The organism is Streptomyces sp. NPDC026522 (assembly GCF_055567555.1).
This window is the reverse complement of the sequence record NZ_JBVHQF010000010.1, coordinates 66,931-123,192: the sequence shown is the minus strand read 5'-3', so window position 1 is coordinate 123,192 and position 56,262 is coordinate 66,931. Positions and strand designations below refer to the sequence as shown.

The following is a 56,262-nucleotide window of genomic DNA, read 5'->3' as shown; positions in this document are numbered from 1 at the left end:
CGTACCGGCGGGCAGGAACCGCTGGAGCAGCAGCCGGCTGCCCGCCTCCGCCGAACGCTCGTACAGCCGCCGCGCCTCGGCGGCGCCGTGCAGCAGCGTCGTGCTGCGCAGGCCGGCGCCCGCCGGCAGCAGCCACGGCCGGCTCCACTTCGCCACCACCGGCAGACCGAGCCGCCACGCGGCCTCGGCCGCCTCGGATCCGCTCGCCGGGATCACCGTCTCCGGGTGCGGGATCTCCCAGCGCACGCACAGCCGGGACAGCTCCGCCTTGTCGGCGACCTTGGCGGGCAGCCCGTCGGGCTGATGGGGGATCCGGTAACGCCCTTTCAGCATCGGCGCCATCCGGGCCACCGCGATGGCGCTCAGGTCGTCCATCGCGACCAGCACCGCCGGCCGCCCGATCCGTTCGGACACCCCGACGAGGCACTCCAGCAACGCCTCCGGCGCCTCCGGATCCAGCCCGCCCTCGGGCCCCGGGTGCGCGGCGCGCAGGTACCGCGAACGTGCCATGGGACCTCCCCCCGCCTCGACGACGGCATGGACCTCCACGCCCCTGCGGCCAAGGGATCTGACGGCGCCGAGGGTTCCGTGGTGGAACGGATTGCGATCGAGTCTGAGCAGAACAGCGGGCACATGGTTGGCGAACGCGTGCATGGCAGCGGTGTCTTTCACCTAGTCGGACCAAGCGGGAAGGGTACGCACCTGCGAATGGCCTACTGATGGGTCATCGGACAGGCCATTCGTCGGATGTGATGTCTAACGTCGTTGGTGACCACACCGGTTCAGGAAGCTCGGGAGACGCCATGCGCAGACCACACCGCCGACTGGCGAGCACCTGCATCGGTACGGTCACGGCCGGGCTCCTCGCGTCCGGCGCCGCGCTGGCGGCGCCCGAACCGGAACCGCCGGCCGGTTCCGGCTCCGGCTCCGACATCGCCATGGGCGCCTACCTCGACTACGGGCCGCCCGGTGTCGCCCGGATCCCGTACCTGTCGCGCTGGCTGGGCGGCAGGGAGATCCGGGTCGGGCACACCTATCTGCCCGGAGACCGGTGGGCCGGGATCGAGGGCTCCGTCGAGTTCCTGGAGGGCTGGGCCGAGTGGCGCCAGGCCGCCGACGACCGGATGTTCGTCCTCAACGTGCCCATGCAGGCGCACAACGAGGACCGGGTGCCCGACTGGCAGGTGGCCCGGCTGATCAGGGCGGGTGCGCGGGGCGACTACGACGGCCACTTCCGCAAGCTCGCCGAACGGCTGGTGGATCTGGGCGTACCGGACACCGTCATCGTGCTCGGGTGGGAGATGAACGGCTCCACGTACACCCACCGCTGCGGGCCCGACCCGGAGAACTGGAAGGCGTACTGGAAGCGTGTCGTCAACGCGATGCGTTCCGTGCCCGGGCAGAAGTTCAAGTTCGATTTCGCCCCGAACCGGGGTTCGGACGCGATCGGCTGGACCCGCTGCTACCCCGGGGACGACGTGGTCGACGTCATCGGGATGGATTCGTACGACCAGTCCCCCGGCCGCACCTTCGACGACCAGGTCACCCAGCCGTACGGGCTCCAGCAGCACGTCGACTTCGCGAAAGCACACGGCAAGCCGATCTCGTACCCGGAGTGGGGGCTGTTCCGGCGCGGGGACAATCCGGAGTACGTACGGCGCATGCTCAAGTGGATCGAGCAGCACAAGCCGCTCTACCACACCATCACGGACTACTGCCCGCACGGCGTGTGGCAGTGCAAGGCGAACCCGCAGTCGGCCAAGGTCTTCCGCGCCGCCCTGACCCCGCCCAAGCCGGCCCCGGTCACCCCGCCGCCGGTCGTCCCCACACCGCCCGTCGTTCCTACGCCGCCGGTCGTTCCCACGCCGCCGGTCGTTCCCACGCCGCCCGTCGTCCCTACGCCGCCGGCCGTACCCAGCCCCTCCGTCCCGGCGCCCGTCGAGTCCCCGACGCCCCAGGCGCCGAGCCCCACACCCACGCCCACTCCGCTCGTGCCCACACCCGAGGTGCCGGCGTCCGAGACGCCGGTCCCGGTCCCGGTGCCGAGCACCCCGGACCCCACCCCCGTGAGCCCCTCGGTCCCGCCGGTCGTCCCGGCCGTCCCGGTCCCCGACCCGTCGCCCACCCCCACACCCACGCCGACTCCCACACCCACGCCGACTCCCGCGCCCAAACCCTCGGAGGTCGTGCCGAGCCCCTCGGCGCCCGCCGTGCCCGTCGTGCCCGTGGCGCCCAAGCCGAATCCGCCCACCACCAACTCCACCCAGTGGTGCGTACCGATCAACTTCGGCGAGTGGCTCTCCAAGCTCGTCGGCAACCAGGCCGTCTGCATCAAGATCGACTGGAGCAAGGGCTCGCTCTGGCCGTTCTAGCCGCCGGCGCCGGTCACCGCCGGGGCGCCGGCGGCCCGGTCGCGGGCGCGTGCCTCCCGTCATCGCACCCGCAGTTCGTTCAGCCGCGCCCGCCAGTCCCTGGCGGCCGGCAGCGACTCGCGCAGCGCGTCCACCGCCCGCTCGCGCCCCGTCAGCTGCGACTCGTGCAGTCGCAGCAGGGGCGCGAGCGCGTTCGTGGACATCAGGAGCCGCTGGTTGACGACCGTCTCGGGCCGCCAGTGGTTCTTGTACGGCTCGTTGCCGCGCAGGAAGCTCACCACCGGACGGCCCTCGGCGAGGGCGCGGCCGGCCTCGTAGCGCAGCAGGAGGGTGGCGATGTCCACCTTCCGTTCGCGCAGGTCCGGGTCGGCCCCGTACAGGTATCCGCCGCTCAGCGCCGCGGACAGCAGCGTGACGTTGGCGGCCACCACCTTCCCGTCCAGCCGGAACTCGGTCAGCCGGCCCTCGCCCGCCCGGACCATCCGCCGGGTCGCCCGGGTGAGGTGCTCCGCGAAGCGCGGCTTGAGGTGCTCGGGGGTGACCCCGCGCCCGCGCCACTGCTTCTCGTGCAGCCGCAGCAGCGTCCGTACGGCCCCCGGCACCTCGTGTTCGGTGACCTCGTGCTCCTCGATGCCGGCTGCGTCGGTCTTGCGGAGCTTGGCCCGGACCCGCTGGGCGCCGGACGCGGGCATGCGCTTGACCAGTTCGTCGAACGGCAGCGTCGGCAACTCCATGCAGGTGGAGTCGGCGAGCTTGGCCCGGGCTCCGGGCCAGGCCTCGAAGAGGGCCTCGGCCGCGGCGCCGGGCCGGACCTCGCGCAGGTCCACCACGGCGCCGCGGGCGGCCCGGTGCAGGCCGTGGGCCAGCGCCGGGACGACCTGGCCGGCGTGGTCCGGGGCCACGAGCACGTCGAAGTAGTCGGTGATCCCGCCGCCGAGCGGCACCAGCAGCGGCAACGGCCGGTGTACGAGGGTCAGCGCGGCCGCGCCGACCAGTTCCTCCCCGCGCCGTACGAGGAGCAGCCGCAGCCTTCCGTCGCGGCCGTACGAGAGCCACCAGGAGTGCAGCCAAGCGTGGCTCTGGAAGGGAGTGGCGGTGGGGCAGCCGCGCAGGAGCCGGTTCCACTGCTCCTCCAGCGCGGCGAACTGCCGGGGATCGCGGCACAGCGTCACCGACAGGGCCCCGGTGGAGCCCGAGGTCATCGCACGGGCTCCTTCTCCTTGACCGGGGCGGGCTCGCCCTGCGCGGGCAGCGAGGCGTACTCCTCCACGACGGGCTCGCCTGCGGGCGTCTCGCGGCGCCGCCGCGCAGGGGGACCGGCCAGCAGCCACAGGCCGCCGAGCAGACCGCCGGCGCACAGCCCGACGGCGCCGCTGACGGGCGCGGACGGGGAGGCGGGATCGGCCGGGGCGACGGCCTGGTTGAACAGGATCAGCTGCACGCCGGTGTTCTTGGCGGCCTGGTTGCTGCTCAGGGACAGTGCGTCGGCGACGGCGTTGGCGATGTCGGCGGCCTCGGCCGGGCTCTTGGAGGTGCCGGTGATGGCGATCATCGGCGAGTCGGGAGAGGTCTCCGCGCGCACCTGGGTCCGCAGCCGCCCGGCGTCGATGCCCGCGCGGGGCTGGGCGTAGGCGAGGGTGGAGCTGCTGGTGGCGATGCGGGCGTAGGCCTGCGCGAAGCCGAGTGCGGTGGCGGGCTCGGTGGTCTCGTTGGGTACGGCGACGACGTAACTGGTGGCGGCGTACTCGGGCGCCTTCAGCACCCCGTACGCGCCGCCCGCGACGAGCCCCAGCAGCGCGCAGGCGGGCAACGGCCACCACGCGGGCGGGCGCGGGGCCCGGATCCGGCGGCGGTGGTCGGACTTCTTCTGTTCGGCGGTGTCGGCCATGTGCGTGCTCGCTTCCTGAGTGGAGGGGACTTCCTTCGGCCCCCGACCGGGGACCCTTGCGGGAGGACTGCTCATCGGCGGTGATCGCCGCTGCCGCTGCCCTGACCGGACGCGGGGCCCGGGGCGGCGCCCCGCACATCCAGCCCCGCCGGCGATTGAGGCGCGGTGTCCGGGACGGCGCCCCGGCTGTCGACCCCGGCCGGGTGCGGCACATCCAGCCCCGCCGGCGATTGAGGCGCGGTGTCCGGGACGGCGCCCCGGCTGTCGACCCCGGCCGGGTGCGGCACCTCCAGCCCCGCCGGCGTTTGAGGCGCCCGGCCCGGGACGGCCTCCGGGTTGTCGGCCCCGGCCGGGTGGAGCAACTTCAGCCCCGCCGGCGTGTGCGGCGCGGGGTCCGGGGCGGCGCCCCGGCGACTCGGCCGCGCCGGGGCCGGGGCCGGGCCCAGGGTCGTGGCGTAGACCGCCAGGAGCTGCTCCGCGCTCCGCGCGATGTCGTACCGCCGCACCACCGGAGGTACCGGCAGGCGCCGCGCCCCCGCCTCCATGTGCCCCCGCAGCGCCGCGACCAGCTCCTCCGTGCCCGTACCGATCCGCCGCGCCCCCGGCGCCTGCGCCGCCGGGAGGTCGTCGACCGCCGGGCAGGTGACGTGCAGCACCGGCAGCCCCGCCGCCAGCGCCTCGACCACCGCCAGCCCGAACGCCTCCTCCCGCGACGGCGACACGAACACGTCCATCGCCGCGAGCAGCGCCGCCACCCCCGGGGTGCGCCCGTCCGCGCCGTCCCCCAGCGGGTCCCGCTCCCCCAGCAGGTGGATCCGGCCCTGCGCGCCCAGCTCCCCGGCCAGCCGCCGCAGCGCGGACCGCTCCGGACCGTCCCCGGCCAGCACCAGGTGCGCCCCCGGCAGCGCCGCCACGGCCCGTACGAGCACGTCGAACCGCTTCCCGGGCACCAGCCGCCCGACCCCGCCCACCACGAACGCCCGCTCCGGCAGCCCGGTCCGGGCCCGCGTGGCCCGCCGTACGCCCTCGTCGAAGCGGAACCGGACGGCCTCGATCCCGTTCGGTACGACGTGCACCCGCTCGGCCGGCACCCCCCAGGCCTCCAGCCGGGCCGCCACCGTCTCCGAGACGGCCACCGTCGCCCCGCCGAGCCGCTCACCGGCCAGGTACAGCGCCCGCACCCCGCGCGACAGTGGCCGGCCCTCGATCTCGGCCCCGCCCAGGGAGTGTTCCGTGGCCACGATCGCCCCGACCCCCGCGAGCCGGGCCGCGAGCCGGCCGTACAGACAGGCCCGGTACAGGTGCGTGTGCACCAGGTCGTACCGGCCGCGCCGGATGAACCGCACCAGCTTCGGCAGCGCGGCCAGGTCCCGGTTGCCCTTCATGGCCAGGTGCACGACCCGGACCCCGTCGGCCCGCAGCCCCTCGGCCACCGGGCCCGGATTGGTCAGCGTCAGCACGTCGCACCGCATCGGCATGTGCCGCAGCAGCAGCCGCAGCTGTTGTTCGGCGCCGCCCACGCCCAGCCCCGTGATGATGTGCAGCGCCTTCACCACCGCACCCCGCGCACCAGCTGCCGGGCCTGGTGGCGCAGCTGCTTGACGCGCAGCCGGGCCCCGCCGTCGGCCTGGCTGACGTGCGTGCGCGGCATGGCGTGCCGCCCCGCGAGCCGGCCGGGGTCGATGGCGCACGCGTACCCGTACCCGGCGCCCGCCGTCGCCGCCACCACCCGGGCGTCGAGGTGCCCGTACGGGTAGCAGAACCCCTCGGGCAGGGTCCCGGTCAGCTCGCGGATCAGCTCCCGGCTGCCGCGCAGCTCCTGCTGGAGCACGTCGTCGGGCGTGGCGGTGAGGTCCTGGTGCAGCAGCCCGTGCGAGCCGATCTCCTGTCCCGACGCGGCGACTTCGCGGATGCCTTCGGCGGTGAGCAGCGGCTTGCGCGGTCCGAGCGGGTCCCACGCGTTGTCGACGCCGAGCCGCCCGGGCAGTACGAACAGGGTGCAGGTGCAGTCGTGGCGGCGCAGCAGGGGCAGCGCCCGGGTCAGGAAGTCGGTGTAGCCGTCGTCGAAGGTCAGCCCGACGAGCCCGGCGGCCCGCCCGGCGGCGCGGGCCCGGAGCAGTTCGCCGACGGACACCCCGCGCAGCCCCCGGGAGCGCAGCCACAGCAGCTGCGCCTCCAGCGCGACCGGGGTGACGGTGATCCCGTACGGGTCCTCGGCGGGGTCGGTGAACTCGGTGACCGAGTGGTACATCAGGACCCAGGGCGATGCGGTCCGGCGGGTGGGTACCACCGAGGCGACGGGCGCCGTGTCGGTGTCAGCGGTCATGGCGGAACCTCTGGGTGAGCTGGGAGGTGAGCTGGCTGATCTGTTCGGGCAGGGCGGTGATCTCCAGGGCCCGCATGGCCATCCCGGTGGCCCCGAACATGGCGGGGACGAGCAGGCAGCCGAGCGCGGCGCTGAGCAGCGGGTCGGGGATCATCGGTCCGGCGATCCACCCGGTGGCGCAGGCCGCAAAGGCGGCGACGGCGAGCCGGCCGATGCTGACGGCGACCCGGCGGACCTGGATGGGGACGATCCGGGAGCCGAGTCCGGTGAGCAGGAGCGCGGCGGTCGTGGAGATCCCGGCGGCGTTGGCGGCGGCGATGCCGTAGGTGCCCCACCAGCCGACGGCGAAGGCGCCGACCACGATGTTGACGAGGAGCCCGGCGCCCATCGCGAGCGCGGGGAACCAGGTGGGCCGGTCGGTCGAGAAGAAGGGCCGGCTCAGCGCCCCGACGAGGCAGTGGCCCAGCAGTCCGAGGCCGTAGACGCGCATGACGGAGGCGGTGGCCTGGGTGTCGTGGTGGGTGAACGCCCCGCGCTCGAAGAGGACCTGGATGATCTGGGGCGCGTACCCGATGACGAGGGCGGTGCCCATCAGGACGGCGAGCGAGGCGAGCGCCAGGTCCTGTTCCACGCGCCGGCGGGCCTTCTCGCGTTCGCCGCCGGCCATGGCCTGGGCGACGACGGGGAAGGTGACGGTGCAGATCATCAAGGAGAGCACCATCGGCATCTGCGCGACCTTCTGCGCGTAGTTGAGGTGCGAGATCGCGCCGGGCGGCAGGGACGCGGCGAGGAACCGCTCGACGAGCACCTGCGACTGGCGGAAGACGGCGAAGAAGATGACCGGGGCGATCAGCCCGAAGGCGATCAGCGTCGGCCGGTCCCGGTCGCGCTGGCTCCGCGGGGCCGCCTTGACGCGGTTCGGGCCGAAGCCCACGTTGCGGATGAACGCCGGGAGTTGTACGAGGACCATCAGCGCCCCGCCGACGGCGACTCCGGCGGCCGCCGCGCGCACCCCCCAGACGGCGTGCAGCGCCACCATCGTGCCGATGATCCCGATGTTGTACGAGACGTAGATCGCGGCGGGTGGCAGGAACGAGCGGTGTGCGCGCAGCGCGGCGCTGAAGTACCCGGCGACGCCGAAGGTGAGCACCGTCAGCGCGGTCATCCGGGTGCACTGGACGGCGAGTTCGGGGTCGGGGAGACCGGGCGCGAGCACGCCCACGACGAGCGGCGCGGCGAGGATGAGTACGGAGGCGACGGCGGCCAGGAGCACGGCGAGGCGGGGCAGGGTGGCGCCGACGAGCAGCCGTACGGGGTCCTGGCTCCGGGCCTGCTTGCGGGTGAGCCCGGCCCGGCTGGCGGCCCTGCGGGCCAGCGCGTGGCTGAACGCGGGCACCATCAGCAGCGCCATGGCGTCCTCGATGAGCAGCGTGGAGGCCATCTCGGGGACGGTCCAGGCGATGAGGAAGGCGTCGCTGTCGTGTCCGGCGCCGAAGAGGTGCGCGATGGTCTGGTCCCGTACCAGGCCGAACACCGCCCCGGCGGCGGTGAGTCCGGCGGTGACGGCGGCGGCCTTGGCCAGGAACCGCCCGAGCGGGGCCGGTCCGCTCCCGCCGTGCCGCCCTTCCGGCCCGCCGGCCCCCTCGGCCGCCGGGTCCACCGGCCCGGTCGCGTCCGTGCCCGGCGCCGCCGCCGCGGGCACCGCCGGTTCGGGCGCCGACGGCTCGGGCCGGCCGGACCGGGGCAGGCCGACCCGCTCCCCGGGCGGCCCGGCGGGAGCCGGGGGCGCCGGCTCCGGCGGACGGCCCGCGGCCCCGGCGAGGTCGGTCGCCGCGGCCGCGGGCCGCCACGGCGTCGTATCGGTCACCGGCCGGCCGGCCCCTCGGGGCCGGGCCGGGCCGGGAGCACGGCGGCGACACCCCCGGCTTCGGACGGCAGGGCCCACCACGCGGCCAGCCCGATGATCACTCCGGTCAGCACGGTCGACGGCCCCCCGATGTCGGCGTAGAGGAAGTCGGTCAACTGCCACACCAGCAGCCCGATCGCGATCAGCCCGCAGTCGCGCGGGCCGCGTTCGCCGCCCGCCGCGTACCGGCGCAGGCCGGCGACCAGCAGCACGGCCCAGCCGCCCGCCAGCGCGGTCAGCCCGATCAGCCCCTGCTCGCTCAGCACCAGCAGGTACATGTTGTGCGGGGAGAGCAGCGGCTGCTTGACGAAGGCCTGGCCGGCGCCCGCGGTGTCACTGCCCGAGGACAGCGCCAGGGACGAGTGGCCGTCCCGGTTGGCGGGGAAGCCCTTGAGCCCCACCCCGGCGGCCGGCCGTTCCCGCCACATCGACTCGGCGGCGGCCCACATCGTGTACCGGTCGGTCACCGACTGGTCGGGGGCGTCGGAGACCTGGGTGATCGAGGTCAGCCGCTCGGTCACCATCTCGGAGCCGACCCCGAACCCGCCCACCAGCACCACGACCACCGCCACCAGCGCCACGACCACCTTGAGCGCCCGCCGGATCCCGGCCAGCACCATGACCAGCACCGCCGCGCCCGCCGTCGCGATCCACGCGCCCCGGCTGAACGACAGCACCAGCGGCACCGTCAGGGCCGCCGCGCAGCCGGCCGCCGTCCGCCGGACCCGGCCCGGCAGCCCCGGCGCGAGAGCGGCGGCGGTCGCCACGACCAGCCCGTACGCGACGACCGTGGCCATGCCCATGACGTCACCCGGGCCGAAGGTGCCCACGGCCCGGATGTCGGCGCCCTGGTACGAGGCGCCCGTGTGGGTGACGAACTGGACGACGCCCAGGGCGCCCTGCATCCCCGCCAGCACCACGAAGCACCCCGCGGCCAGCCGGAACTCCCCGGCGTCCCGCACCAGCAGCACGATCGCCGCCGGGACCAGCACGAAGACCTGGAGGTAGCGCACGAACCCGGGCAGGGCCGCGTACGGGTCCCCGGCCGTCACCGTCGCCACCGCGAGCCCCACCGCGGGCGTCCCGAGGACGAGGGCGCCCAGCGGGCTCAGCGTCCGTACCCGGCCCTGGCAGGCCCGCAGCGCGCAGACGGCCACGAGCAGCAGCGAGGCGGCGTCGGCCGGCCCGACCTTGCCGGAGGTGCTCGCATCACCCGCGGGCAGCGGAGCGAGCAGCAGCAGGACGGTCGCGGCCAGCGGCAGCAGTGGCCAGTGCCGGCGCAGCAACCGGCGGGCGTCCGGGCGGCCCGCGTCCGGGCGGCCCCGGGGGCGGGAGTTCGATACGGCGAGGGTCATGCTCAGCTGCCTCCCAGCCGGAAACGGAAGAAGGAGGCCGCGGTCCGGGCCAGGATCCACAGGTCCTGCCACAGCGACCAGGTGTCGATGTAGTGGTTGTCGAAGCGGGCCCGGTCCTCGATGGAGGTGTCCCCCCGCAGGCCGTTGATCTGCGCGAGCCCGGTGATCCCGACCGGCATCCGGTGCCGGGCCTCGTAACCCGGGTGGATGGTGCTGAACTTCGCGACGAAGAAGGGCCGCTCGGGCCGCGGCCCGACCAGGCTCATGTCGCCCCGTACGACGTTCCACAGCTGCGGCAGCTCGTCCAGCGACGACTTGCGCAGGAAGGAGCCGATCGGGCTCATCCGGCGGTCCCCGGCGACGGTCCACCGGGTGGCGGACTCGTGCGCGTCGGCGCTCAGGGTGCGGAACTTCAGCAGGGTGAAGGGCCGCCCGTACAGGCCGACGCGCTCCTGACGGAAGATCACCCCCGGTCCGTCGGAGAGCCGTACGGCCAGGGCGCAGGCGCCCATCACGGGAGCGGCGGCCAGCAGCGCGACCGCGGCGAGCGAGGAGTCGATGATCCGCTTCGCGTGCCGCTCCAGCGGCCGGGCGGGCCGGGGCAGCAGCGGCTGTACGGCGTATCCCCACAGCTGGTCGGCGGGCTCGGGCACCCGCATGCCGGTGACCTTCGCGGTCCCGGCGGGATCGGCGAGCCAGAGCCGGCAGCCGTGGTCGTGGAACAGCCGGACCAGCGAGGCGGTGCGTTCGTCGGCTTCGGGCGGCCGGGTGAACACCGCGTGCCGGACGGAGTTCTGGATGACGGCGCGCCGGACGTCCTCGTGGGTGGCGAGCACCGGCAGCGGTCCGCTCTCCACGTCGGGGGCGGAACCGGTGTCGGCGATCCCCACCGGCCGCAGCCCGTACTCGCGCCGCCCGTGCAGCGCGTCGGCGACGGCCCCCGCGGCCGCCCCGCGCCCGACGACCAGCGCGGAGCAGGGTCTGCGCACGGCCGCCCGGCGGCGGAGCTGGTTGACGAGCCCGCGGCCCGCGCAGGCCAGTACGGTCTGCACGCACAGGGCGCTCAGCAGCGCCTCCCACCCGAGCGCCTGCCCCGGCCGGACGGCGGCCAGCACGGCGGCGGCGCCGCACCACAGGACGGCGGCCCGGCCGGCCAGCGCGGGCAGTTCGCGCAGCGCGGAGGGCGCGAGCCGCGGCCGGTAGAGCCCGCCCTGCGCGTGCAGCGCGGTGACCAGTACGGCGAGGGGGGCCGCCAGTTCACCGGTGAGTCCCGGACCGGTTACGGCCGTCGTAGTGAGTACGGCGGCCAGCGCGTCAGCGGTCAGCAGCGGGAGGTTCCCGTCGCCGCGCCGGGCCCGCTCCGGCCGGACGGCGGGCCGGGCCTGCTCGGCCTTGGGCCGGCGCGGGGGGTGGATGGCGGTCACGGCACGGCGGACGGCGGTGGTCCCGCCGACGGGCCCCGTGCCGCTCTGCCCGGTGTGCCGGGCGGGTGCGCTGTCCATCGTCATCGGCTGATGCGCTCCATGTTCGAGGGCTTGGGGGTCCCCCCGGCGGAGCCGTGGGGCGAGTCCCCCCGGCGGGGCGAGGGGGCGGGCCTGCCCAGCAGTTCGCGGTACAGGCCGGTGACCGCGTCCGCGGTCCGCCGCACGTCGAACTCGGTCCGGGCGTGCCGGCCGGCCTGCTCCCCCAGTTCGGTGAGCAGCCGCGGTTCGGCCAGCAGCCGTCCCAGGGCCTTGGCCAGGGCCGTCGGGTCCTCCGCAGGCACCAGGCACAGCCGTCCCTGGCCGGGCGGCAGGCTCTCCCGGGCACCGCTGACGTCGGAGACCAGGACCGGCCGGCCGCAGGCCATGGCTTCGAGCGGGGCGAGCGCCATTCCTTCCCACCGCGACGGCAGTACAACGATGTCGGCGGCCCGAAGCCACGGTCGGATGTCGGCGGCGGATCCCGCGAAGTGCACGCGGGACGGCGCGGCGCGCCGCAGTGCTTCGCCGTCGGGGCCGTCGCCGACCAGCACCAGCCGGGCGTCCGGGACCGTCCCCAGCACCTCCGGCCAGGCCCGGAGCAGGACGTCCTGGCCCTTCTGCGGGCAGAGCCGGCCGACGCAGACGGCCAGCGGCCCCCGGCCCTGGAACTCGGCGGGCAGCGGCAGCCCGGCGCGCGCGCCGGCCCGGTCCTCCGGCCGGCCGGGGCGGAAGTGGGCCAGGTCCACCCCGTTGCGGATCACCGACCAGCGGGCGGTGACCCCCTCCGACTCCCCGGCCCGGCGTTCCGCTTCGCTGACGCAGAGCACCCGGTCGGCCCAGCGGGCCCCGAACCGCTCCCAGCGCAGCGCGAGCGCGGCGGTGGCCCCGCCGACGGCGTCGAAGGACCAGGCGTGGGGCTGGAAGACGGTGGGCAGGGAACCCCGCACGGCGAGCCGTCCGGCGAGGCCGGCCTTGGCGCTGTGGGCGTGCAGCAGGTCGGGGCGCACCCGGCGGACCAGCCGTACGGCGCGGAGGACTTCGGCGGGCAGGGCCGGTCCGGGGGAGCGTCCGGCGTGCCAGGTGTGGACCTCGGCCCCGGCCTCCCGGGCCGCCTCGCCGAGCTGTCCGCCCTCGGGGCAGCCGACGACGACGCGCAGCCCGGCGGCGGACTGGGCCCGCACCAGGTCGGTGACGACCCGGGCGACCCCGCCGTCGACGGGCTGGACCAGGTGGAGGACGGTGAACGGCTCGGTGGGCGGGTGCGGGGACTGTGCTGTCGAGCGATGTGTCGGCACGTGGAGTGGTCTCCTGCGTTCAGCGGCGCGCGTCTGTCTGAACGAAGAGCACGCCGAGGAATTGCCCCTGGCTTTCGCCCGTGAACTTGAAGCTCAGACTGCGGGCGCCACCGGACAGGGCGGGGCTCAGATCGAACACGTCCGCGTCGTATCCGAGATTATTCATATATTCAGGCTGTCGGACGGGCGCAGCCTGCCCGAATTCCGTGATGGTGGAATTCATGACGTCATTGAACGGATTCTCCGCATCGCTGATGCTCACCCGGCGGCCGCTGTCGGCGGTCACCGTGAGCGAGTCGCCCAGGTTCCCCCGGTCCCCGTCGTACGCGACCACCCCGACCCGGCCCGAGGACCCCGCCGGGGCGTTCAGCCCGGCCAGCTCCACCGTCTCCCCGGCCGCCCCGCCCGCCCCGGCCGCCAGCACCTCGAAGCCGTCCCACAGCGAGACCCGGCGCAGCGGCTCCTGCGGCTGCTCGTACGCGGCGACCAGCGTCCAGCCGCCCCAGGCGCCCGCCTCCGAGCGGCCCATGGCGATGTTCAGCTGGGCGACCGTCCACATGCCCGTCCCGCCCTTGCGGACCAGCGGGGTGACGTCGGCCGAGGCCTGATAGGCATCGCTCGCGTCGTCGGTCCGGTGCCCGACCACGGTGTCCGCCAGCACTTCCTTGTAGGCACCGCCCGGCTCGGCGACCAGCACCCGGGCGCTGTCCTCCGGCGGCTTCTGCTCGCCGACGCGCAGGTTCCCGCCCCAGTACAGCCGGGCGTACGAGACCTTCGCCCCCTGCGGGATCTTGAGCTCGGCGCGGGTCGAGTTGTAGGTGTCGGGGTCCTTGTCGACCTCCGTGTAGAACATGTCGTAGTCGCTGTTCACCCCGGACGCGCCGCGTTTGACCTCCGCACACGGCTCCGCCTGCGGGGCCTCCTCCTTGCGGCAGGTGATCGCGGAGTTCGAGGCGCGGACCAGCCCGCCGTGCTGCACGGCCTGGTAGCGCTGGGTGAAGGGGACCCGGGGCAGCTCCCTGACGGCGACGGTTTCCGCCGCGGCGGTCGTGACGGCGCCGGCCGCGGGGAGGTTCACCGAAAGCACGAGGCAGGACAGCAGACCGAGCGCGCCGAGGATTCTTCGGGGGGAACCCATGACCCTGCCTCCTATTTTCGATCAAGGGGACAAAACAGGAGTGAACTTTGTCAGAAATCAGGGCTGAAATCACGCGGGACTCGCCCGTACGGCCTTTTGGGCGATAACACGCACCCTTGAAGCGGGCGGGTCGTTATGCGGGTGCACCATTGTTCGAACCGAAAGGGAAAAGCGGAGGTGACCGCGGACGCCCTCGTCCGGGCGAACCGGACGGCCGGGCCCTCGGCGTCGTCGCCGCACGCGACCCCTCGTTCGGCACCCACCCCCGTCAACGCCAGACGTCAACCGGGATGCCCGGAACTTCGGCATCCGGGTGAAGACACGCAACCCGAGCCGGGACCGCACCGTTGATCCGGGTGCTCCAAGTAACGGGCAATCCTGCAAAAAAGGGACGACAATGATCAAGAAGTTTGTGGCCGGCGCAGCGGTTGCCGCCTCCGTCGTGGGCCTTGGTGCCGCCATGGCGCCCCAGGCGATGGCCATCGGCAACGACAACGGCATCAACACCGTCAACGGCAACGGCGCCTCGCAGATCTACGGCAACCAGGCCACCTACGGCAACATGAGCCCCCAGATGGCGCTGATCCAGGGCTCGTTCAACAAGCCCTGCATCGCGCTGCCGGCCAAGGCCAACGTGCAGTCGGTCCTCGCCCTGGTCAACGTCGGCGTCCAGGACATCCCGATCCTGTCCAACCCGCAGAACCAGCAGTGCACCGAGAACTCGACCCAGGCCAAGGGCGACGAGCCGCTCTCGCACATCCTGGACAACATCCCGGTCCTGTCCGGCAACGTCTCCGCCGGCAGCTGACCGCAGCCCGCGCCGGGGACGGGGCCGCCGCACCTTCGGGTCGCGGCGGCCCCGCCGCTTGTGCGGCCCGGTATTCCGCCCGGCCCGCGCATCCCGCCCCGCGCCAATCCGCCGGTGAATTCGGGAACGGGGCATCGGAGTGAAACGACCAACCCGGCCCGGAAATCCCCGGTTTCTTTTCCCGGACCCGCTCGTTGTTAATTTCGCAGTGGATACGCCCCTGCAGGAAAGGATCGAAAACAAATGACGTACAAGAAGGCAGTGGTGCTGGCCGCCGGCGTTCTGATGGCCGCCGGTGCCGCCTCTCCCGCCATGGCCGACGCGGGTGCCGAGGCCGCGGCCATCGGGTCCCCCGGCGTCCTCTCGGGCAACGTCGTGCAGATCCCGGTGCACGTCCCGGTCAACCTCTGCGGCAACACCGTCAACGTGATCGCGCTGCTGAACCCCACGTTCGGCAACGTCTGCGTCAACGACTGACGAAGCGCTTGCGCCCGCAAGGGCACACCTCCTCGCCAGTGGCCTCGGAGTGCACGGCGGTGCACTCCGAGGCCGCTTCGATTCAGCACCGGCGAGAGCGCCGGTAGACAGGGAAGGACCCATGCGACAGGTACTGAGCCGACAGGTACTGGGCAAGGGGGTGCTCACGGCGGCGGCCGCTTCGAGCCTGCTGTCGATCGCGACCGGCGCGGCCTACGCATACCCCGGAGCGATGGCCGAAGCCGCGCACTCGCCGGGTGTGGCGTCCGGCAACAGCGTCTCGGTACCGATCACCTTCGCCCCGAACGTCTGCGGCAACAGCGTGGACGGGGGTGCGGCGCTGAACCCGGCCTTCGGCAACACCTGCGCCACCACCACCGGATCCGACGCCGACTTCGACTACCAGCGCTACCTGAGCCCCGAGCACGCCGCGGCCTTCGAGCGCTACCTCGACGAGCGGCAGGGCCGGCACGCGCTGCCCCGCCAGCGGCACGAGGAGGAACGGCCCGAGGAGGCGCCCCGCCACCACGCGCCCCGCCACGCGGCCCCGCAGCACGAGTTGCCCCGGCACGAGGCCCCCCGGCATGCGGCTCCCGTGCACCAGGTGCCGCAGCACGAGGCCCCCGTGCACGAGGCACCGCAGCACGATGCCCCCCGGTACGAGGTGCCGCAGCACCAAGCCCCGCACCACCAAGCGCCCCGGCCCGAGGTCTCGCACGAGGACGGTTACGGCGCTTCGGGTACCGGCGGGAGCCGGGACGAGGAAGAGTGCGACGACCACCCCCGGGCCGCGCACCCCGCACCGCCCGCGCCCGCCCCCGTCGACGAGGCGCCGCACACCCTCCCCGCCCCCGTCGACGAGGCGCCGCACACCCTCCCCGCCCCCGTCGAGGAGGAGGCGCACACCCTGCCCGCCCCGGTCGAGGAGGATTCCGGCCCGCCGCACGGCAGTCGGCTCGTGGAGCGGCCCGCTCCGGCGCCCGTGCCGGAAGTGGCCCGCCCCGCCGACCAGCCGCCGGCCGCCCCCGCCGGAGACGTCCCCGTCCACGTCCTCCCCGCGCCGGCACCGGCCCCCGCACCGGCCCCCGCACCGGCCGTGGCCCCACCGCAGGTCCGCGCCCCGGAGCTGGCCGCCACCGGAGCCGGCCAGCCCGGAGCCGCGGCGGCGCTCGCCGCGGCGCTGGTCCTGGGCGGCGCCATTCTCTACCGGCGGTCCCGGTCCGCCGCCTGAGCGGCAATACCGGTAATCAGAATAAATATCGGCCGGAGAATCTCTTGTTCGGATTCTCCGGCCGTCGCCGTGTTCGCTCGCGCGTTTCCGTATCCGCCGGGAATCGTTAGCCAGGTCGAAAGCGGCGCGACGGTCGCCGCTGGAAAAGGATTTCGAAACAATGAAGTTCACCAAGGTCGCCGCTGTCGTCGCCGGCTCCGTCGCCGCCCTCGCCGCCACCGCTCCCGCCTTCGCGGCCGAGACGGCGGCCGCGATGCCCCCCATGAGCCTGACGGGCGGGGTGACGGAGACCTTGAACGCCGTCAACCCGGTCTCCGAGGCGCTCCCCCAGACCGCGGGCAACGCCCTGGCCGAGCAGGGCGACACCGTGGGCAAGGTCGTCGGCACCGTGCAGAGCGTCAACAAGGTCCGCAACGACGCGCCCGGCGAGGTGATGAAGCTCGCGGACGGGGCGACCCAGGCGACCCCGATGCTCGGCGGCGTCCACCTCAACGGCGGCGCCAACTGAGCCGACCGGACCGGTCCGGTCCCGGCATGACTGTGGGCGCCACCGGCGAGGCCGGGGCGCCCACAGTCGGCTGTACCGACGTCAGTCGTTGACGCAGACGTTGCCGAACGCCGGGTTCAGCGCACCGATGACGTTGACGGAGTTGCCGCAGACGTTGACCGGGACGTGCACCGGGACCTGGACCAGGTTGCCCGAGAGGACACCGGGGGAACCCACGGCCGCGCCCTCGGCCAGGGAGTCGGCGGAGGCAGCGCCGGCGGCACCGGCCACAGCGAGACCAGCGGAGGCCAGGGCCACAGCGGCCTTCTTGGCAGCAGAGTTCATGGGAAGTGCACCTTCTCTTCGACGTCCTGCCCCGATTCCTGGGGCTCACGTCGAGCGAAACGGTTCTGGTTCCCGCACGACACGGGTACGGGCGAGATCAGACCTGTTCAGCCCAATAGTCGTAACTCGCGCCGTGCTCCCGGCCGCCGCTCCGCCGCCGAGTGCCGGCCCGTCGTGCCTTCAGGGAAGGTCGGGCACGTCGGGGATCTCGGGGATCAGGTCGGCCGGCGGCTTGAGCGGAGTCGCCACCGGCGGCACTGCCGGGTTGGCGGGTACCGCCGGGAGGGAGCCGGACGGGGACTTCTTGGGGGCCTCGACCGGCAGCGTCGGCAGCGTCGGGAGCGTCGGCACCCCGGGGATCTCCGGCAGCGTCGGGAGCTTCGGGAGTTCGATCGGCGGCAGCGTCACCCCGGCCGGGAGCAGACCCGTCAGCGACTTGAGCAGGTCCTGCAGCGTCTTGATGAGACCGGCGAGGAGATCGTCGACCGGACCGGCCGCGGCCTTGGTCTCGACTGCCTGGACCTGCTGCTGTACGGCCGCGACCCGACGGGTGAGCGCGGCGGAACTGTCACCGCCCGCGGCGCCCGCAGGGGCTGCCGCGCCGGCGAGTATGGCGGCGGCGAGGGCCGACGGGACAAGGACTCGGGTGCGGAACGGCTTCGTAGGCATGGGTTTCCTCACGGTGGTCGCACAGAGGTGGACCCCAACGATCCACTTCCTTACCCACCGTGCGAACACCTTGCACGGAGCGCAACCGGAGCGCCACGGACGGCCCCTCCGCGGCGCCCATCGGGGCGGGCCGTCCGCACCGGCCGTCCGTGCGTGCCGCGTACGGACTTCGCGCACGCGTCCGGGATCCCCTCACCCGGGCCGGGGAAAAGCGTTCCGCCGAACGGGCCGTTTGAGTGAAGCAGCGGAACCAACCCGGCGGAAGGCAGTTGATCAGGGCGCTCCACTAGCGGGCACTCGTGCGACAAAAGGACCAATGATGCTCAAGAAGATCATGACTGCTGCCGCGGTCACCGCCGCCGCCGTCGGCGCGGGCGCTGCTGTCGCGGCCCCGGCCATGGCCATCGGCAACGACAACGGGATCAACACCGTCAACGGCAACGGTGCGACCCAGATCTACGGCAACCAGAAGACCGAGGGCCCCATGAGCCCGCAGCTCGGCCTGGTCCAGGGCACGCTGAACAAGCCCTGCATCGGCCTGCCGGTCAAGGTCAACGCCCAGTCGATCCTGGCCCTGGTCAACGTCGGCGTCCAGGACATCAACGTCCTGTCCAACCCGCAGAACCAGCAGTGCACCGAGAACTCCACCCAGGCCAAGGGCGACGAGCCGCTCTCGCACATCCTGGACAACATTCCGGTCCTGTCCGGCAACCTCTCCAACGGCAGCTGAGCGCCGTTCCCCCGGCGGCTTGACCGGCCGTAGGGTCCGGGCCCCGCGCCCGTGGAGCGACGCTGTGACGCGGTCGAAGCGATGCGGTGTGTGAGGTGACGAGGGCCCCGGCAGCCTCCAGCTGCCGGGGCCCTCGCGCGTCGCCGGACGGGCTCAGCCCGTCCAGAAGTCCCACCACCGGGTGAGGATCAGCATCCCGATCACCCCGAGGTGCAGGGCGGGCGGGGCCCAGCCGAACTCGGCGAAGAACTGGCGCAGCGGGCCCGGGGCCCTGCTCGTACGGACGTTGTGCGCGGTGACCGCCCAGAACATCAGCAGCGTCGCCGCCCAGGTCAGACAGCACCACAGGCACAGCGCGTTGATCTCGTAGAGCGACTGGACCATCAGCCAGGTGCAGAATCCGGTGCCGAAGAGCATCCCGGCGTTCAGTCCGAGCCAGAACCAGCCCCGGTAGCGGGCCCCGGCCAGCAGGCCCGCGCCCGCGCAGACGACGATCCCGTAGGCGACCAGCCCCAGCATGGGGTTGGGGAAACCGAAGGCCTGCGCCTGCTCGCTCCGCATCACGCTGCCGCAGGAGACCACGGGGTTGAGGCTGCAGGCGGGTTTGAAGGACGGGTCTTCCAGCAGGAGGAACTTGTCGAGGGTGATCACCCAGGAGGCGAGCAGTCCGGCGGCTCCGGTGAGGACGAGCAACCACGCCAACCCCCGGAGGGTTTCGGCGCTTTCGTCCAGGGGCCGTCTGGAGCGGCCCTGTTGGCGCGGGAGACCCATCGGGGCGGTTGTGGTGCTGTCGGGTGCCGTTCCGTTCGTTGCCATGCCGCCCATAGTCCCGCGCTCTGCCGCAGACCGGGGCCAACCGTACCCATACGTAGGCAAGTTGCCCTGAAGGGGTGGCGGGAACCCCTGATGCTTCCCGGACGTTTTAACGAATCCCGGACGTGATGTCAGTGCCAGGGGCTACGTTGTGCTTCCGCTAAGTGACAAGCTGCGACGGCCTGGAGACCCACCTTGAGCGATCCGTACGAGACAACCGAGGCCCACCTCGATCGACTCCTGGGCCGCGCCCTGAACTCCTTCGACCTGCCGGACCGGCTGGTCGGGCGCCTGCGTACGGCGCTCGCCCACAGCTCTTCGCTGCACACCACCCATCACAGTCCGTCGGCGGGGCTGTGGCGGGAGACCCACCGGCACACCTACCTCCTGGCGGACGGCGGGGCGGAATCGCTGTGGGAGCTGGTCTACCGCCGGCAGGACGACCGGGTCGTGCGGCACGAACTCTTCGCCGACCGGTCCGAGCTCTGCCTTGCGGTCGCCCGCCTGTTCGGCGAGGTCCCCTCCCAGGTGGCGCGGGACCTGGCGCCCGCGGGCGCCGGGCCGCAGGACGAAGCGGCCGCGCTGAGCGCCCTGTTCGCGACCCCGGCGCCCGCCCCGCACCGGGAGTACACGGTGGAGCAGTCCGCCGACCACGCCCGCCGGGTGCTGCGGCGCGCGGAGAACGCGGACCGGCCCGGAGAGGGGATGGCGCTGCGCCTGCGCTCGGCGTACGCGCACCAGATCACCCAGGCGTTCGGCGGCCGGCAGTGGCAGTCGGACGGGCGGGGAGTGGGATTCACCCTGTACGAGCACGCGTTCGTCCTGGTGGACGGCAGCGAGGTGAGCCTGTGGGAGGTCGAGCACACGGCCACGCCGGACGGCCGCCACATGTGCGAGGTGTACGAGAGCGAGGCCGCGGCGCGCGAGGCGATGGAAGCGCGCGCCCGGGTCCGCTGACGTACCGGCCGCGCGCGGCGGGGCGGACGTACGCCCACCCGGCCGCGGAAAACCGGAACGGGCGCGTCCGCCCGAAGGCGGACGCGCCCGTCGGCTACGGCGCTCAGCCGGCCTCGGCGCCCTCGCGCTCAGCCATCGGGACCTGCTTGCGCGGCAGCATGAACATCACCGCGAAGATCACGACCAGGACCGCCACGACCCACCACAGCGCGCTGCGGAAGGCCTCGACGTACGGGGCTCCGTAGGCCATGTCGTCGTCGATCATCCCGAAGAAGACGACGGACGTCAGACCCAGGCCCAGGGCGTTGCCCATCTGGCCGGTGGTGTTGATCAGGCCGGAAGCTGAGCCGGCGTGCTCGCGCGGCACCTGGGAGAGCACGGTGTCGGTGAGCGGCGCCACGATCAGGCCCATGCCGGCGCCCATGACCACGAGCGGGGCGGCCATCTGCCAGGAGGCGATCTGCATGCCGTAGTGGGCGGACTCCCAGATGTAGAGGAGCAGGCCCGCGGCCATGGTCAGCGCGCCCGCTTGGAGCACCTTGCGGCCGAAGCGCGGTACGAGCTTCTGGACGGACATGCCCGCCGCCGCCGAGACGGCGATCGAGAAGGGGATCCCGGTGGTGCCCGCGCGCAGCGGGGTCCAGCCGAGGCCCATCTGCATGTAGAGCGTCCAGACCAGGAAGAAGATGCCGGTCGCGATGCCGAAGGTCAGCTGGACGGCGATGCCGCCCGCGAAGCTCTTGATCTTGAAGAGGGAGAGCTCCACCAGCGGCGAGCCGTCCTTGCGGATCTTGTACTTCTCGTACGCGATGAAGCCGGCGAAGAGGAGCGGCGCGGCCGCCATGCAGACGAAGCCCCACAGCGGCCAGCCGTTCTCGCGGCCGTGCGTCAGCGGGAAGATCAGCATGACGAGGGCGAGCGTGGCGAGCACGACGCCGACCAGGTCGAGCCGGAGCGCCTTGGGGGCCTTGGACTCGGTGATGAACTTGACGCCGAGGATCACGCCCGCGATGCCGACCGGCAGGTTGATCAGGAAGATCGGGCGCCATTCGAGGCCGAAGAGGTTCCACTCGGTGAGCAGCGCGCCCAGCATCGGGCCCGAGACGGCGCCGAGGCCGACGATCGCGCCGAACATGCCGAAGACCTTGCCGCGCTCGTGGGGCGGGAAGGTGACGTGGATGATCGCCAGCACCTGCGGCACCATCATCGCCGCCATACCGCCCTGGAGGATGCGGGAGGCGACGAGCACCGAGGGGTTGGCGGCGATGCCGCAGAGCGCCGAGGCGGCGGTGAAGCCGGCGATGCCGATGAGGAAGAGGCGCTTGCGGCCGTAGATGTCACCGAGACGGCCGCCCGTGATCAGGCCGGCGGCGAAGGCGAGGGCGTATCCGGCGGTGATCCACTGGATGGCGCTGGTGGAGGCGCCGAAGTCCGCTCGCATGCTGGGTATCGCGATGTTGACGATCGTGACGTCGACCAGGTCCATGAAGGCCGCGGTCATCACGATGGCGAGCGCCAGCCACCGGCGGCGGTCGGCGGTCGGGCTGCTGCTCGTGACGTCGTGGAGGGTGTCGTTCCGCTCTTCTGGTACGGGCCCGTTCTCTCTTCCGGGCGATGTCTGGGCTGTCTCGGTGCTCATGGGGAGAAACCTAGACGGGATATAGGTCGGATGATGTCCTATTTCCCTGGCAGCCTGTTGTCATGAACGACACTCCCGGGCGGCTGCTCACGCTGCTCTCCCTGCTCCAGACCCCGCGCGAGTGGCCCGGCAGCGAGCTGGCCGAGCGGCTGCGCGTGAGCGCCCGGACCATCCGGCGGGACATCGAGCGGCTGCGGGAGCTGGGGTACCCGGTGGAGGCCACGCTGGGGTCGGAGGGCGGGTACCGGCTGGTGGCGGGCGCGGCGATGCCGCCGCTGCTGCTGGACGACGAGGAGGCCGTGGCGATCGCGGTGGGGCTGCGGGCGGGCGCCGGGCACGCCATCGAGGGGGTGGACGAGGCGTCCGTACGGGCCCTGGCGAAGCTGGAGCAGGTGCTGCCGGCCCGGCTGCGGCGCCGGGTGGGCGCGCTGCAGTCGGCCACGGTGGCGGTGACCCGCGGCGACGGGGCGAGCGTGGACCCGCGCACCCTGACGACGATGGCGGCGGCGGTGGCCGGGCCGGAGCGGCTGCGGTTCGACTACCGGGCGCGGGACGGGGCGGAGTCGCGGCGGCTGGTGGAGCCGTACCGGCTGGTGAGCACGGGGAGCCGGTGGTACCTCGTCGCGTACGACCTGGACCGGGAGGACTGGCGGACCTTCCGGGTGGACCGGGTCGGCGATCCGTTCGCGACGGGCGCGCGGTTCACTCCGCGGGCACTGCCGGTGGACGCGGCGGAGTTCGTGCGGCGGGGGCTGCGGGGGACGCAGACGTACGCGGTGGAGGTGACCTTCGCGGCGCCGGCCGAGGCGCTGCCGGGCTGGCTGCGGGGGGACGAAGCGCCGGGGGCGGACGGCTGCCGGGTGCGGTTCGAGAGCGGGGACGCGCCGGAGTGGCTGGCGGCCCGGCTGGCCCTGACCGGTTTCGACTTCACGGTCCACACCCCGCCGGCCCTGGCGGAGGCCGCCCGGGTGCTGGGCGCGCGGCTGGCGGGATCGAGTCCCGCCGGGGCGTGAGGCGGGGAGCGTCAGGCGCGGGGCCGGCCCGGGGGAGGGGTCGCGGGCAGCGGGGAGCCCCCGGCGCCTGGGGGGGATAGGCACCGGGGGCTCGTTCGGGGGGCTCCGTCTTCCGTGTGCCGCTCAGGCCACGGCGTCGAAGCCGGTGTCGCGCGCCATCCGCTTCAGCTCCAGCAGCGCGTGCTTCTCGATCTGCCGGATCCGCTCCCGGGTCAGGCCGTGCCGCTTGCCGACCTCGGTCAGCGTGCGCTCGCGTCCGTCCTCGATCCCGTACCGCATCTTGATGATCGACGCGGTGCGCTGGTCGAGCTTGCCGAGCAGGTCCTCCAACTCCTCGCTGCGCAGCAGGGAGAGCACGGACTGCTCCGGGGAGATCGCCGAGGTGTCCTCCAGCAGGTCCCCGAACTGGGTGTCGCCCTCGTCGTCGACGGACATGTTGAGGCTGACCGGGTCGCGCGCCCAGTCCAGTACGTCACCGACGCGCTTCTCCGTCGAGTCGAGCTCGGCGGCGATCTCCGCGTGCTCCGGGTCGCGCCCGTTCTCCCGGTTGAACTCGCGCTGGATCCGGCGGATCCGGCCGAGCTCCTCGACCAGGTGGACGGGGAGGCGGACGGTGCGGGACTGGTCGGCGATGGAGCGGGTGATGGCCTGGCGGATCCACCACGTGGCGTACGTGGAGAACTTGAAGCCCTTGGTGTAGTCGAACTTCTCGACCGCGCGGACCAGGCCGGCGTTGCCCTCCTGGATCAGGTCGAGCAGCGGGAGCCCGCTGCGCGGGTAGCGGCGGGCGACGGCCACGACCAGGCGGAGGTTGGAGCGGATGAAGACTTCCTTGGCGCGCTCTCCCTCGGCCGCCAGGGCTTCCAGTTCCTCGCGCGCCGGAGTCTGCCCGGAGCGCTCTATCGCGCCGTCGAGGATCTGCCGGGCGTAGATGCCCGCCTCGATGATCTGCGACAGCTCCACTTCCTTGGCCGCGTCGAGCAGGGGGGTGCGCGCGATCTCGTCCAGGTACATGCCGACCAGGTCGCGGTCGGCGATCTCGCCGCCCGCGGCGCGGGCACTGCCCGTGGACTGACTGCGGGCGACGGCGCGGGTTGCCATGCGTGCTCCCTTGCGATGCGATGGATTTCGGTCGCGGTGTGGCTGCCGGACGCCTCGGCTGCGAGAGGTGCGGCGCCGTCGACGCGTCCTTCGGACACTCTCCCGAGTGCCCGCTTCCGAAGGAAACAACGACTGGAATCAGGACAGAATTCCCACGAGGTCCCCTCATTTTCCGGATCTTGCAGTATCCTGCCCCGCCGTCCCCGGGTCGCGGGGGCACGGGACGGTGCCGCGAGAGCCGGCGGAGGCGCAGGTCAGGGCCGGTGCCGAAGCCGGCCCGGCGACTCCGGGCGGACAGCTGCGGAGAGCCGGCGCCGCTGCGCCCGTGAGACGCCCGTCACCCCGGCGCACCACCGCCCTCGGCTGCACTTCCTACCGCTAGGACGGCTCCCACGCACTGCTGGTTGCCTGGGCTGGTGAGCGAATGCCCGGATACCCGACAACCGGCGCGTTCCCGCCCGAACCCGGCTAGCCGAACTGCAAGGAGCGCTTGGACAGGCCCATCCAGAAGCCGTCCACCGCGGTGGCCGGCCCGGCCAGGTCGCCGGCGGCCTCGGCGGCGCCCAGCGTGACGAAGAGCGGCGCGAAGTGCTCCGTACGGGGGTGGGCCAGGCGGCCGGCCGGGGACTTGGCCTCGAAGTCGAGCAGGGCGTCCACGTCGGCGGCGGCCAGCGCTTCGCGGCCCCAGGCGTCGAACTCCGCCGACCAGCCGGGCACGCCCCCGTGGCGGAGGGCGGCCAGGTTGTGCGTGAAGAAGCCGCTGCCCACGATCAGGACGCCCTCGTCCCGCAGCGGGGCGAGGGTGCGGCCGATCTCCATGAGGCGGACGGGGTCCAGCGTCGGCATGGATATCTGGAGCACCGGGACGTCGGCCCCGGGGAACATCTCCACGAGCGGGACGTACGCGCCGTGGTCGAGCCCCCGGTCCGGGATGTCCTGGACCGGCATGCCCGGCGCCCGCAGCAGTTTGCGTACGGAGGCGGCCAGCTCGGGGGCGCCCGGGGCGTCGTAGCGGACCCGGTAGTAGTGCTCGGGGAAGCCCCAGAAGTCGTACACGAGCGGGGTGCGCCCGGTGGCTCCGAGGGCCAGCGGGGTCTCCTCCCAGTGGGCGGAGACCATCAGGATCGCCCGGGGCCGGGGCAGCCCGGCCGACCAGGCGGCCAGCTCGCCCGGCCAGACCGGGTCGTCGGCCAGCGGCGGGGCGCCGTGGCTGAGGTACAGCGCGGGCATGCGGCCCGTTCCGGGGGTGGTGTTCGAAGGCACAGCGCGCTCCTCGTGGCCGGTCGCGGGGGGTCCCGTACGAGGTCCCCCGAAAAGACTAACCCCGCTTCGTTCAAATTTGAACGAAGCGGGGTGGTCAGTCATTCCCGCACGCCGCGGCAGCCCCTGGGCGGGCGCCCGTCAGTGGGCCATCACGGGAATCTGAACCTCGTCCGCCGCGCCGGCACCCGAGGCCACCGGACCGGCCGAGCCGGGACGGCCGGTGTTGATCAGGGTGAACGCGATGAGCGAGCTGGTCACCAGGATGCCGACGGCCCACCAGATGGCGGAGGAGTAGCCCTCCACCATGGCCTGCGCCTGGACCAGCTTCGCCGCCGCACCGCCCGCGGCGGCCTGCGCCGCGTGGTCGGTCAGGTACGCGGTCGTCGCCGAGGCGGCGATGGTGTTCAGCAGTGCGGTACCGATGGCGCCGCCCACCTGCTGCGAGGTGTTCACCATGGCGGAGGCGACACCGGCGTCGGCCGGGTTCACCCCGTGCGTGGCCAACGACATCGCCGGCATGAACGCCGAACCCATGCCGAGGCCCAGCAGGAGCTGCGCCGGGAGGATCAGCGCCGGGTACGAGGAGCCGATCTCCAGCTGCGTGAGCAGCAGCATGCCGGTGGCCGCGAGCAGGAAGCCGGGCCCCATCAGCAGCCGCGGCGGGACGCGGGTCATCAGGCGGGCGCCGATCTGGGTGGAACCCGTGATCATGCCCGCGATCATCGGCAGGAAGGCGAAACCGGTCTTGACCGGCGAGAAGCCCTTCACGACCTGGAGGTAGTAGGTGAGGAAGAGGAACAGGCCGAACATCGCGATGACGGCCAGACCGAGGGAGAGGTAGACGCCGCCGCGGTTGCGGTCCAGCAGGACGCGCATCGGCAGCAGCGGGGACTTCACCTTGAGCTCGGTGACGACGAAACCGGTGAGCAGCACCGCGGAGGCGACGAACATGGCCACGGTGAGGGCGTCCGACCAGCCGGCGGACTCGGCGCGGGTGAAGCCGTAGACCAGCGCGACCAGACCGAGCGTCGACAGGACCACACCGGGCACGTCGAGCCTGGCGCGGTTGCGGCCGCCGGCGGGTTCGCGGATGACCAGCCAGGCACCCGCCGCCGCGATGATCGCGAAGGGGATGTTGACGAAGAACGTCCAGCGCCAGTTGAGGTACTCGGTGAGGAAGCCGCCGAGGATCAGGCCGACGGCGCCGCCGCCGCCCGCGATCGCACCGTAGATGCCGAAGGCCTTGGCCCGCTCCTTGGCGTCGGTGAACATGACCGCCAGCAGGGAGAGGGCGGCGGGCGCCAGCAGTGCGCCGAAGGCGCCCTGGAGGGCGCGGGCGCCCAGCATCATGGCCTCGCTGGTGGCGGCGCCGCCGAGCGCGGAGGCCAGGGCGAAGCCGGTGAGGCCGGTGATGAAGGTCTTCTTGCGGCCCCACTTGTCGGCGATGCGGCCGCCGAAGAGGAGCAGGCCGCCGAACGCCAGTGCGTAGGCGGTGATGACCCACTGGCGGTTGCCGTCCGAGATGCCGAGGTCGGTCTGGGCGGACGGGAGGGCGATGTTCACGATGGTGGCGTCGAGGACGACCATCAGCTGCGCCAGGGCTATGAAGACGAGGGCCTTCCAGCGGCTGGGATCCGCAGCCGACGGGGGTGTCGCGGCTGTTCTGGACATGGGGATACCCACTTCACTGTGCGGAATGACGGAATTGCTACGAAAAGTCAGAAAAGGGCGGTCGGCAGGGCGCGCGCCGGTGGCGGCGCCGTCGAGCGCGGAGGCCGGGGGCGCGGGGCGCGGGGCGTCACATGGCGGTCCGCCTCAGGTCCTCCAGGGTGGTGGCGGCGCCCGGCAGTTCGGAGCGGGCCGGAGTGCGCAGCCCGTCGAGGAACACCTGGAGGTGACGGTGGACGAAACGGTCCACGTCCAGGCAGCCGGTGCCCGGGAGGGGGCGGCCGAGCTGCGAGAGGGCGACCATCAGGTCACCGACCCCGATGTCGGCCCGGACGAGCCCGCCGTCCTGGCCGGCGGCCAGCAGGTTCTCGATGGCTTCAGCCAGCGCGCCGCGGGCCGCGAGGAGTTCGGGGTGGTCGTGGTCGAAGTCCGCGGCGAGCATCGGACACAGGGCGCCGAACCGCTCGTCCGCGGCCGCATGGGTGAACCGGCACAGCGCGGCGAAGGCGTCGGGCTCCTGGGCGAGGGACTCCTCGGCGTGCAGCACGACCCGGTCCATGACGTAGAGCACGACGTGGTGGACCAGGGTGGCCCGGTCGGGGAAGTGCCGGTAGAGCGTGGCGTTGCCGACGCCCGCCCTGCGGGCGACTTCGTCGAAGGGGGTGGCGGAGCCGAACTCCACGAAGAGCTCGCGGGCGGCCGCCAGGATCCGTTCCCGGTTGCGGACGGCGTCGGCGCGCGGGCGCGGCAGCCGCCCGGAGGCGCCGGGGCCGTCGGACCCGTAGCGCGCCGGGCGCGGGGCCGGGTCCGCGAGGTCCACCGACGCGCGGGGGGCGGTCGGGGCCGCCGTGGCGGTGGTGGGGCGCTTCATTCCGGGGCCTCCTCGGGGCTGGACTCGTCCGGCGTGGTCGGTCGTCGGTGTCACCGCCGGGCTCGGCTTGATCCCCCAAATGGGGAAGCCGTCCCCGTTTCGCGGGACCTTCGTTCAAACGGGGATGGACCCCCCGGTTATTTCACTCGCACGTGTGAGCCGGGTCACGCCGTCACGGCCTCCCGCTCCCGTTTGGCCGCTCCCGGCGCGCGGGCGCGCCGCAGCCGTCGGAGGGTGAGCGCACAGAGCAGTCCGGGCCCGGCCGGCTGCCGCGGCCCGAAGGCGAGCTCCATGACGCAGACCCGCCACCGGATACGCAGTCCACGCCGCACCTGCGCGTACGTCGGCATAGCCGCGCTGGCCATCGGCGTCACGGCGACCGCCAGCACCGGGATATCCAGCCGCACCCACTCGGCCGCCGGCCCCGTGGCCACGAGCGTCGACTCGGCGCTCGCGCCCTGCCGGATCGCGAGCACGATGGGCGTCCAGATGTCCGAGGGACTCCCCACGCCGCCCGGGTACGCGCGCTCCACCGGCGAGGTCCGGGCACTGAACCTGATGATCGACTTCCCCGACGCCAAGGGCGAGGGCTCGGCGATGGACCGGCTGGCGGAGTTCTTCCCCCAGACCTCGAACTGGTTCCGCACCAGCTCGTACGGGCGGCTCACCTACCGGGCCGAGGCGCCGATCCGGAACTGGCTGAGGATGCCGATGCCGTTCGCGGCGTACGGCATCGGGCGCGGGTCCGCGTACGAGCCCGGCTACCGGCAGCTGGTCGAGCACATCGCGCAGGCCGCCGACTCCGAGGTGGACTTCAGCCGGTACGACCTGATCAACGTCCTGGTCACGCCGAACGCCGGGCCGTCGGCCCTGGACACCGTCCTGTCGGTGACGTTCTCCGGTAACGGCGAGGCGCCCATGGCCGATGGAGTGCCGCTCGCCAACACGTCCTTCGTCTACAGCCGCCAGGACGACGGCTCGGGCTCCTACCGCGAGACCGGCTACCGGGTGCTCCCGCACGAGAACGGCCACATCTTCGGGCTGCCGGACCTGTACACCCCTGACGGGGGCGGCGCGGTCGGGCACTGGGACATCATGAGCGAGGACTGGGGCGCCAACAACGACCTGCTGGGCTGGCACAAGTGGAAGCTGGGCTGGCTGGACGGCAACCAGATCGGCTGCGCGTCGAAGTCCGGGGTCATGGAGCAGGTGCTGACGCCGCTGGCGGTGGAGGGCGGCCTGAAGCTGGCCTTCGTACCGCTGACGGAGAACAGCGGGTACGCGGCGGAGGTGCGCACACAGGCCGGCAACGACGAATCCGTGTGCAAGCCGGGCGTGCTGATCTACAAGGTGGACTCGCAGGTGGACACCGGGCGGGGGCCGGTGACGGTCTCCGACAGCGTGAGCGGCAGCGGGGGCTGCACGCGGCGGCCGAACGTCCACGCGGAGCTCTCCGACGCGCCGTTCCGGCCGGGCGAGACCTTCACCGACCAGAAGGCGGGCATCGGCATCGCGGTGGTCGGCGAACTCCCGAACGGCAGCTTCAAGGTCCGCATCACCCGTTCCTGACCCCGCTCACACCCCCGTGGATCACGCCCCGCGGGATCACGCCGCCGGGTCGTTCCGCGGCGGCTGGTTGACGGTGATGGCGCCGAAGTCCCGGCCCTGGAAGACCTGTCCGTGGAAAGTGCCGCCGCTGACCGTGTTGTGCGTGGCGGCCGGCGACGCCCCCTCGCGCCAGCCCGGGTTCACCTCGTCCAGCAGCTCGGCCAGTTCCCGCGCCGCCACCTCGTCCCGCTGGAGCACCTCCCGCAGCCGCTCCCGCCAGCCGTCCTCCACCCGGGCGGCGGCCGCTTCGTCGGCGTCGGCCCGAGCCATCAGCAACTCGGCGCGGGAGGAGCGTAGTTCGCGCGCCGCCTCCGCCTCGTCCGGGGCCCCGTCGGCGCCCTCCCCACGGCCGAGCAGCCGCGCGAAACGGCCGCTCGCGTAGGCCCACGCGTCGGAAGCCATCAGTCCGACCACCGTCGTCGCGCCCGCCGTCACCAGTGCCCCCACGTCCATGCGGCCACGCTAGCCGTAGGCTGACGGCGGCGCGGGCGGTTCGGGAAAGCGGGTGGTGGCGGTGCGGACGCGACGCGGGCTGCCGGCCCGCCGGTGGCTCACGGTTTCCGGCCAGCGCACGGTCCTCGGCGTCATCCACAACGTCACCGCGGGGACCCGGCTGCTCGACCTGCTCGGCGTCTTCGAGGGGGACCCGCGGATCCGCACCGTGTTCACCTGCCCCGGATCCTCCGCGTTCGAGGACGGGATGGCCGAATTCATCAGCGACCGGGGGCTTTTCTTCATTCCCTGGGAGCAGGCCCTGGCCGAGCGCTTCGACCTCGCCGTGAGCGCGAGCAGAGGGGGAAATCTGGCGGATATTTCCGCTCCGCTCATTGGCGCACCGCACGGAGCTGGCTACAATAAAAAGCTCAGCAAGAATCCGGAATCCGGGGACGGGGTGCGGGGCGCGGCGGCGGCTTTCGGCCTGTCTCCCGAGTGGCTGCTCCAAGACGGCTCGGTGGTCCCCTCCGCCGTCGCCCTCTCGCACGAGGAACAGCTGATCCGGCTGCGCCGGGACTGCCCCGAGGCCGTTCCGTACGCCCACGTGCTCGGCGACCCGTGCGCGGACCAGCTGGAGGCGTCCGCGCCTTTCCGTACGGAATACCGCACCGCCCTCGGAATGCGGCCGGAACAGAAACTGCTGCTGATCACCTCCACCTGGGGTGACCGTTCCCTCCTCGGCGCCGCTTTCGACACGGTGCGCCGGGCGCTCGCGGAATTGCCGTGTGACGAATTCCGGGTACTGGCCGCGGTCCATCCCAATGCCTGGTACGGACACGGCGGCTGGCAGGTCCGGAACTGGCTGGAGCCCTGCCTGCGTTCCGGACTGCTGTTGCCGCCGCCCGCCGGGGACACCTGGAAGGCCGCGATCTGCGCCGCCGACGCCTTCATCGGCGACCACGGCTCGCTCTCGCTCTACGCCGCCGCGCGCGGTCTGCCCGGCCTGCTCGCCGCCTTCGACGAAGCCGCCGTCGCGCCCGGCTCCCCCATGTCCTGGCTGGGCGGCCGGCTGCCCCGGCTGACGCCCGGCACCCCGTTGCGGGCCCAGTTGGCGGCCGCCGTCGTGCTCCCCTCGGCCGCGGCCCGGATCACCTCCCGGCCCGGCCGTTCGCAGGCCCTGCTGCGGGCCCTGTGCTACCGCCACCTCGGGCTGTCCGAGCCGCCTTCGGCGTGCGTCCCGCGCCCCGTCGCGGTGCCGGAGCCGGTGGCCCCGGGCGGCCGGGCCCCCTTCGCCCCGGCGCTGTACGTGGACGCCTCCGTCGCCGGCCGGGAGGTGACCGTACGCCGCTACCCGGCCGAGCCGCAGGGCCCGGCCACCGGGCACCTCGGCGCCGACCCGCACGTGGTGGCCGACGCCGCCGAGCCGGACCACCTGCGGCGCGGGCTCGCGGACGTACTGGTCGCGCGGGCCGGGGCGGATCCGGCGGGGCTGTTCGCCCGCTACCCCGGGTGCGTACTGGTGGCCGGGCCGCAGCGGCTGCGGCTGCGCGACGGGCGGGAGTTCGCGGTGCCGCCCGGGGCGGATCCGGCGCTGGCCGCCTCCGTGCTGCTGGCCCTGCTCGCGGCGGACGCGGACCCGCGGGGCGAGGTCACCGTGCGGGTCGGGGGCGCCGCCTCAGCCCTGCGGTTCACCCTGCTCGGGGACGTCGGCGCCGCGGGCTAGCCGGATCCGGGGCTCCTCCGCGCGGACGCTGCCGAGTGCCCCGTACAGGGCGAGGGCGGCGCGCCAGTCGGCCCGGGCCGCCTCGGGGTCGCCGAGCGCCGCGTACAGGTCGCCCCGTACCAGAACGGCGTCCGCCCGGTTGACCGTCGGCTCCGTGAACACCTCCAGCGCCTGGCGCAGCGGCTCGGCGGCCTCCCCCGGCCGGTCCGCGGCGAGCAGGGCCATCGCCAGGCGCAGCCGGGCCTTGGCGGCGTTGGCGTGGTCCGGCGCCACCAGCCCCAGGAACTGCCGCAGCGCCTCGCGCAGCAGGGCGTCGGCCGCTGCCGGGCGCCCGGCGAGCAGGGCCGCGGTGCCCCGGTGGAGCTCCAGCAGGGCGCGGCCGCGCGGGTGTTCCAGATCGCCCAGGGCCGCGAGGGCCTGGCCGTAGTACTCGAGGGCGGTGTCCGGGTCGCCGTTGCGGGCGGCGATCAAGCCGAGCCCTTCCAGGGCCGAGGACTCGGTCCGGGGATGCCCGCCGGGCCGGGCCCGCCGGGCGCTCTCGCGGGCCTTGCCGTACTGCTCGCGGGCCTCCGCCAGGTCTTCGGCGGAGCCGCGGGCGGCGAGCGCGAAGCCCAGTTCGAAGTGCATGCGGGCGAGGAGCACGCCGTCGCCGAGCTGCCCGGCCGCCTCGACCGCCGCGCGGACGATGTCGATCCACAGGCTGTGGTGGCCCCGTTCGAAGAACAGGGCGTGTACGGATTCGGCGAGTTGGCACAGGCCGGCCGGGTCGGCGGTCCGGCAGAGCCGGGCGATCGCCACGAGGTTGTTGCGCTCGGGCTCCAGCGCCTCGACGGCCTGCGCCCCGCCACCCGGGAACTCCCGTTTCAGCTCGTCGGCCCGCTCGAACACGGCCGCGTGGCGCCAGCGGCCGGACAGGACGCACTCGGCGGCGGCCGCGCGCCGCAGGTACCAGCCGATGACCCCGGCCCGTTCGTCCGGTCCGGCGCCGTCAGTTCCCGCGTTCCGTGCCGCCCACCCGTGCAGGGCCGCGTTCATCCGCGACCGGTGCGGCGCGGCCCGCTCCAGCAGCCCGGCGGCGTACAGACCGGCCCGGGCGCCGGGCGCGAGGTCGTCGAGCAGCGCGTCGGCGAACTCCGGGCCGGGATGCGCTCCTACGATGCGCAGACCGCGCCGGGCCACGGGGTCGAGCGCGTCGTACGTCTGGCCGAGGGACACTCCGATCACCTCCAGCACCGACTCCTGCCCGGCGAGGCGGGCCGCCAGTCCCTCGACCCCGTCGAGCAGCGGGTCGGCCGCCTGCGCGGCGGCGATCCGCACCACGAGCGGCAGCCCGGCCGCGGCCCGGATCACCGCGTCGAACGCCTCCCCGCTCGCCGGTACGTCCTCCCCCGCGACCCGCCGGAACAGCTCGGCGCACGCCGCCTCGCCCAGCTCCCCGACCCCGAGCCGGACCGGCAGCCGGGACCGGTCGATGGTCCCGAGGCGGAACCGGCTGGTCAGCACCACCATGCTCGCGGGATGGCCGGGCAGCAGCTGCGCCACCTGGGCCGCGCGGACCACCCCGTCGAGCACGACGAGGGAGGGCTCGGCGGCGGTCAGCCCCCGGAACCGGGCGCCCAACGCCGCTTCGGTGCCGGGCAGTTCCGCCCTGGGCGCGCCGGTCATCCCGATGAAGGACTCCAGTACGGCGGCCGGTGCGGCGACCTCGCCGGCGCCGTGGGGGCTCAGGTCGGCGTAGAACGTCCCGCCGGGGAACTCTCCTTGGCGCTGCCGGGCCCAGTGCAGCACCAGCCCGCTCTTGCCCACCCAGGGGGTCCCGTGCAGCAGCACGAGCAGCGGCGTCCCGCGCCCGTCCCGCCCGGCGAGCAGCTCGTCCAGCCGTTCGCGCAGCGGCTCCCGGTCGACGAACCCGTCGGGCCCGTACGGCAGCATCCGCGGTACGAGCGGCGCCCGCGGCACGGTCCCCCCGAAGTCGGCCACCCCCACGTCGCGCCCCATGATGACCGGCCCGTAGAAGTTCCCGCCGTAGATCCTGTTCCCCGCCTCCACGCCCCCACCTTCCCACCCCACCCGTCCCCCCGCCCGGCATTCCCCGACATCGCCCCACCCCGACCCAGGTGCGACGGCCGGAAGAACACGCAGATGCGGATCAAGCGCCCTCGCCAGTCACCAAGGCGTGGGATGTGGACGGCGATGCCGCCACCAGCCGACCGAGGTCTGTTCGGCCCCGCCCTTCAGCTCGTGTCGAAGGCTTCCCGAGGGGTCTTCTTCTGTTGCCGCGGCGAACCGGCCGTCCAATTCCCCCAATGCCTTCTCGAGCTGCACAGTGACGTCTCGAGGCAGTCGACCGGTGATACCGGCGGGCTCGTCGCGGGCTTCCAGCCGCTCTCGATAGAGGTCGGCCGGATACCACCCCGACGGTGCCCATCCGGACTCCAGTTGCCGAACGAGTCGCTCCCACACGACCAGGTTGTCCTTCGCGGACCAGATGCTGCGGGTGTCGTCGTCGAGGGAAAGCCGTGCCAGTCCCGAGGCGGCTTGCCGCACCTGCTCCACCGATGCCGCAAAAGCCTCCGCCACGGGGGTGTCCGGCCTCTGCTCCCGCACGATCTCGGCAAATCTCGTCACGACCGCCCGGGGCAGCTGCGGTACCGCCACCTCGATGGCGGTGACCTCGTACAGAGGGGGTTCGTCGTCGGAGAGTTCGAGCCGGGCGCGTGTAAGGAGACCATCCGGCGTCACTGCCCAATAGGCACTCGGGAGCGCTTCGGCTGCGGGGAACAGGACCGTCGTCATGGCCGCCCTCGCGAACATCGCGGCGAGCTCGGACTCACGCGGCTGACCAGCCACCTCGTCCTGGACGTAGATGTCCAGCGACCAGGCGATGTCACCGTGGACTGCCCTGTGTTCGGGCCGACCTACGGCTCGCACCCGCGGCTGGCAGCAACGAATCCAGCACCGACCACTGCTCACCACCACGCCCCACAACGTGATCATCACGGTACGAGGCGTGGACCGGAACCCTGATCTAGAACACGACCTACCCGCCATTCATCCCTGCGTCTGGTGGAGAACGATCTCCCGCACATCCGCCAGCCATTGACGCAGCCGCACGCCCTTGGGCGGGAGGATACTGAGCCCCAGTGTCGCCGCTGACTTCTTGAGCAGTTGATCTGATTCGTTGAAGTCTTGGTGGAAGTACGCTCCCAGCAGGTGTGAGAGTTCAGGAAAACGCTCTTTCCATTCCCATGCGGTCTGCGGAGGCGTCTGGGAGGGAGCCGCCGGCTCCGCGAGGAACTGCCGGAGGTGGCCGCCGATCACGGCGAGGCAGTCCTCCACCGTCTTCCCGTGGGGAGGGTGGATGTGGGGCAGGAGGTCGACGTCATCCGCGATCTCTTCGTTGAAGAGACCGGTCTCGAGGAGGTCGTCGATTTCGGCTGCCGCCTCGGCTGCGCGCGCGGGGTCGATCGCTGCTTGCCTGAGGTAGGCGCTGAGCGCAGCTCCGCTGCGGTCGTCCGTGTCATCGAAGACGTAGCCGGTCACTTCATAGGAGCGCAGCAGCTGGCGCAGCTCACGGAAACGATCGTTCGACGGTGTCACCTGTTCATGCCTTACTCTCGCGCTACGGAATGGGATATGAAGTGAGGACTCGGTAACCGCTCGGAGCGGATGGATCGCGCTTCAGGACCACTTGCACTCCGTTCACCCATTGTGCGGCGGTTCCGCGTTTGAAGTTTTCCCGGGTCAGGCTCATCCCGGTTGCCTCGTCGAAGTGCGCGGAGAAATCCATCTACTTCCTCTTGGGGTTAAGGCTTGTCCCGTAACCGGAGTTGAAGTGCGTGGATATCGCTTCGGGTGGGGCTTGGATCAGTATCGGCGCGACTCTGCCCCGACAGCTGTGACAGCCTGCGGTCGTGCCTGAGCTGCGAGAACACGCCGGACGTCATTACGCCGTCCAGCACCACTACGCCTTGCCCGACGACGCATGGTGCCTGGAGCTGAGCGAGGCCGTCCCCATGCAAGGCGGCCCTCTGGGTCCCGTCGCCTACCGGGCCGGCAGGGCCTTCCTCGCGGCATACATCCCCGATGAGGATCCGGACCTGGAACCGACTGTCCACATCCACAGCCGTGCCGAGCACGTCATCCCCTACGAGATCACGCGCTGGTTCACGGAGCAGGTGGCCGAACAGGCGGAACGCTGCCGCACCGCGTTCGCGCAGGGAGATCCCGAAGCAGTGGAATGATCTCCATATGGCTGGTGTGATCACGGCGTCGGAGTCGTCCTGGATAGGCCCCTTCACCGGGCTGAGCCCGCGGTACTTCGCGAAGCTGGTGACGGCGCTGCGGCGCGAAGGCGCCGATGGTGTCCGGCGTGGTCGGCTCTGGGGCCTGCCCTTGGAAGACCGGGTGCTGCTGGTCGCGGCCCACTGGCGGACGAACCTGACGCTGCGACAGCTGTCGCCCCTGTTCGGGGTGTCGAAGTCCGCCGCAGACCGCGTCACCAACCACCTCGGTCCTCTGCTCGCGCTCCAGCCCCGCAAGCGGTTCCGCAGGGACACCGTCCTCATCGTGGACGGCACCTTAGTGCCCACCCGCGACCACACGGTGGCCGAGCAGTCCAAGAACTATCGGTACTCCACCAACCACCAGGTCGTCATCGACGCCGACACCCGCCTGGTCGTCGTGGTCGGACGCCCCCTGCCTGGCAACCGCAACGGCTGCAAGGCACGGGAAGGGTGGTCGGCGACGGGTCACCGCGCGGGTGGCGTAGCTCCGGTGCGGGCGTGGCGCCTAGGCCGACTCACGTGATGTCCAGTGCCCAGAGACACCATCCCGATGGCTGATCCTGAAGTCGCCGCTCGGCATCACCACCTGGAGCCAATCCAGGCCTTCCGCCCGGAGGGCGGCTGCTGAGGCTGATCCCCCGTACTCAGTTTCCACGACCCAGACCCCGAGCAGGCCCGGTACGCGACTCCCATCGCGCACCAGGCCTGTAGTGTCGCCATCGAGACGCAGTCAGGCCTGTTCCCAAGGTGCGGGATTCGGGCGGCGGTGCCACCACCAGCCGACCGGCGTCTGCTCTGCGGAGCCGCCGGTCAGTTCTCTGCGGAGACTCCCTGACGGGTCATCCTCTGTCGCAGCGGCAAACCGCCTGTCCAGCTGCGCCAAGGCCTCGTCGAGTAGCTCAGTGACATCACGCGGCAGGTGGGCACCAATTCCGGCCAGCTTGTCACGCGATTCCAGCCGCTCCCGGTAGAGGTCGGCCGGATACCACCCCGACGGCGCCCACCCGGATTCCATTTGCGTGATGACCCTCTCCCAAACCACCAGGTTGCCCTTCGCGGTCCAGACGGGGCTGCCGGTGCCGTCGTCGAGGGAAAGCCTCGCGAGGCCCGAGGCGGCCTGCCGCACCTTCTCCACCGATGCCGCGAAGGCCCAGGCCACCGGCGTGTCCGGCCGCTGTTCCCGTACGATCTCGGCGAATCTCGTCACGGTCGCCCCGGGCAGTTGCGGCACTGGCGCCTCGACGGCGGTGATCGTGTAAAGGGGAGGCTCGTCGTCGGAGAGTTCGAGCCGGGCTCGGGTGAGAACGCCTTCCGGCGTCACCGCCCAGTAGGCACTGGGTGGTGCTTCCTCAGCGGGAAACAGGACGGTCGTCAGGGCGGCCTTCGCGAACCCTGTGGCGAGGTCGGACTCGGGTGGCTGATCAGCGACGTGCTCCTGGGCGTAGACGTCTAGCGACCAGGCCACATCACCTTGAACTGCGCGGTATTCGCACGAGACGGGCGCATCCCAGTTGCGGAGGTCGGGGTCGCCGTCAGAATCCGCCACGTCCACGTCACCTACCGCGATACCGAGGCATCCGGCAAGTGCTAGGGCCATGGTCTCGGGGCTGACGGGGTCGACGGTAAGGAGGTTGTATGTCACGGATACGTCCCGTTGTAGATGGCCAGCGCTTTCTCGACGATGCCTGGATTGTTCGTGAATCGCGGATTCTTAGTCAATTGCGGCGCGGCACTGAGGTCTCCTTTCGCTTTGGCTATCTGCTGCAAGGCGGCGTACTCGTTCCTGTCGAGCTTCACAATGCCTGGGCCGGAGTCCGGATAGACCCTTCCCGAACCTTCTACGCCATAGGTGCGCCCGTTCACCTCATAGCGGTCAGTCTCCGGGACATATTTCGCCTTACCGCTGGCTATGTCGGCTATGTCCTTGGAAACAGACTCCTGTTGGCCCCGCAGGATGACGCTGTTGTCCTTTTTCACCTCGCCGCTGGCCGACCCCGAGACAGTGTGCCGCGCGTTGGGTGGTTTGAGCTCCTTCCCTGCGGCAGGTCCTGTGAGGTCGCTCGATGCCGGCCAGGGACCGCGGCCAGGGCCCGACCCGCTGGCAGCCCCGGAAGACGTCCCCGTTCGGAAGGCGTAGGGGTCACCAGCAGGGAGCCCATCGGGAAGACCGGCGAAGGCGGTCCGAGGCCCACCAAAACCGTTCGCCAGCCCAGGAAACAGCCCGGCGAGTCCGCCTCCTTCCTGGGCGAGCTGGAACGCCTTTCCGACGCCGCCGAAGGCTCCACCAGTCAAGGTTCCGTAGAATGCTGCGTCCTTCGCCTCATCCAGATTGATGCCGGTCTGGATGCCGGCCGCTATCTTGAGCGGTTGGGCGACGGCGAGGTCGACGGTGACGGATTCGATGCCCGCGATGGCAGCGGTCGCGAAGACGGTGCCGGCGATGGTGGCGACCTCGGTGGTGAGGGCCACGCCCACAGTCGCGGCGAGCTCGACGATGGTGGCGGTGGCCGCAGCCGCGGCGACTTCGGTAGCACCCAGGGTGAAGAACGCCAGGCCTGTGCCGGCGACGATGACGGCGCCGGCGATCTCCAGTTCGCGGTCGAGCTTCTTCTTCGCGTCGGCCACGGCATCGGCGTACTTGTCGATCCCGTCCGCAAGCGAGCGGGGACCGTCGACGAGGTCCTGGAGCCACCCCTTCTTGTCGTGGTAGTAGCGGGCCCAGAAGGGGTCGGCGAACGCGGAGATCGCCTCTCCGCTGTTGTTGTGAATCAGCGTCTGAGCCGCCTTGTTGGCGGCCGCCGCGACGTCTTCCATGTCGTCGGCGAACGTTCGCCACGCCTTGGCGATGTCACGCAGTTTGCCTACGTTGCCGGCAGGCCACTCGATTCCGGTGACGTCGGTGACGATCTCCCGGACCTTGTCACCGGTGCTCACTGCTGGCGCCCTGGGGCATCGGGCTCGTCGTGGGGCTGGGGTGTGATCTTGCGGAACATGGCCCTGACCAGAGCGTCGTTCTCTATGTGCCCGTCGGCCATGTCGGTCATTGCCGTGTGGATGCTCGCCAGGCCGTCCTTGATGATGCCGGCAGACTCCTCGATCCGGGCCACGATCGGCCCGTACTTGTCGTGGAACTGCTTCCCCGGGTCGTCATCTCCCCAGGCCGCCCCCGCTTTCGCCAGCGACGTGCGAAGCGTACCCAGAGCCTTGCCAAGCGCCTCGCTCTGATCGTGGAACGTCGGTGCTGTGGCCTTAAGATCCGCCATCTTGATGTCAAGGATCTTTCCATCGTCGCCCACTTGTGTCCCCTCCCGTTGCACTCGCGGCCAATTGACCCTAACCGCGCCTGATCGTTTGCAACTGTGGAGAGCTCAAAGAACGAGCAAAGATCAACTACGCGGACGCCGATGACCGCCGTGACGGCCCGGCGGGATGGAACGGACACCGAGGTCGGGCGAGTGGTCGCCTAGTTGTATTGCCGGTCGGAGGTGTGGGGATCCATTTCCCAGCGCGGGGCGGTCACCAGTTCCTCGGTCAGGGGGTGCAGGCTCCAGGAAGGTGCGCGTACTGCGTCGAGGAGATCAGAATCGTGTCCGTACATAAGCGTCGCCACTTTTGCTGAGGTGGGTCACAGGATGCACCTTTGGCACGGATCCGTCCGGCAAGCATGCACAGCCCCGCCCAATGACGAAATCACAGCGATCGCAATGCCCTTCCTTCACGGCCCCCGCCCACCCTCGCGTCGTACCGGTGTCCCACTTCGACTACCCCCTCCTGTACGAGATGGCCGAGCTCCTCCCCCCGCCCAACACCGTCGGATGCCCACGCGAGTACCCCGCCATCGTCTACCGGATCACGGCTGCACTCTCCCCCGTCGTGGGGTCCAAGCGCTCCACAGTGGGCCGGCTGGCTTCCCCCCAGGACTGGCGCAGCGTGCGTGCCAGCATCCGACGCCACCTCGGCCGCCGGGCCGCGGCGGCGCTGCCCCTCACCGCGCCGTCCCGAGGCCAGTACCAGGACGCGATGAACAGTCTGCTCGTGCCCTGCGTCGACCTGCTCGAGGAAGAATTCCGCCGCTACGCCACCCAGCAGGCTCTGCGGCAAGGGCTGTTCCCAGGTGACATCACCAAGGTCTGGAGCCGCCCCGAGCGCCGGCAGCTGATCGTCGGTGATGCCACCGTCCCCAAGGCCCCCTCCAAAGCTCGCAGGGAGATGACCGCTGATCCGATCACCGGGGAGATCCGCAACCACCGCGTAGACCCCGCTGCCCGCACCTACTACGAGAACGGTGAGAAGGCGAAGAAGAAGGTCCGCGGGACGAAGCGGTTCTTCGCCTCAGGCCGTGACGACGGGTACTGGAGCCGCGTGATCCTCTCCTTCTCGCATGTCGCCGGTGGTGAGTACGAGGACGAAGCAGCGGTAGCGGCACGGCAGTTCACCGCCCTCAAGAGCGCCCTTCCGCACTGCATGGGCATCGTCTACGACGGGGCATTCCGAGGCGTCCACCGCGACGCCCTCGCGCGGCTTGGCCTCCTCGCCGTCAACAAGCAGCACGGGTCGCTCACCCCGGTCTTCTACGAGAAGATCAAGACCTGCCGGAGCGGCCACGAGCTGTGGTGCAACGACGGCCGCATCGCTGAAAGCATCCGCCTCGACGACGGCACCCGCGTCTTCGAACCCGTGCCGATCATCAAACTCGAGCACCGGGCCGGCAGCACCAAGAGCCGCTGGTACCACCGCCTGAGGATCCCCTGCCGGCACGGGGCCCACGACTACCGCGTCCCCGTCGGCATCACCACCACCGCCGAGGACCGCACCCTGCGGTGCGTAGACAGCGGCCGGCCCCTGAAGAGCGACAGCGAGCGCGGCTTCCACCGCGCCGAGCACCTCCAGCAGATCCCGCAGGACACCCTGGCCACCAACTCGTCTACCCGTACCGCGCCGACTCCGAGTCGGTCCACAGCCAGTTCGACCTCAGCCTCTGGAACCGCCGCATGATCGCCTACGGCGTCGAGCGTCAGAAGATCTTCGTCCTGGGCTTCGCCCTCTCCCAGAACGCCACCAGCCACCAGCTCCACCTCAGCAAGGCCGCATAGACCGAGATCCACAGCCCCCGCAGACACCGCGACGGCCGTGCCCACAGAGGGCGCGACCGTCTTTCGTGCCCCGGGTCCACAGCCGACCAGAGCCACCCCGGACGCGAAACGGACATCCAGCAGCGCTTCGGCAACGCCGCCACCGTCCCGACAGAGGCCCCACGCACCCGACATCGCCGAAACACGCAGGTCACAGGGCCCGAGATGGACCTGGCCGAGGCGCACGCCAATCGAGGCGACCTCGGCCAACCTGATCCGCTAGGCTGTCAGCGGTCAGACGGCTACCAGGCGTGTGCCCGGGAAAGTGTCCGCCAGGACGCCGCCCCGCCCGCATACGCACGCAAGCTGACCAGGACGTTTGTCAGTCCGCGTCGACCTGCCCCACCGGGGTTTGCGACACGGTTCGCGACAAGCCCCCGCCTTCGTAGCTCAGGGGATAGAGCACGGCTCTCCTAAAGCCGGTGTCGCAGGTTCGAATCCTGCCGAGGGCACGTTCATGCAAAGGAGGCCCCCCGCCAGGTGATGGCGGGGGGCCTTCTCGGGTTCGTGGCCGCCGGGGGCCGGGGCAGCCGGTGGGGGTCAGCTCAGGCCTTTGGTGCGTTCGCCGATGCGGTCGCCCTGGGGGGCGCCGGAACGCTTGAGGGCCGCCTTCGTGTGCGCGCCGCCCTTGACCTTGCTGGGGACCGGACCTTCGAAGCCGTGACCCGGCGTGCGGGGCAGGTGGGTCTGGTCCGCGGCCTTCGTGAGCGCCGCCCGGACGTCCTGCTTGTGCTGTTTAGTCATCCCGTCGTCACTCCCTCGGGAGGCACCCGATCGGTCTGCCGATCGGTCTAACGGGATCGTATGCAGGTATGGGGGGCGGCGCACGCCGATCAAGGGCCCTGGAGGAGTTCCTGCGGGCACGGCGTGCCCCTGGGCAGCTGGTACTTGGCCGCCACCCGGTACTGCCCGGGCGCCGGGGCCAGCAGCTCCGTCCAGCTGTCCCCGTCGGCGTCCAGGGGGGCCTTGAACAGGCAGCCGGCCGTGTTCGCGTACTGCTTCGGCGCCGCGGCGGCCGCCTTCGACGCGAAGGTCTCCTGCGGCGGCGGCACCGCCTTGCCGGCCGCGTCGACCAGCCCCAGCCAGGGCGAATGCGGGATCCGCACCAGGACCCGCCCCGCCCGCCGCACCTCGATGACCAGCTGGTCGGCGCTCGCCCGCACCACCGTGGCGGGGCCCGCCACCAGGTCCGTCGGGGCGAGCACCCGGTACAGCTGCCAGTTCGCGTCGCCCCACACCTGCTGGAGGTACGGCAGCCCCTCCCGCACCAGCTTCGCCTCGTCCACGCCGCCCGAGTCGGGTTTGTCGGCGGGCAGCACCACGTAGTGCACGGCCCAGCGCTCCAGCCACGACCGGTAGCTGTCGGCGGTGAGGGTGTCGTCGTAGAAGAGCGGGTTGCGCTCCAGGTCGGCCTGCCGGTTCCAGCCGCGCGCGAGGTTCACGTACGACGGGAAGGCCGACGACTCCCGGTGGCTGCTGGCCGGGACCACCTCCACCCGTCCCCGGTCGGCGCCGGCCTTCTGGAGCTGGTCGACCAGCGGCGCCAGCTCCCGGTTCCAGGCGGCCAGCGGGGTCGTGCGGATGATGTCGGTGATGCTGTTGGCGGTGATCCAGGCCGTCAGCCCGGCGAAGGCGACGACCACCGCGTACCAGCGCCGCGAGCGCGGGACCGAGTGCGGGAGCGCCGCGAGCAGCACCGCCCCGCCGAACAGCATCACGAGACGGGTGACGTTCGACCCCACCTGGGAGTCGATCGCCCAGGTCAGGAACACGCCCACGGTGTACACGGCGGAGGCGATCCGGACCGTCTTCCACCGTTTGGGCACCAGGAACAGGATCGCCAGCCCGAACACGAACGGCAGCCAGGCCGAGCCCAGCTTCATCGGCTGCGTGCCCGAGAAGGGGAACAGCCACGCCGACAGCCCGACCACGGCCACCGGCGCCAGCCCCAGCGCGTACGCGCCCGGCCGCCGCCCGCTCAGGAACAGCGCGGCCGCGACCACCCCGAGGAAGAGGCCGGCCACCGGGCTGGAGGCGGTGGCCAGCCCCGCGAGCGGCGCGGCAACGGCGGCCTTGGCCCAGCGCCGCTCGGCCCACTTGCGCGGCCAGCAGAAGACGGCCGCGACGGCGGCCAGCGCGAACATCGCGCCGAGCCCGAAGGTGACGCGGCCGGACAGGGCGTTGCACAGCAGCCCGTACACCCCCGCCAGGGCCGGCCACAGCGGGCGCCGCACGGCGCCGCGGCACCGGGTCAGGATCAGCGCGAGCAGCCCGGCCGAGACGGTGCCGGCGACCATCATCGTGGTCCGGACGCCGAGCACGTGCATGAGGTACGGCGAGACCACGCTGTACGAGACCGGGTGCATGCCCCCGTACCAGGCGAGGTTGTACGCGGTGTCGGGGTGGCGGCCGACGAACTCCGCCCACGCGTCCTGCGCGGCCAGGTCGCCGCCGCTGTTGGCGAAGCTGAAGAACCAGACGACGTGCAGGACCGCGGCGAGGGCGGCGGCGACCAGCACCGGGTGCCGGTGCGCCCAGCTCCCGCCGGCGTCCGCGCGCGGTCCGGCGTCGTGGGCGGCCTCCGGTGGCCTGTACTGCTCAGCGGTGGTCACTGCCGACGCTCTCTTCCGTCGCGTTCGGGGATTCCGGCCCCGTGCGGGCTGCCCGGTTCACAGACGCGCTCAGGCGCCCCGGGGTTGTCCGGGGCGCCTGGGCGGGTCGTGGACCGTCGATCGTGGATCTCCCGGAGGGGATCAGCCGTAGGGATCAGCCGTAGGGATCAGCCGACGCGAGTCAGTTTGCTGCCGATGCCGGGCGCGACGAGGTCGCTCTGCAACGCCACCGGCACCTTCACCTGACTGGCGCCCTCACCCACGGTGAGCACCCCGACCTCGGTCCCCGCCTTCGCCGTCTCCGGCAGCTTGGCACCGCCGTCGCCCAGCTTCACGGTGACGGTGAGCGAGGGCCAGCCGACCGCCTGCACGTCGGCGGTGGCGACCACGGGGGTGTGCCCGCCGAGTCCGTCGTCCACGTACCCGACGACATCGCCCTTCTTCACCACGGTCGCGTTGGTCAGCGCCTTCTGCGTCGCGATCATGACGTCCTTGCTCGCCGCGATCGCGGTACCGAGGATGGGGACGCCGTACTGGCCGAGCACCGCGCCGACGATCAGCTGGTTGGTCTTGCCGACCTTCTTCTCGGCGGCGAAGAGCAGGTTGCCGCCGGCCTTGGTGGTGGAACCGGTCTTGATGCCGACGGCGCCGTTGAACGGGACGAGGTCGTTGTAGTTCCGCCAGGCCTTGCCGGAGGGATCGGTCCAGCTCGGGAGCTTGGTGATGGCGAGCAGCTCCGGCATCTCGACGACCTTGAGACCGAGCTTGACCTGGTCCTCGGCGGTGCTGACGGTCGTCGGGTCGAGGCCGGAGGGGTCGGTGTAGGTGGTGTTGGTCATGCCGAGTTCCCGGGCGGCGTCGTTCATCTTCTTGACGAACGCCTCCTGGTCACCGGCGGTGTCCCAGCGCGCGAGCAGCCGCGCGACGTTGTTGGCGGACGGGATCATGATCGCGGCGAGGGCGTCGTACTCGGAGATCTTGTCGCCCTCCTTCAGCGTGTTGACCGTGGACTCGCCCTCGGACTCCTTGCGACCGTCGTCGACCGCCGTCTTGTCGACGTCGATCATCGGGCCCTTTTCCTTGGGCTTCATGGGGTGGTTCTTGAGGATCACGTACGCCGTCATGGTCTTGGCGACGCTGCCGATCGCGATCGGCTTCTGCTCGCCGAAGGTGCCGACGGTGCCGAGGCCGGCCGCGGCCATGAAGCCCTGGCCCTCCTTCGGCCACGGGAGGGTGGGGGCGCCGCCGTCGAAGGTGTACGTGGACTTCGCGCTCAGGGCGAGGCGGGGCGCGGGGAGCGGGCGGACGAGCTGTACGACGGCCAGGACGACCGCGAGGAGCACGACGATCGGGGCGTAGATCTTGACGCGCCGGACCGCGGTGCGGAGGGGGGAGGGCGGCGGGGGCGGGTTGTTGGTGAGGTCCGCCAGCATGTCGAGCGGCGGCTTGGGGGGCAGCGGCTGCTGCGTGGTCCGCTCGGCGTCGGCGGCGGGCTGCGGGGCCGGCTGCCGGGCCGGCTGCGGCGCGGGGGGCCGGGGGCCGGCGCCGCCCAGCGGTACGAAGGTGCTGCCGCGGCCCTGCGGGGCGGCCGGCTTCTGCTCCGGCGCGGCGGCGCCCGGCTTCACCGCGCGGAAGACGGCGGTGCGCTCACTGTCGGCCGCGTCAGCCTTGCCGGGGGCCCCGGCGGGCTTCTCCCCCGCCGCGGCGGAACCCGGCTTGCCCGGGGCGGTGGGCGCGTTCGCGCCCGGCTTCACCGCGCGGAAGACGGCGGTGCGCTCGCTGTCCGGCGCCTCCGGCTTCGGGGCGGAACCGGAACCGGGCTTCACGACCCCGAACGCGGTCTTCTCCGGCTCACCGGCACCCGGGGCGGGCTTCGACTCGTCCCCCGCCGTACGGGGTGCCTCGGCCGGCTTCTCCGCCGGCGCGGCCGCATCCCGCTTCACGGCACGGAAGACGGCGGTGCGCTCACTGTCGGCCGCCTCCGCCCCGGTACGGGGGTCCCCGGACGGGGCCGAGGCCTTACCCGGGGCCTCGGCCGGCTTGCCCTCCGCCGCGGCGGAGCCCGGCTTCACGGCACGGAAGACTGCGGTGCGCTCGCTGTCCGCCGCCTCCGGCTTGCCCGGGACACCGGTACGGGGCTCCCCGGACGGCTTCGCGGCGGAACCGGAACCGGAGCCCGGCTTCACGACCCCGAAGGCGGTCTTCTCCGGCTCGCCAGACCCGGACGCCCCGGCCGCATCCCGACCACCGGCACCCGAAACGGGCTTCGCCTTGTCCCCCGCCGAAGCGGAACCCGGCTTGTCCGCCGTCGCCGCCCCGGTACGGGGGTCCCCGGAGGGCTTCTCCCCCGACGGGTCCGACGCCGTACGCGGTGCCTCGGCCGGCTCCTCCGCCGGCGCGGCCGCATCCGGCTTCACGGCACGGAAGACGGCGGTGCGCTCGCTGTCGGCCGCGGCCGGCTTCGCTGCGGAACCGGAACCGGAACCCGGCTTCACGACCCCGAAGGCGGTCTTCTCCGGCTCACCGGAACCGGACGCGCCAGCCGCATCCCGGCCACCGGCACCCGTAGCCGACTGCGCCCCGTCGCCCGCCGGAGCGGACCCCGACTTCTTCCGCTGGTCCGCAGGCGCCTCCGGCTCGGCGGCCGCATCCCGGCCATCGGCACCCGAAGCAGGCTTCGCCTCGTCCTCCGCCGAAGCGGAATCCGGCGTCACGGCCGACCGGCGGTCCGCGGAGTCCGCCGTACCGGCACCCGAAGCCGACTGCGCCCCGTCGGCCGCCGGAGCGGACCCCGACTTCTTCCGCTGGTCCGCAGGCGCCTCCGGCTCGGCGGCCGCATCCCGGCCACCGGCACCGGCACCGGCACCCGGCTCCGGCTCGTCCCCCGCCGAACCGCCGGGAGCGCCCTTCGAACCTCCGGAGGCGCCCGTCGCGACCCAGGCCGCCACCGCTTCCTTCAGCGCGTCCCGGTCCCCGGTTCCCGCCGTCTCGCGCGGGCGCAGGACCGACAGCCTCGGGTCCCGCTCCGCGGACGGCGCGGTGGACTCCGCCGTCCCCGACGCACCTTCATCTACCGACTTGTCGGGGGACTCGCCCGCCACCAGTTCCTCCTCGTTCGCCGTCCGGCCCCTGTCCGAACCGTCTAACAGTGTCCCGTCTAGGGGGCATCGCCCACCCGCTAGACGAGAACGACATAGCTGCCGGTTCCCCCACAAAGCGTCCAGGCGCTCTCGACAGATGAATGTGAGAGGCGTCACCCTGTCACTCATCCACGCGGGGAGGCATGGATGGGCAGGAGCCGCAGAACAATTCCGGAGGAGCTTCTGCTGCTCGCCTTGGACCCGACCACGGGAACCACGGCGCAGCCGCAGTCGCTCGACCTCGGCCTCGCCGGGGCACAGCTAGTAGAGCTGGCTCTGGCAGGACGGATAGCCCCTGACGGGGATCGTATCGCCGTGGTGATGCCACGGCCGACAGGAGATCCGACTCTGGACTCCGCACTGGAACTGCTGCGCAGGCGCGGCAGCCCGGTCCGGGCCGTTCATTGGATCGGCGGACCCCGGCTGGGGCTCCGTCAGATTTACCTCGCTCACCTGGAGCGCTGCGGCATGGTGCATGCCGTCGCGGGACAGATGTGCGGGGTGCTGCCGACGACTCGCTACCAGGCGACGGACACGGCGATCAGCCGGGAGATCCGTGCCCGGCTCGACAGTGCGATCCGCACCGGCGTACCGCCGGACCCGCGGACCGCGGCGCTCGCCGCACTGGCCCACGCGGTCGGTCTCGGCAAGCACCTGTACCCCGGCAACGAGGGGCGGTCGTCCAGGTCCCGGCTGCGGGACCTGATCCGGCACGACCCCATGGGCGGTCTCGTGGCGCACGCCGTCATGGACGTCCAGAACGGGGTGGCGGCACAGCCGAGGCGCGACCGCGCCCCGGTCACCGCCTCGGCCTCGGCCTCGGCAACGGCATCGGCGGCACCCCCCGCCCGGGCCACCGCCGTACCGATGCAGCCGCGCCGCACGGGCGCGATGGCCCGGGTGCCCGCGCACTGAGGAAGCTCCACCCGCAGCACACGCACCACCCGCACCGCGCCCCGCTACACCCCTTGACCCACCAACGGGCGCACCGCACGCACCACAGCGCCACCGCCAGAACCGGCCGTCCCCCAAAAGACCCGGTTCGGGAGCCGCCAGCGCGCGGGGCGGCGGGGCCGGTTCGCCGGTCCCGCCGCCCCGCGCGTCTGTCTTTCCGGTCCGTTCCCCAGCGCCGTCGCACCCTTCGGTGGCAGTCTGCTGAACATCAGACACGCAGAGAGACAGAACCAGAAGAAGGCGGAGGTGCCGTCCCCGTGGCGTCCAATGTCAATCCCACCGTCCGACGCCGCCGACTGGGCATGGAGTTGCGCAAGTTGCGCGAGGACAAGGGCATGACGGCCGAGCAGGTCGCCGAGCGACTGCTCGTCTCCCAGTCCAAGATCAGCCGGCTGGAGAACGGCCGTCGCTCCATCAGCCAGCGCGACGTCCGCGACCTGTGCGACGTGTACGAGGTCGAGGACCGCCGGCTCGTCGACTCCCTCATGCAGATGGCCAAGGACTCCCGCCAGCAGGGCTGGTGGCACGCCTTCGGCGACATCCCGTACAGCGTCTACATCGGTCTGGAGACGGACGCGGCCAGCCTGCGTACGTACGAGCCCCAGATGGTCCCGGGCCTGCTCCAGACACCGGAGTACGCCCACGCCCTGATCCGCGGCGCGCTGCCGGAGACCGCGCCGGCCGACGTGGACAAGCGCGTCCAGGTCCGGATGCACCGCCAGAAGCGGCTCTCCGAGACCGACAACAACAACCCGGACGTCGGGCCGCTGCGGCTGTGGGCGGTGATCGACGAGGCGGCGCTGCGCCGGCACGTGGGTGACGCGCAGTTGATGATCCGGCAGCTCGAATACTTGATAGAGCAGTCGGAACAGCCGTACATCACCGTGCAGGTGATGCCGTTCTCGATGGGCGCGCATCCGGGCGTCAACGGGCAGTACGCGATCCTGGAATTCCCCGACGCCTCCGACTCGACGGTGGTCTACATCGAGGGCGTGACGAGCGATTTGTACCTGGAGAAGGCCAACGACGTTCAGAAGTACAGCGTGATGTACGAGCACCTGCGCGCCCAGGCGCTCAATGTCGACCAGACCCGGCAGTTCATCGGCGAGATCATCGACCACTATTCGGGCAAGGGCAAGTAAAAGCGGAGGAAACCGTCCAGGTGGCGAGGGGGGGCCGGTACGGTACACCGTCACCTCCCGGCCACAGAAGGCCTGAATGGAATATGCCACTCGGTCGAGTGAATGCCCACTTCAGCCTTCGGGCGGTGCGGGTAGCGTCGATCACGTCAGCCGGAGTAATGGCTGGCGAGACCCGGAACTACTCGCTGAACCGGAGAGAAACATGGCTATTCGTCAGGGCGCTACGGAAAACTGGACCAAGTCCTCTTACTCCGGCGGAAACGGCGCCTGCGTCGAAGTCAAGTCGCCCGTCATGGACGCCATCGCGGTCCGCGACTCGAAGGTGCAGGACGGTCCGTCCCTCACCTTCGCGCCGGGCTCCTGGAACTCCTTCGTCACCGACGTCACCGAGGGCCGGCTGGGACGCCTCGTCTGAGCGTGACGACGCCCGCCCCGACCGTCCGCACCACGACGACGGCCGTTGAATGAAGCCCTCTCGACCGGTCGCCGTCCTGGCCGAGGGGGCTCGGCCGTGCCCACCGCACCGGCCGCCCCGCCCCGGCTCGGCCCGTCGCGCCCTCAGCGCAGCTGGTCGACGAAACGGTCCGTCCCCGGCACCGTCGGGATGAACGGCGCCACCAGTTCCACCCGCCCCAGACCCGCTTCCGTGACCTCCGTGTCCAGCCCCTCGAACCGGTGCCAGCAGGTTCGGGGATCGGCCTCCAGGAACCACAGCAGCGTCAACCGGGTGCCGACGCCCTCGACCTGCTTGACGTACGTCATCCGGTCACCCGGCAGCGGCGTGGGCCGGAAGACCGTCACGATCGCCGCGGGCCCGCCCGCCAGCCGCTTCGGGAGGGCCCGTGAGCGCAGCCACTCCAGCAGTCGCGCCCGCTGCTCGGGGCCGTCCGCGTCGATGACCTGGAGCACCAGCCCGGCGTACGGGTGGTCGAGGGCGTGGAAGTCCCGCGGTCCGGCGGCGCCGTCGCGGTAGACGGTGGCCTCGTGGTCCTGGAAGGCCGTGAAGACGTGCGTGCGGTCCTGGTAGACGCGGCCGTCGCGGTTCAGCCGCTTGTTGATGCCGACGGTCCACTTCATGTGCTCGTCGTAGCGGCCCTCGGTCACCCAGTACGTCGACAGGTAGCAGCCGGCGGTGACGGGCCGGGCGACGGCCGACTTCTCCGGGTAGCGCAGCTCCTGGAGGTCCCTGGTGGCCACCCAGCGGCGTCCGGCGTACATCCAGGGCATGGCCATGGCGCCGGCGTAGTAGTGGTCGTCCTCGTACCAGCGGTTGTACGCGAACTCGTGGCCCGGGTGCGGTTCGACCATGGTGATCAGCGCGTGGCCGGGGCGGACGCCGTACGGGCCCACGGCGGCGAGCGCCGCGTAGTCCTCGGCCCGGGTGTCGCCGCCGGCGGCGCCGGTGCCGCCGCGGCCCGGCGGGTGCGTCTCGTCAGTCGTCATGGCACCGGTCTATCTGATACGGCGTCAGTTCGGGAGGGGGCCGGCACCGGTTTCACCGGCCGCCCGTTCACCTGCCGGACAGGTAGGTGCCGTCTGCACCTTTCGTGGTTAGGCTGCGCGCACCCGCCACCCCGAAGGAGTGCCCGTGCCCGCCCCCGCCACCGCCGTGCCGCCACCCGCCTTCGCCGCCAGGACGGCCGCGGTGGCGGGTTCGCCCATCCGCGACATCCTCTCCCTCACCGACCGCCCCGAGGTGGTCTCCTTCGCGGGCGGCTACCCGGCGCCCGAGCTCTTCGACACCGCCGGCCTGCGCGCCGCCTACGACGCGGTCCTGTCCGCGCCCGGCTCCGCCGCCCGGGCCCTGCAGTACTCGACCACCGAGGGCGTGCCCGAGCTCCGCGCGACCATCGCGGCGCGCGCCACCGCCCGGGGCCTGCCGACCACCGCCGACCAGGTGGCCGTCACCACCGGCTCCCAGCAGGCCCTCTCGCTGCTCGCCGGCGCCCTGCTCGACCCGGGCGACGCCGTCCTGGTGGAGAACCCGACCTACCTGGCCGCGCTCCAGGGCTTCGGCCTGGCCGGGGCCCGGGTCATACCCGTCCCCTGCGACGAGGACGGCATCCTCCCGGACGCCCTGGAGGAGCTCGTCCGGCGCGAGCGGCCGAAGCTGCTGTACTCGGTTCCCACCTTCCAGAACCCGACGGGCCGTACCCTCCCCGGCGCCCGGCGCGCGGCGGTCGCGGAAGTCGCCGCGCGGCTCGGGCTGTGGCTGGTGGAGGACGACCCGTACGGGGACCTCCGCTACGAGGGGGCCCACGTCCCGTGGCTCGCCGCGCACCCCGGAGCGGAGGACCGTACCGCGCTGCTCGGCAGCTTCTCCAAGGTCATGGCGCCCGGGCTGCGGCTGGGCTGGCTGCGGGCCCCGGCGGCCCTGCTACGGGCCGCGGTGGTCGCCAAGCAGGCGGCCGACCTGCACACCTCGACGGTGAACCAGCTGGCGGCGGCCCACTACCTGGCCTCGGTGGACCTGGACGCCCACATCGCCGGGATCCGCTCGGCCTACCGCGTCCGCCGCGACGCGCTGCTGGCCGGGCTGCCCGGGGCGCTCCCGGCGGGCTCGGAGTGGAACCGGCCGGAGGGCGGCATGTTCGTCTGGGCCCGGCTGCCGGCCGGACACGACGCGACGGCCCTGCTCAAGTCAGCCGTCGCCCATGACGTGGCCTACGTCCCCGGGGCGCCCTTCTTCACCGGCGCCCCGGACCACCGGACGCTGCGGCTGTCCTTCGTCACCCACACCCCGGCCGAGATCGCCGAGGGCCTGCGCCGGCTGGGCCGCGCCCTGCGGTAGCCGGCAGTCCCCGAGGCGCCCTCGCCTGCTCCTCAGCCGTACAGCTTCTCGATCTCGGCGGCGTACCGCTCGGCCACCACCGCCCGCCGGAGTTTCAGGGTCGGCGTCAAGGTGCCCGCCTCGACCGAGAAGTCCTCGGCGAGCAGGTGGAAGGCGCGGACCCGGGCCGGGCGGGAGACCGTGGCGTTGGCCGCCTCGACGGCCCGCGCCACCAGGGCCCGCACCGCGGGGTGTGCCGCCGGCCGGGCCAGGGCGTCCGGGGCGATCCCCTCCCGGGCCGCCCAGGCCGTGATCTCGTCCGCGTCCAGGGTGATCAGCGCCACCGGATGCGGGCGCCGGTCGCCGATCAGCACAGCGCGCGAGACGTACCGGGAGGACTGGAGGGCGAACTCGACCTCGGTCGGGGTGATGTTCTTCCCCGCCGAGGTGATGACCAGCTCCTTCTTCCGGCCGGTGATCGTCAGGAAGCCGTCGGCGTCGAGCGAGCCGAGGTCGCCCGTGTGCAGCCAGCCCGCGGCGTCGACGGTCTCGGCCGTCGCGGCCCCGTTGCCGTGGTAGCCCGGGAAGACCATCGGCCCCCGGGCCAGCACCTCCCCGTCCGGCGCGATCCGCACCTCGCAGCCCGCGACCGGCCGGCCGACCGTGCCGGGGCGGACCGATCCGGGGTGGCTGAGGCTGATCACCCCGGCGGACTCCGTCATGCCGTAGCCCTCGTAGACCGGGATCCCGCAGGCGCGCAGGAAGTCCGAGGTGGCGGGGGCGATCGGGGCGCCGCCGGTCAGCGCCCAGGTGAGCCGCCCTCCGAAGGCGGCGCGGACGGGGGCGTACAGCGTTTCGCACGCCGCCTCGTACGCCTCCCGCGCCTCCTCGGGCAGCCGCCCCTCGGCGGCCAGCACGCCCAGCCGGACCGCCTCCTCGAACCGCTCCCGGCCGCCCTCCGCCGACTCCGCCAGCGACAGCACCACCGAGTGCAGCTTCTCGAACAGGCGCGGTACGGAGGGCAGGTGGGTCGGCGCCACTTCGGCGAGCTCCGCCAGGACGTTCTCGATCCGGCCGCCGAAGTAGCAGAGCTCACCGCCCTGGAGCAGCGTGGTGAACTGGATCAGCTGCGCCAGCAGGTGCGCGAGCGGCAGGTAGAGGTACGTCGTGTCCCCCGGGCCGCCCCGCACCAGCGGCAGGGTGGCGTCCTGGACGGCGCCGAGGTTGCCGTGGGTGAGCCGGCAGCCCTTCGGCGGCCCGGTCGTCCCGGAGGTGTACACGATGGCGGCGTCCGCCTGCGGGGTCACCGCCTCGGCGCGGGCGCGCAGCTCCGCTCCCGGGGCCGGGGGCAGCTCCGGGAGGGCGTCCAGCAGGACCACCGCCCGCAGCGCCGGGAGCCGCCCGCGCAGCGCCTCCACCCGGGCCGCCTGGGCCGCGTCGTCGCAGACCGCCACCACCGCCGCGGAGTCCGACAGCACCCAGGCCAGCTCCTCCTCCCCCGCCGTCGGGTACACCGGCACCAGGACCGCGCCCGCCGCCAGCGCCCCGAAGTGGGCGTACGTCCACTGCGGCCGGGTCTCAGCGAGGAGCGCCACCCGCTCGCCCGCCCCGACCCCCAGGCCCAGCAGGGCCTGCCCGGTGCGCCGGACGCGGGCGCGGAGGTCCGCGTAGGAGAGCGTGCGCCAGCCGTCCCGCGGGGCGGTGCCCGACCGGAAGCGGAGCGCGCTGTGAGGCCCGTACCGCTCCCCGGTCCACTCGGTGAAGAGGGCCAGCGTGCGCGGTCGGGCCGAGTCCTGTGCGGCGTCCATCGTGTTCGCCTCCTGGGGTGGGTACGTCGACGCTAGGCACCGGGGCGGCCCGGACGGCATGACCGGAAGCGTCAGCACCGCTGACCCCAGCGCTCATAGGGGTTACCGTCGGTCCCATGGGGAGGCGGACGATCACCGTGCACCACGTGCGTGCGCTGCTCGCGGGGGCGCGGCGGGCCGGCATCGACACCGTGCCGCTGCTGCAAGGGGCGCAGATCCCGCCGCTGTTGCTCGGGGACGACCGGGCACGGATCACGCCCGCGCAGTTCGCCCGGCTGTTCCGGGCGCTGTACCGCACGACGCAGGACGAGTTCCTCGGCCTGGGCGCGGTACCGAGCCGGCCCGGCACCTTCGCGATGATGTGCTACGCCTCGCTGGGCTGCCGGGACCTGGGGGCGGCCGTCGAACGGGCCGCCGCCTTCTACGGGCTGTTCCCGGGCGGCCCCGAACTGGCGCTGGAGGTCGCGGACGGCGAGGCCCGGTTCACCGTGCGCGGCCCCGTCGCCGGGGACCTGACCGGGGACGTCGCCGGGGACCGGGGAGGGGACCGGGACGGGGAGCGGGACGGGGAGCGGTTCCTCGCCGAATGCGTGCTGGCGATCTGGCACCGGCTGAGCAGCTGGCTGATCGGCCGCCGCATCCCGCTGCTGCACGCGGCCTTCGCGTACCCCGCGCCGTCGTACGCGGACGAGTACGAGGTGCTCTTCGACTGTCCCGTCCGCTTCGGCGCCGACCGGACGGCCGCCGCGTTCGCCGCGCACTGGCTGACCGCGCCGCTCGTCCGGGAGGAGCCCGCGCTCGACGCGATGCTCCGCCGGGCCCCCTTCGACCTGCTGTCCCGCCCGGAGTACGGGACCACGGTCGCGGAGCAGGTACGCCGGACCCTGACGCGGCGGCTGCGTACCTCGCCCCGGCTCCCGGAGCTCGGCGAGGTCGCGGCGCGGCTCGCGGTGTCCCCGGCGACGCTGCGCCGCCGGCTGCACCAGGAGGGCACGTCCTTCCAGCAGTTGAAGGACCACGTGCGGCGGGACGCGGCGATCGCGGGGCTGGCGGAGAGCGGCGAACCCATCGCGGAACTGGCCGCGCGGCTGGGCTTCTCCGAGGACACCGCCTTCCACCGCGCGTTCCGCCGCTGGACGGGCACCACCCCGGGCGCCTACCGGATCGCCTCGGGCGGCTGACGGGAGCCGAGCGGGCTGGCGGGGCCAGCCGGGTGAAGGGGCCAGCCGGGTGAAGGGGCCAGCCGGGTGAAGGGGCCTGCGGGGTTGGCGGCTGGGGCCAGCAAAGGTGAGCTGCGCAGTCAGCGACATGCCGACCGGTCGGTCACTACCTTCTCCTCACCTGCCCCCACACGGACCTCGGGAGAGCCGCCCATGCGTTTCCGCAGCACCGCCCTCGCCGCCGTGGCCGCCCTCGCACTCACGGCCTGGCTGCCCGCGACCGCCACCGCGAACGCCGATGCCGCCCGGCCCGGCGACCTCGTCAGCAGCGCGCCCTCCGCCTTCCACCCGCTGCCCGGCCAGCCCACCGACACCAAGGCCTGGAAGGTCACCTACCGCTCCACCACCGCCGACGGCGCGCCGAACGTCGTCTCCGGCACGGTCATCGTCCCGCAGGACGGCCGCACCGGCCCCCGCCCCCTCGTCACCTACGCCGTCGGCACCGTCGGCATGGGCGACTCCTGCGCGCCGAGCAACAACTTCCCCAACGGCACCGCCATGGAGGCCAACCTCATCCAGCAGCTCACCCTGCGCGGCTGGGCGGTGGTCGTCACCGACTACGAGGGCCTCGGCACACCCGGCGTGCACACCTACACCGTCGGCCCTTCCGCCGGCCACGCCATGCTCGACGCCGCCCGCGCCGCCCTGCGCCTGCCGGAAGCCGGGCTGGCGGCGAACACGCCGATCGGCATCATGGGCTACTCCCAGGGCGGCCAGGCCAGCAGCTGGGCGGCCGAACTGCAGGGCTCGTACGCCCCGGAGTTGCAGGTCAAGGGCACGGCGACCGGCGGTGTGCCGGCCGACCTGATGAAGGTAGCCGACTTCAACAACGGCTCCTACGGCTCCGGCCTGATCTTCATGGCGGCCGCCGGACAGGACGCCGCCTTCCCGGAGCTGAAGCTCGACTCCTACCTCAACCCGGCCGGCAAGGCCCTGGTCGGCGGCATGCGCGAGGGCTGCGTCGCCATCGACGCCATCGCCGGCTCCTTCAAGCGGATCTCCGACCTGACCACCCGCGACCCGCTCGCCCAGCCCGACTGGCGGGCCCGGCTCGCCCAGAGCAGGCTCGGCGGGACCGCGCCCGCCGCGCCCGTGTACCAGTACCACGCGCTCGGCGACGAGCTGATCCCGTACGCCGTCGGCCGCGAGCTGCGCTCCGAGTGGTGCGCGCGGGGCGCGGACGTCGAGTTCGACACCGTCTGGGTCGGCGAGCACGTCAGCGGCGTCATCACCCACTCCCCGGCAGCCGCCGACTGGCTGGCGTCCCGCTTCGCCGACCGCCCGACCCACCCCAACTGCTGACCCCGCCGCCCGGCGGCGGGGCAACTCCACCCCGCCGGGGCGCCTCTTCCGGCCCCGGCGGCCCAAATCCAGCCCCCGTGTGGGCACCTCCCGGCGGTAGCTGGGGGAGTTTGACGCGCGGGGCCCGGGGCGGAGCCCCACATCCAGCCCCCGTGTGGGCACCTCCCGGCGGTAGCTGGGGGAGTTTGACGCGCGGGGCCCGGGGCGGAGCGCCACACCCAGCCCCCGTGTGGGCACCTCCCGGCGGTAGCTGGGGGAGTTTGACGCGCGGGGCCCGGGGCGGAGCCCCACATCCAGCCCCCGTGTGGGCACCTC

48 protein-coding genes, 1 tRNA gene and 2 pseudogenes (1 of these 51 only partly in view) are annotated in these 56,262 nt (G+C 72.6%); 20 read left to right on the top strand and 31 right to left on the bottom strand.

The window, feature by feature from the left end; genetic code table 11:
• Window positions 1-510, bottom strand: partial view of a carboxylate--amine ligase gene (locus ACZ4M3_RS25295; RefSeq protein WP_467736255.1) — the 5' end (the start) only. 744 nt of this gene lie to the left of the window's left edge; 510 of the gene's 1,254 nt are visible here — the first part of the coding sequence; its start codon is at window positions 508-510; its stop codon lies beyond the left edge, outside the window.
• A gap of 293 nt (window positions 511-803) precedes the next feature.
• On the opposite strand from ACZ4M3_RS25295, the gene ACZ4M3_RS25290 reads away from it, so the two are divergent.
• Window positions 804-2,372: a glycoside hydrolase family 26 protein gene (locus tag ACZ4M3_RS25290; RefSeq protein WP_467736253.1), complete on the top strand. Its 1,569-nt coding sequence runs from the start codon at window positions 804-806 to the stop codon at window positions 2,370-2,372.
• Between the two features lie 59 nt (window positions 2,373-2,431).
• Here ACZ4M3_RS25290 and ACZ4M3_RS25285 read toward each other — a convergent pair whose 3' ends face one another.
• From ACZ4M3_RS25285 to ACZ4M3_RS25245, 9 genes and pseudogenes are all read right to left on the bottom strand, one after another.
• Complete coding sequence (locus tag ACZ4M3_RS25285) at window positions 2,432-3,574, bottom strand: GNAT family N-acetyltransferase (protein ID WP_467736251.1); 1,143 nt, start codon at window positions 3,572-3,574, stop codon at window positions 2,432-2,434.
• On the bottom strand, window positions 3,571-4,260 hold the full coding sequence (locus ACZ4M3_RS25280; protein ID WP_467736249.1) for a YveK family protein: 690 nt from the start codon (window positions 4,258-4,260) through the stop codon (window positions 3,571-3,573). The genes ACZ4M3_RS25285 and ACZ4M3_RS25280 overlap by 4 nt, the downstream gene beginning before the upstream one ends.
• Window positions 4,261-4,667: 407 nt before the next feature.
• Window positions 4,668-5,813, bottom strand: a pseudogene (locus tag ACZ4M3_RS25275) (glycosyltransferase); the annotation flags it as partial.
• Window positions 5,810-6,586 carry a polysaccharide deacetylase family protein gene (locus ACZ4M3_RS25270; protein ID WP_467736247.1) on the bottom strand — a complete coding sequence of 259 codons (777 nt, stop codon included), beginning with the start codon at window positions 6,584-6,586 and terminating at the stop codon, window positions 5,810-5,812. The pseudogene ACZ4M3_RS25275 and the gene ACZ4M3_RS25270, both read right to left, overlap by 4 nt.
• Window positions 6,576-8,333, bottom strand: a complete 1,758-nt coding sequence (gene murJ / locus ACZ4M3_RS25265) for a murein biosynthesis integral membrane protein MurJ (RefSeq protein WP_467736544.1) — start codon at window positions 8,331-8,333, stop codon at window positions 6,576-6,578. Before murJ ends, ACZ4M3_RS25270 begins: the two co-directional genes overlap by 11 nt.
• Before the next feature lie 116 nt (window positions 8,334-8,449).
• Window positions 8,450-9,847 carry an O-antigen ligase family protein gene (locus tag ACZ4M3_RS25260; protein ID WP_467736245.1) on the bottom strand — a complete coding sequence of 466 codons (1,398 nt, stop codon included), beginning with the start codon at window positions 9,845-9,847 and terminating at the stop codon, window positions 8,450-8,452.
• A gap of 2 nt (window positions 9,848-9,849) precedes the next feature.
• Window positions 9,850-11,355, bottom strand: a complete 1,506-nt coding sequence (locus tag ACZ4M3_RS25255; RefSeq protein WP_467736243.1) for an exopolysaccharide biosynthesis polyprenyl glycosylphosphotransferase — start codon at window positions 11,353-11,355, stop codon at window positions 9,850-9,852.
• A complete protein-coding gene (locus ACZ4M3_RS25250) occupies window positions 11,352-12,605 on the bottom strand; it encodes a glycosyltransferase family 4 protein (protein ID WP_467736241.1) in 1,254 nt (417 codons plus the stop codon). Before ACZ4M3_RS25250 ends, ACZ4M3_RS25255 begins: the two co-directional genes overlap by 4 nt.
• 19 nt (window positions 12,606-12,624) lie before the next feature.
• The gene (locus tag ACZ4M3_RS25245; RefSeq protein ID WP_467736239.1) at window positions 12,625-13,743 is read right to left on the bottom strand and encodes a DUF3344 domain-containing protein; all 1,119 of its coding nucleotides are present in this window, start codon (window positions 13,741-13,743) and stop codon (window positions 12,625-12,627) included.
• A gap of 397 nt (window positions 13,744-14,140) precedes the next feature.
• Between ACZ4M3_RS25245 and ACZ4M3_RS25240 the strand changes: the two genes are divergently transcribed.
• The 4 genes from ACZ4M3_RS25240 to ACZ4M3_RS25225 all read left to right on the top strand — a co-directional run bounded on the left by ACZ4M3_RS25240 (window position 14,141) and on the right by ACZ4M3_RS25225 (window position 16,767).
• Window positions 14,141-14,551 (top strand): rodlin, encoded by a 411-nt coding sequence (locus ACZ4M3_RS25240; protein WP_136217441.1) that lies wholly within the window; start codon window positions 14,141-14,143, stop codon window positions 14,549-14,551.
• A gap of 243 nt (window positions 14,552-14,794) precedes the next feature.
• Window positions 14,795-15,028 (top strand): chaplin, encoded by a 234-nt coding sequence (locus ACZ4M3_RS25235; protein ID WP_467736236.1) that lies wholly within the window; start codon window positions 14,795-14,797, stop codon window positions 15,026-15,028.
• A 121-nt stretch (window positions 15,029-15,149) separates the two neighbouring features.
• Entirely contained in the window at window positions 15,150-16,259 is a 1,110-nt protein-coding gene (locus ACZ4M3_RS25230) for a chaplin (protein ID WP_467736234.1), read from the top strand.
• A gap of 160 nt (window positions 16,260-16,419) precedes the next feature.
• Window positions 16,420-16,767: a hypothetical protein gene (locus ACZ4M3_RS25225; protein ID WP_453355867.1), complete on the top strand. Its 348-nt coding sequence runs from the start codon at window positions 16,420-16,422 to the stop codon at window positions 16,765-16,767.
• A gap of 81 nt (window positions 16,768-16,848) precedes the next feature.
• On the opposite strand, the gene ACZ4M3_RS25220 is transcribed toward ACZ4M3_RS25225, so the two are convergent.
• The gene (locus tag ACZ4M3_RS25220; protein ID WP_467736232.1) at window positions 16,849-17,091 is read right to left on the bottom strand and encodes a chaplin; all 243 of its coding nucleotides are present in this window, start codon (window positions 17,089-17,091) and stop codon (window positions 16,849-16,851) included.
• Window positions 17,092-17,271: 180 nt separating this feature from the next.
• Window positions 17,272-17,760 carry a hypothetical protein gene (locus ACZ4M3_RS25215; RefSeq protein WP_467736230.1) on the bottom strand — a complete coding sequence of 163 codons (489 nt, stop codon included), beginning with the start codon at window positions 17,758-17,760 and terminating at the stop codon, window positions 17,272-17,274.
• A 319-nt stretch (window positions 17,761-18,079) separates the two neighbouring features.
• Here ACZ4M3_RS25215 and ACZ4M3_RS25210 point away from each other — a divergent pair, with 319 nt between their 5' ends.
• A complete protein-coding gene (locus ACZ4M3_RS25210) occupies window positions 18,080-18,490 on the top strand; it encodes a rodlin (protein WP_467736542.1) in 411 nt (136 codons plus the stop codon).
• Window positions 18,491-18,643: 153 nt separating this feature from the next.
• Here ACZ4M3_RS25210 and ACZ4M3_RS25205 read toward each other — a convergent pair whose 3' ends face one another.
• Complete coding sequence (locus ACZ4M3_RS25205) at window positions 18,644-19,315, bottom strand: vitamin K epoxide reductase family protein (protein WP_467736228.1); 672 nt, start codon at window positions 19,313-19,315, stop codon at window positions 18,644-18,646.
• 183 nt (window positions 19,316-19,498) lie between these two features.
• Here ACZ4M3_RS25205 and ACZ4M3_RS25200 point away from each other — a divergent pair, with 183 nt between their 5' ends.
• Window positions 19,499-20,260 carry a DUF6227 family protein gene (locus ACZ4M3_RS25200; RefSeq protein ID WP_467736226.1) on the top strand — a complete coding sequence of 254 codons (762 nt, stop codon included), beginning with the start codon at window positions 19,499-19,501 and terminating at the stop codon, window positions 20,258-20,260.
• A gap of 103 nt (window positions 20,261-20,363) precedes the next feature.
• Here ACZ4M3_RS25200 and ACZ4M3_RS25195 read toward each other — a convergent pair whose 3' ends face one another.
• Complete coding sequence (locus ACZ4M3_RS25195; RefSeq protein WP_467736224.1) at window positions 20,364-21,899, bottom strand: MFS transporter; 1,536 nt, start codon at window positions 21,897-21,899, stop codon at window positions 20,364-20,366.
• Window positions 21,900-21,961: 62 nt separating this feature from the next.
• Here ACZ4M3_RS25195 and ACZ4M3_RS25190 point away from each other — a divergent pair, with 62 nt between their 5' ends.
• Window positions 21,962-22,912: a helix-turn-helix transcriptional regulator gene (locus tag ACZ4M3_RS25190; RefSeq protein ID WP_467736222.1), complete on the top strand. Its 951-nt coding sequence runs from the start codon at window positions 21,962-21,964 to the stop codon at window positions 22,910-22,912.
• Window positions 22,913-23,035: 123 nt separating this feature from the next.
• On the opposite strand, the gene ACZ4M3_RS25185 is transcribed toward ACZ4M3_RS25190, so the two are convergent.
• The 4 genes from ACZ4M3_RS25185 to ACZ4M3_RS25170 all read right to left on the bottom strand — a co-directional run bounded on the left by ACZ4M3_RS25185 (window position 23,036) and on the right by ACZ4M3_RS25170 (window position 27,815).
• Entirely contained in the window at window positions 23,036-24,013 is a 978-nt protein-coding gene (locus ACZ4M3_RS25185) for a sigma-70 family RNA polymerase sigma factor (RefSeq protein ID WP_467736220.1), read from the bottom strand.
• A 468-nt stretch (window positions 24,014-24,481) separates the two neighbouring features.
• The gene (locus tag ACZ4M3_RS25180) at window positions 24,482-25,243 is read right to left on the bottom strand and encodes a dioxygenase family protein (protein ID WP_467736540.1); all 762 of its coding nucleotides are present in this window, start codon (window positions 25,241-25,243) and stop codon (window positions 24,482-24,484) included.
• Window positions 25,244-25,414: 171 nt separating this feature from the next.
• Window positions 25,415-26,947: an MFS transporter gene (locus ACZ4M3_RS25175; protein ID WP_467736218.1), complete on the bottom strand. Its 1,533-nt coding sequence runs from the start codon at window positions 26,945-26,947 to the stop codon at window positions 25,415-25,417.
• Window positions 26,948-27,074: 127 nt separating this feature from the next.
• Complete coding sequence (locus tag ACZ4M3_RS25170) at window positions 27,075-27,815, bottom strand: TetR/AcrR family transcriptional regulator (protein ID WP_467736216.1); 741 nt, start codon at window positions 27,813-27,815, stop codon at window positions 27,075-27,077.
• A 291-nt stretch (window positions 27,816-28,106) separates the two neighbouring features.
• Here ACZ4M3_RS25170 and ACZ4M3_RS25165 point away from each other — a divergent pair, with 291 nt between their 5' ends.
• A complete protein-coding gene (locus ACZ4M3_RS25165; protein ID WP_467736214.1) occupies window positions 28,107-29,384 on the top strand; it encodes a M6 family metalloprotease domain-containing protein in 1,278 nt (425 codons plus the stop codon).
• Between the two features lie 36 nt (window positions 29,385-29,420).
• Here the strand turns inward: ACZ4M3_RS25165 and ACZ4M3_RS25160 are convergent, their stop codons facing one another.
• Window positions 29,421-29,876, bottom strand: a complete 456-nt coding sequence (locus ACZ4M3_RS25160; protein ID WP_467736212.1) for a hypothetical protein — start codon at window positions 29,874-29,876, stop codon at window positions 29,421-29,423.
• 61 nt (window positions 29,877-29,937) lie between these two features.
• Between ACZ4M3_RS25160 and ACZ4M3_RS25155 the strand changes: the two genes are divergently transcribed.
• On the top strand, window positions 29,938-31,581 hold the full coding sequence (locus tag ACZ4M3_RS25155) for a hypothetical protein (protein WP_467736210.1): 1,644 nt from the start codon (window positions 29,938-29,940) through the stop codon (window positions 31,579-31,581).
• Here the strand turns inward: ACZ4M3_RS25155 and ACZ4M3_RS25150 are convergent.
• The 4 genes from ACZ4M3_RS25150 to ACZ4M3_RS25135 all read right to left on the bottom strand — a co-directional run bounded on the left by ACZ4M3_RS25150 (window position 31,534) and on the right by ACZ4M3_RS25135 (window position 35,371).
• Window positions 31,534-33,630 carry a tetratricopeptide repeat protein gene (locus tag ACZ4M3_RS25150; RefSeq protein ID WP_467736208.1) on the bottom strand — a complete coding sequence of 699 codons (2,097 nt, stop codon included), beginning with the start codon at window positions 33,628-33,630 and terminating at the stop codon, window positions 31,534-31,536. The two genes, ACZ4M3_RS25155 and ACZ4M3_RS25150, sit on opposite strands and share 48 nt — an antisense overlap.
• A 117-nt stretch (window positions 33,631-33,747) precedes the next feature.
• Complete coding sequence (locus tag ACZ4M3_RS25145) at window positions 33,748-34,578, bottom strand: hypothetical protein (protein WP_467736538.1); 831 nt, start codon at window positions 34,576-34,578, stop codon at window positions 33,748-33,750.
• A gap of 54 nt (window positions 34,579-34,632) precedes the next feature.
• A complete protein-coding gene (locus ACZ4M3_RS25140) occupies window positions 34,633-35,181 on the bottom strand; it encodes a contact-dependent growth inhibition system immunity protein (protein ID WP_467736206.1) in 549 nt (182 codons plus the stop codon).
• A 22-nt stretch (window positions 35,182-35,203) separates the two neighbouring features.
• Complete coding sequence (locus ACZ4M3_RS25135; protein ID WP_467736204.1) at window positions 35,204-35,371, bottom strand: RNase A-like domain-containing protein; 168 nt, start codon at window positions 35,369-35,371, stop codon at window positions 35,204-35,206.
• A gap of 124 nt (window positions 35,372-35,495) precedes the next feature.
• Between ACZ4M3_RS25135 and ACZ4M3_RS25130 the strand changes: the two genes are divergently transcribed.
• Together ACZ4M3_RS25130 and ACZ4M3_RS25125 are read left to right on the top strand one after the other, a co-directional pair.
• A complete protein-coding gene (locus ACZ4M3_RS25130; RefSeq protein WP_467736202.1) occupies window positions 35,496-35,825 on the top strand; it encodes a hypothetical protein in 330 nt (109 codons plus the stop codon).
• 7 nt (window positions 35,826-35,832) lie between these two features.
• Window positions 35,833-36,342: pseudogene (locus ACZ4M3_RS25125) on the top strand (transposase family protein); the annotation flags it as partial.
• Window positions 36,343-36,597: 255 nt separating this feature from the next.
• Here ACZ4M3_RS25125 and ACZ4M3_RS25120 read toward each other — a convergent pair.
• From ACZ4M3_RS25120 to ACZ4M3_RS25110, 3 genes are read right to left on the bottom strand one after another with little or no spacing between them, the layout of a single operon-like run.
• Entirely contained in the window at window positions 36,598-37,509 is a 912-nt protein-coding gene (locus ACZ4M3_RS25120; protein WP_467736200.1) for a hypothetical protein, read from the bottom strand.
• Entirely contained in the window at window positions 37,506-38,801 is a 1,296-nt protein-coding gene (locus tag ACZ4M3_RS25115; protein ID WP_467736198.1) for a WXG100-like domain-containing protein, read from the bottom strand. Before ACZ4M3_RS25115 ends, ACZ4M3_RS25120 begins: the two co-directional genes overlap by 4 nt.
• Complete coding sequence (locus tag ACZ4M3_RS25110; protein ID WP_467736196.1) at window positions 38,798-39,163, bottom strand: hypothetical protein; 366 nt, start codon at window positions 39,161-39,163, stop codon at window positions 38,798-38,800. Before ACZ4M3_RS25110 ends, ACZ4M3_RS25115 begins: the two co-directional genes overlap by 4 nt.
• A 451-nt stretch (window positions 39,164-39,614) precedes the next feature.
• Here ACZ4M3_RS25110 and ACZ4M3_RS25105 point away from each other — a divergent pair, with 451 nt between their 5' ends.
• Both ACZ4M3_RS25105 and ACZ4M3_RS25100 read left to right on the top strand, forming a co-directional pair.
• Window positions 39,615-40,862 carry a hypothetical protein gene (locus ACZ4M3_RS25105; RefSeq protein WP_467736194.1) on the top strand — a complete coding sequence of 416 codons (1,248 nt, stop codon included), beginning with the start codon at window positions 39,615-39,617 and terminating at the stop codon, window positions 40,860-40,862.
• Window positions 40,863-41,378: 516 nt separating this feature from the next.
• A tRNA-Arg gene (locus ACZ4M3_RS25100) sits at window positions 41,379-41,451 on the top strand.
• Between the two features lie 88 nt (window positions 41,452-41,539).
• Here ACZ4M3_RS25100 and ACZ4M3_RS25095 read toward each other — a convergent pair.
• The 3 genes from ACZ4M3_RS25095 to ACZ4M3_RS25085 all read right to left on the bottom strand — a co-directional run bounded on the left by ACZ4M3_RS25095 (window position 41,540) and on the right by ACZ4M3_RS25085 (window position 46,712).
• A complete protein-coding gene (locus tag ACZ4M3_RS25095; RefSeq protein WP_467736192.1) occupies window positions 41,540-41,743 on the bottom strand; it encodes a hypothetical protein in 204 nt (67 codons plus the stop codon).
• Between the two features lie 89 nt (window positions 41,744-41,832).
• Complete coding sequence (locus ACZ4M3_RS25090) at window positions 41,833-43,611, bottom strand: MFS transporter (RefSeq protein ID WP_467736190.1); 1,779 nt, start codon at window positions 43,609-43,611, stop codon at window positions 41,833-41,835.
• Between the two features lie 167 nt (window positions 43,612-43,778).
• On the bottom strand, window positions 43,779-46,712 hold the full coding sequence (locus tag ACZ4M3_RS25085) for a hypothetical protein (protein WP_467736188.1): 2,934 nt from the start codon (window positions 46,710-46,712) through the stop codon (window positions 43,779-43,781).
• Between the two features lie 186 nt (window positions 46,713-46,898).
• Between ACZ4M3_RS25085 and ACZ4M3_RS25080 the strand changes: the two genes are divergently transcribed.
• The 3 genes from ACZ4M3_RS25080 (at window position 46,899) to ACZ4M3_RS25070 (ending at window position 49,262) form a co-directional block, all read left to right on the top strand.
• Window positions 46,899-47,666 (top strand): GOLPH3/VPS74 family protein, encoded by a 768-nt coding sequence (locus ACZ4M3_RS25080; RefSeq protein ID WP_467736187.1) that lies wholly within the window; start codon window positions 46,899-46,901, stop codon window positions 47,664-47,666.
• A gap of 296 nt (window positions 47,667-47,962) precedes the next feature.
• The gene (locus tag ACZ4M3_RS25075) at window positions 47,963-48,847 is read left to right on the top strand and encodes a helix-turn-helix domain-containing protein (protein WP_467736185.1); all 885 of its coding nucleotides are present in this window, start codon (window positions 47,963-47,965) and stop codon (window positions 48,845-48,847) included.
• 202 nt (window positions 48,848-49,049) lie between these two features.
• Window positions 49,050-49,262, top strand: coding sequence for a DUF397 domain-containing protein (locus ACZ4M3_RS25070; protein ID WP_136216547.1), 213 nt, complete (start codon window positions 49,050-49,052; stop codon window positions 49,260-49,262).
• 143 nt (window positions 49,263-49,405) lie between these two features.
• Here ACZ4M3_RS25070 and ACZ4M3_RS25065 read toward each other — a convergent pair whose 3' ends face one another.
• On the bottom strand, window positions 49,406-50,290 hold the full coding sequence (locus ACZ4M3_RS25065) for a hypothetical protein (protein WP_467736183.1): 885 nt from the start codon (window positions 50,288-50,290) through the stop codon (window positions 49,406-49,408).
• A gap of 139 nt (window positions 50,291-50,429) precedes the next feature.
• On the opposite strand from ACZ4M3_RS25065, the gene ACZ4M3_RS25060 reads away from it, so the two are divergent.
• A complete protein-coding gene (locus tag ACZ4M3_RS25060) occupies window positions 50,430-51,638 on the top strand; it encodes an aminotransferase-like domain-containing protein (RefSeq protein WP_467736181.1) in 1,209 nt (402 codons plus the stop codon).
• A gap of 32 nt (window positions 51,639-51,670) precedes the next feature.
• Here ACZ4M3_RS25060 and ACZ4M3_RS25055 read toward each other — a convergent pair whose 3' ends face one another.
• Window positions 51,671-53,425, bottom strand: coding sequence for an AMP-dependent synthetase/ligase (locus tag ACZ4M3_RS25055; protein ID WP_467736179.1), 1,755 nt, complete (start codon window positions 53,423-53,425; stop codon window positions 51,671-51,673).
• Window positions 53,426-53,541: 116 nt separating this feature from the next.
• Between ACZ4M3_RS25055 and ACZ4M3_RS25050 the strand changes: the two genes are divergently transcribed.
• Entirely contained in the window at window positions 53,542-54,606 is a 1,065-nt protein-coding gene (locus ACZ4M3_RS25050; RefSeq protein WP_467736177.1) for an AraC family transcriptional regulator, read from the top strand.
• Between the two features lie 192 nt (window positions 54,607-54,798).
• Entirely contained in the window at window positions 54,799-55,947 is a 1,149-nt protein-coding gene (locus tag ACZ4M3_RS25045; protein WP_467736175.1) for a lipase family protein, read from the top strand.
• The last annotated feature ends 315 nt before the right edge of the window (window positions 55,948-56,262 follow it).

Excerpts from the sequence above, each read along its gene's own strand:
- ACZ4M3_RS25065 (WP_467736183.1), bottom strand. The coding sequence starts at position 50,290 with ATGACGACTGACGAGACGCACCCGCCGGGCCGCGGCGGCACCGGCGCC.
- ACZ4M3_RS25285 (WP_467736251.1), bottom strand. The coding sequence starts at position 3,574 with ATGACCTCGGGCTCCACCGGGGCCCTGTCGGTGACGCTGTGCCGCGAT.
- ACZ4M3_RS25190 (WP_467736222.1), top strand. The coding sequence starts at position 21,962 with ATGAACGACACTCCCGGGCGGCTGCTCACGCTGCTCTCCCTGCTCCAG.
- ACZ4M3_RS25145 (WP_467736538.1), bottom strand. The coding sequence starts at position 34,578 with ATGATCACGTTGTGGGGCGTGGTGGTGAGCAGTGGTCGGTGCTGGATT.
- ACZ4M3_RS25215 (WP_467736230.1), bottom strand. The coding sequence starts at position 17,760 with ATGCCTACGAAGCCGTTCCGCACCCGAGTCCTTGTCCCGTCGGCCCTC.
- ACZ4M3_RS25255 (WP_467736243.1), bottom strand. The coding sequence starts at position 11,355 with ATGACGATGGACAGCGCACCCGCCCGGCACACCGGGCAGAGCGGCACG.
- ACZ4M3_RS25240 (WP_136217441.1), top strand. The coding sequence starts at position 14,141 with ATGATCAAGAAGTTTGTGGCCGGCGCAGCGGTTGCCGCCTCCGTCGTG.
- ACZ4M3_RS25095 (WP_467736192.1), bottom strand. The coding sequence starts at position 41,743 with ATGACTAAACAGCACAAGCAGGACGTCCGGGCGGCGCTCACGAAGGCC.
- ACZ4M3_RS25050 (WP_467736177.1), top strand. The coding sequence starts at position 53,542 with ATGGGGAGGCGGACGATCACCGTGCACCACGTGCGTGCGCTGCTCGCG.
- ACZ4M3_RS25055 (WP_467736179.1), bottom strand. The coding sequence starts at position 53,425 with ATGGACGCCGCACAGGACTCGGCCCGACCGCGCACGCTGGCCCTCTTC.
- ACZ4M3_RS25270 (WP_467736247.1), bottom strand. The coding sequence starts at position 6,586 with ATGACCGCTGACACCGACACGGCGCCCGTCGCCTCGGTGGTACCCACC.
- ACZ4M3_RS25225 (WP_453355867.1), top strand. The coding sequence starts at position 16,420 with ATGAAGTTCACCAAGGTCGCCGCTGTCGTCGCCGGCTCCGTCGCCGCC.
- ACZ4M3_RS25045 (WP_467736175.1), top strand. The coding sequence starts at position 54,799 with ATGCGTTTCCGCAGCACCGCCCTCGCCGCCGTGGCCGCCCTCGCACTC.
- ACZ4M3_RS25220 (WP_467736232.1), bottom strand. The coding sequence starts at position 17,091 with ATGAACTCTGCTGCCAAGAAGGCCGCTGTGGCCCTGGCCTCCGCTGGT.
- ACZ4M3_RS25235 (WP_467736236.1), top strand. The coding sequence starts at position 14,795 with ATGACGTACAAGAAGGCAGTGGTGCTGGCCGCCGGCGTTCTGATGGCC.
- ACZ4M3_RS25180 (WP_467736540.1), bottom strand. The coding sequence starts at position 25,243 with ATGCCCGCGCTGTACCTCAGCCACGGCGCCCCGCCGCTGGCCGACGAC.
- ACZ4M3_RS25280 (WP_467736249.1), bottom strand. The coding sequence starts at position 4,260 with ATGGCCGACACCGCCGAACAGAAGAAGTCCGACCACCGCCGCCGGATC.
- ACZ4M3_RS25260 (WP_467736245.1), bottom strand. The coding sequence starts at position 9,847 with ATGACCCTCGCCGTATCGAACTCCCGCCCCCGGGGCCGCCCGGACGCG.
- ACZ4M3_RS25170 (WP_467736216.1), bottom strand. The coding sequence starts at position 27,815 with ATGAAGCGCCCCACCACCGCCACGGCGGCCCCGACCGCCCCCCGCGCG.
- ACZ4M3_RS25185 (WP_467736220.1), bottom strand. The coding sequence starts at position 24,013 with ATGGCAACCCGCGCCGTCGCCCGCAGTCAGTCCACGGGCAGTGCCCGC.
- ACZ4M3_RS25070 (WP_136216547.1), top strand. The coding sequence starts at position 49,050 with ATGGCTATTCGTCAGGGCGCTACGGAAAACTGGACCAAGTCCTCTTAC.
- ACZ4M3_RS25160 (WP_467736212.1), bottom strand. The coding sequence starts at position 29,876 with ATGGACGTGGGGGCACTGGTGACGGCGGGCGCGACGACGGTGGTCGGA.
- ACZ4M3_RS25245 (WP_467736239.1), bottom strand. The coding sequence starts at position 13,743 with ATGGGTTCCCCCCGAAGAATCCTCGGCGCGCTCGGTCTGCTGTCCTGC.
- ACZ4M3_RS25205 (WP_467736228.1), bottom strand. The coding sequence starts at position 19,315 with ATGGGCGGCATGGCAACGAACGGAACGGCACCCGACAGCACCACAACC.
- ACZ4M3_RS25175 (WP_467736218.1), bottom strand. The coding sequence starts at position 26,947 with ATGTCCAGAACAGCCGCGACACCCCCGTCGGCTGCGGATCCCAGCCGC.
- ACZ4M3_RS25290 (WP_467736253.1), top strand. The coding sequence starts at position 804 with ATGCGCAGACCACACCGCCGACTGGCGAGCACCTGCATCGGTACGGTC.
- ACZ4M3_RS25230 (WP_467736234.1), top strand. The coding sequence starts at position 15,150 with ATGCGACAGGTACTGAGCCGACAGGTACTGGGCAAGGGGGTGCTCACG.
- ACZ4M3_RS25165 (WP_467736214.1), top strand. The coding sequence starts at position 28,107 with ATGACGCAGACCCGCCACCGGATACGCAGTCCACGCCGCACCTGCGCG.
- ACZ4M3_RS25210 (WP_467736542.1), top strand. The coding sequence starts at position 18,080 with ATGCTCAAGAAGATCATGACTGCTGCCGCGGTCACCGCCGCCGCCGTC.
- ACZ4M3_RS25195 (WP_467736224.1), bottom strand. The coding sequence starts at position 21,899 with ATGAGCACCGAGACAGCCCAGACATCGCCCGGAAGAGAGAACGGGCCC.
- ACZ4M3_RS25135 (WP_467736204.1), bottom strand. The coding sequence starts at position 35,371 with ATGGATTTCTCCGCGCACTTCGACGAGGCAACCGGGATGAGCCTGACC.
- ACZ4M3_RS25080 (WP_467736187.1), top strand. The coding sequence starts at position 46,899 with ATGGGCAGGAGCCGCAGAACAATTCCGGAGGAGCTTCTGCTGCTCGCC.